This is a genomic window from Paenibacillus sp. 01T431, assembly GCF_056398625.1.
In genome coordinates this window covers 1-57671 of the sequence record NZ_JBFTPT010000010.1, presented here as the reverse complement: position 1 = coordinate 57671, position 57671 = coordinate 1, and the positions used below count along the sequence as shown (strand labels likewise).

Annotated in this window: 53 protein-coding genes (1 of these 53 running past the window's edge); 20 read left to right on the top strand and 33 right to left on the bottom strand. The window is 45.9% G+C overall.

Annotated elements, in window-relative coordinates; all coding sequences use genetic code 11:
- A protein-coding gene (locus AC1DM9_RS18980; RefSeq protein ID WP_441874639.1) for a glycoside hydrolase family 125 protein crosses the window boundary here: on the top strand, positions 1-1042 show its 3' portion. The gene continues 239 nt to the left of window position 1, outside the view; only the last 1042 of its 1281 coding nucleotides appear in the window; its start codon lies off the left edge, out of view; its stop codon occupies positions 1040-1042.
- Between the two features lie 121 nt (positions 1043-1163).
- Here the strand turns inward: AC1DM9_RS18980 and AC1DM9_RS18975 are convergent, their stop codons facing one another.
- From AC1DM9_RS18975 to AC1DM9_RS18965, 3 genes are all read right to left on the bottom strand, one after another.
- Positions 1164-2480 carry an ABC transporter substrate-binding protein gene (locus AC1DM9_RS18975; RefSeq protein WP_441874638.1) on the bottom strand — a complete coding sequence of 439 codons (1317 nt, stop codon included), beginning with the start codon at positions 2478-2480 and terminating at the stop codon, positions 1164-1166.
- 149 nt (positions 2481-2629) lie between these two features.
- Positions 2630-3463 (bottom strand): carbohydrate ABC transporter permease, encoded by an 834-nt coding sequence (locus AC1DM9_RS18970; RefSeq protein WP_076266327.1) that lies wholly within the window; start codon positions 3461-3463, stop codon positions 2630-2632.
- A complete protein-coding gene (locus AC1DM9_RS18965; protein ID WP_076266328.1) occupies positions 3463-4350 on the bottom strand; it encodes a carbohydrate ABC transporter permease in 888 nt (295 codons plus the stop codon). The genes AC1DM9_RS18970 and AC1DM9_RS18965 overlap by 1 nt, the downstream gene beginning before the upstream one ends.
- A 188-nt stretch (positions 4351-4538) precedes the next feature.
- Between AC1DM9_RS18965 and AC1DM9_RS18960 the strand changes: the two genes are divergently transcribed.
- Positions 4539-6395, top strand: coding sequence for a sensor histidine kinase (locus tag AC1DM9_RS18960; protein WP_477581622.1), 1857 nt, complete (start codon positions 4539-4541; stop codon positions 6393-6395).
- Positions 6392-8014 carry a response regulator transcription factor gene (locus tag AC1DM9_RS18955; protein WP_441874635.1) on the top strand — a complete coding sequence of 541 codons (1623 nt, stop codon included), beginning with the start codon at positions 6392-6394 and terminating at the stop codon, positions 8012-8014. Before AC1DM9_RS18960 ends, AC1DM9_RS18955 begins: the two co-directional genes overlap by 4 nt.
- A gap of 132 nt (positions 8015-8146) precedes the next feature.
- Here the strand turns inward: AC1DM9_RS18955 and AC1DM9_RS18950 are convergent, their stop codons facing one another.
- Both AC1DM9_RS18950 and AC1DM9_RS18945 read right to left on the bottom strand, forming a co-directional pair.
- Positions 8147-8377, bottom strand: coding sequence for a cold-shock protein (locus tag AC1DM9_RS18950; protein WP_053373644.1), 231 nt, complete (start codon positions 8375-8377; stop codon positions 8147-8149).
- A 165-nt stretch (positions 8378-8542) separates the two neighbouring features.
- The gene (locus tag AC1DM9_RS18945) at positions 8543-9205 is read right to left on the bottom strand and encodes a hypothetical protein (protein WP_441874634.1); all 663 of its coding nucleotides are present in this window, start codon (positions 9203-9205) and stop codon (positions 8543-8545) included.
- A gap of 238 nt (positions 9206-9443) precedes the next feature.
- On the opposite strand from AC1DM9_RS18945, the gene AC1DM9_RS18940 reads away from it, so the two are divergent.
- Positions 9444-9575: a DUF4023 domain-containing protein gene (locus AC1DM9_RS18940; protein ID WP_076266332.1), complete on the top strand. Its 132-nt coding sequence runs from the start codon at positions 9444-9446 to the stop codon at positions 9573-9575.
- Positions 9576-9778: 203 nt separating this feature from the next.
- Here the strand turns inward: AC1DM9_RS18940 and AC1DM9_RS18935 are convergent, their stop codons facing one another.
- From AC1DM9_RS18935 to ggt, 5 genes are all read right to left on the bottom strand, one after another.
- Entirely contained in the window at positions 9779-10105 is a 327-nt protein-coding gene (locus tag AC1DM9_RS18935; RefSeq protein WP_477581618.1) for a hypothetical protein, read from the bottom strand.
- 165 nt (positions 10106-10270) lie between these two features.
- The gene (locus AC1DM9_RS18930; RefSeq protein ID WP_477581616.1) at positions 10271-10969 is read right to left on the bottom strand and encodes a pirin family protein; all 699 of its coding nucleotides are present in this window, start codon (positions 10967-10969) and stop codon (positions 10271-10273) included.
- Positions 10970-11037: 68 nt separating this feature from the next.
- Positions 11038-11898 (bottom strand): fumarylacetoacetate hydrolase family protein, encoded by an 861-nt coding sequence (locus AC1DM9_RS18925; protein WP_477581614.1) that lies wholly within the window; start codon positions 11896-11898, stop codon positions 11038-11040.
- A 19-nt stretch (positions 11899-11917) separates the two neighbouring features.
- Positions 11918-13108: an amidase gene (locus tag AC1DM9_RS18920; RefSeq protein WP_477581798.1), complete on the bottom strand. Its 1191-nt coding sequence runs from the start codon at positions 13106-13108 to the stop codon at positions 11918-11920.
- A gap of 19 nt (positions 13109-13127) precedes the next feature.
- Positions 13128-14708, bottom strand: a complete 1581-nt coding sequence (gene ggt / locus AC1DM9_RS18915; RefSeq protein ID WP_477581612.1) for a gamma-glutamyltransferase — start codon at positions 14706-14708, stop codon at positions 13128-13130.
- A gap of 287 nt (positions 14709-14995) precedes the next feature.
- Between ggt and AC1DM9_RS18910 the strand changes: the two genes are divergently transcribed.
- Genes AC1DM9_RS18910 through AC1DM9_RS18900 form a run of 3 tightly spaced genes read left to right on the top strand, consistent with a single transcriptional unit; the run spans position 14996 to position 16616 of the window.
- The gene (locus AC1DM9_RS18910) at positions 14996-15445 is read left to right on the top strand and encodes an Lrp/AsnC family transcriptional regulator (protein WP_339209783.1); all 450 of its coding nucleotides are present in this window, start codon (positions 14996-14998) and stop codon (positions 15443-15445) included.
- Complete coding sequence (locus AC1DM9_RS18905) at positions 15446-16084, top strand: chromate transporter (RefSeq protein WP_441874629.1); 639 nt, start codon at positions 15446-15448, stop codon at positions 16082-16084. It abuts the gene before it with no gap.
- On the top strand, positions 16071-16616 hold the full coding sequence (locus tag AC1DM9_RS18900; RefSeq protein ID WP_477550615.1) for a chromate transporter: 546 nt from the start codon (positions 16071-16073) through the stop codon (positions 16614-16616). The genes AC1DM9_RS18905 and AC1DM9_RS18900 overlap by 14 nt, the downstream gene beginning before the upstream one ends.
- Positions 16617-16938: 322 nt before the next feature.
- Here the strand turns inward: AC1DM9_RS18900 and AC1DM9_RS18895 are convergent, their stop codons facing one another.
- The 5 genes from AC1DM9_RS18895 to AC1DM9_RS18875 all read right to left on the bottom strand — a co-directional run bounded on the left by AC1DM9_RS18895 (position 16939) and on the right by AC1DM9_RS18875 (position 23608).
- Positions 16939-18663: an ABC transporter ATP-binding protein gene (locus AC1DM9_RS18895; RefSeq protein WP_441874627.1), complete on the bottom strand. Its 1725-nt coding sequence runs from the start codon at positions 18661-18663 to the stop codon at positions 16939-16941.
- Complete coding sequence (locus tag AC1DM9_RS18890) at positions 18660-19529, bottom strand: ABC transporter ATP-binding protein (RefSeq protein ID WP_477581609.1); 870 nt, start codon at positions 19527-19529, stop codon at positions 18660-18662. The genes AC1DM9_RS18895 and AC1DM9_RS18890 overlap by 4 nt, the downstream gene beginning before the upstream one ends.
- 9 nt (positions 19530-19538) lie before the next feature.
- A complete protein-coding gene (locus tag AC1DM9_RS18885; RefSeq protein ID WP_477581607.1) occupies positions 19539-20552 on the bottom strand; it encodes a FecCD family ABC transporter permease in 1014 nt (337 codons plus the stop codon).
- On the bottom strand, positions 20549-21574 hold the full coding sequence (locus tag AC1DM9_RS18880) for a FecCD family ABC transporter permease (RefSeq protein ID WP_477581796.1): 1026 nt from the start codon (positions 21572-21574) through the stop codon (positions 20549-20551). The genes AC1DM9_RS18885 and AC1DM9_RS18880 overlap by 4 nt, the downstream gene beginning before the upstream one ends.
- A 63-nt stretch (positions 21575-21637) precedes the next feature.
- Positions 21638-23608: a helix-turn-helix domain-containing protein gene (locus tag AC1DM9_RS18875; protein WP_477511262.1), complete on the bottom strand. Its 1971-nt coding sequence runs from the start codon at positions 23606-23608 to the stop codon at positions 21638-21640.
- Between the two features lie 485 nt (positions 23609-24093).
- On the opposite strand from AC1DM9_RS18875, the gene AC1DM9_RS18870 reads away from it, so the two are divergent.
- Entirely contained in the window at positions 24094-24264 is a 171-nt protein-coding gene (locus AC1DM9_RS18870) for a hypothetical protein (RefSeq protein WP_339205489.1), read from the top strand.
- A 63-nt stretch (positions 24265-24327) separates the two neighbouring features.
- Here AC1DM9_RS18870 and AC1DM9_RS18865 read toward each other — a convergent pair whose 3' ends face one another.
- Positions 24328-24603: an alpha/beta hydrolase gene (locus AC1DM9_RS18865; protein ID WP_441874623.1), complete on the bottom strand. Its 276-nt coding sequence runs from the start codon at positions 24601-24603 to the stop codon at positions 24328-24330.
- Positions 24604-25164: 561 nt separating this feature from the next.
- Between AC1DM9_RS18865 and AC1DM9_RS18860 the strand changes: the two genes are divergently transcribed.
- Positions 25165-25707, top strand: a complete 543-nt coding sequence (locus AC1DM9_RS18860; RefSeq protein ID WP_477581604.1) for a DUF5673 domain-containing protein — start codon at positions 25165-25167, stop codon at positions 25705-25707.
- 92 nt (positions 25708-25799) lie between these two features.
- Here the strand turns inward: AC1DM9_RS18860 and AC1DM9_RS18855 are convergent, their stop codons facing one another.
- The 3 genes from AC1DM9_RS18855 to AC1DM9_RS18845 are packed head-to-tail and all read right to left on the bottom strand — an operon-like array spanning position 25800 to position 27761.
- Positions 25800-26624, bottom strand: coding sequence for a sugar phosphate isomerase/epimerase family protein (locus AC1DM9_RS18855; RefSeq protein ID WP_477581602.1), 825 nt, complete (start codon positions 26622-26624; stop codon positions 25800-25802).
- 19 nt (positions 26625-26643) lie between these two features.
- A complete protein-coding gene (gene yidC, locus AC1DM9_RS18850) occupies positions 26644-27468 on the bottom strand; it encodes a membrane protein insertase YidC (protein ID WP_076266344.1) in 825 nt (274 codons plus the stop codon).
- Positions 27438-27761 carry a hypothetical protein gene (locus AC1DM9_RS18845; RefSeq protein WP_076266345.1) on the bottom strand — a complete coding sequence of 108 codons (324 nt, stop codon included), beginning with the start codon at positions 27759-27761 and terminating at the stop codon, positions 27438-27440. The genes yidC and AC1DM9_RS18845 overlap by 31 nt, the downstream gene beginning before the upstream one ends.
- 364 nt (positions 27762-28125) lie before the next feature.
- Between AC1DM9_RS18845 and AC1DM9_RS18840 the strand changes: the two genes are divergently transcribed.
- Positions 28126-29631, top strand: a complete 1506-nt coding sequence (locus AC1DM9_RS18840) for an ABC transporter substrate-binding protein/permease (RefSeq protein WP_477581600.1) — start codon at positions 28126-28128, stop codon at positions 29629-29631.
- The gene (locus tag AC1DM9_RS18835) at positions 29624-30346 is read left to right on the top strand and encodes an amino acid ABC transporter ATP-binding protein (RefSeq protein WP_430056719.1); all 723 of its coding nucleotides are present in this window, start codon (positions 29624-29626) and stop codon (positions 30344-30346) included. Before AC1DM9_RS18840 ends, AC1DM9_RS18835 begins: the two co-directional genes overlap by 8 nt.
- A gap of 88 nt (positions 30347-30434) precedes the next feature.
- Here the strand turns inward: AC1DM9_RS18835 and AC1DM9_RS18830 are convergent, their stop codons facing one another.
- The 6 genes from AC1DM9_RS18830 to AC1DM9_RS18805 form a co-directional block, all read right to left on the bottom strand.
- On the bottom strand, positions 30435-31538 hold the full coding sequence (locus tag AC1DM9_RS18830) for a glycoside hydrolase family 88/105 protein (protein ID WP_441874619.1): 1104 nt from the start codon (positions 31536-31538) through the stop codon (positions 30435-30437).
- 53 nt (positions 31539-31591) lie between these two features.
- Entirely contained in the window at positions 31592-32467 is an 876-nt protein-coding gene (locus tag AC1DM9_RS18825) for a carbohydrate ABC transporter permease (RefSeq protein WP_076266349.1), read from the bottom strand.
- 63 nt (positions 32468-32530) lie between these two features.
- Entirely contained in the window at positions 32531-33493 is a 963-nt protein-coding gene (locus AC1DM9_RS18820) for an ABC transporter permease (RefSeq protein WP_441874618.1), read from the bottom strand.
- Positions 33494-33564: 71 nt separating this feature from the next.
- On the bottom strand, positions 33565-35124 hold the full coding sequence (locus tag AC1DM9_RS18815) for an extracellular solute-binding protein (RefSeq protein WP_441874617.1): 1560 nt from the start codon (positions 35122-35124) through the stop codon (positions 33565-33567).
- A gap of 240 nt (positions 35125-35364) precedes the next feature.
- Positions 35365-35550, bottom strand: a complete 186-nt coding sequence (locus AC1DM9_RS18810) for a hypothetical protein (protein WP_076266352.1) — start codon at positions 35548-35550, stop codon at positions 35365-35367.
- 298 nt (positions 35551-35848) lie between these two features.
- Entirely contained in the window at positions 35849-37369 is a 1521-nt protein-coding gene (locus AC1DM9_RS18805) for an extracellular solute-binding protein (protein WP_477581596.1), read from the bottom strand.
- 172 nt (positions 37370-37541) lie between these two features.
- Between AC1DM9_RS18805 and AC1DM9_RS18800 the strand changes: the two genes are divergently transcribed.
- The 5 genes from AC1DM9_RS18800 (at position 37542) to AC1DM9_RS18780 (ending at position 44488) form a co-directional block, all read left to right on the top strand.
- Positions 37542-39818 carry an AraC family transcriptional regulator gene (locus AC1DM9_RS18800; protein ID WP_477581594.1) on the top strand — a complete coding sequence of 759 codons (2277 nt, stop codon included), beginning with the start codon at positions 37542-37544 and terminating at the stop codon, positions 39816-39818.
- Between the two features lie 65 nt (positions 39819-39883).
- Positions 39884-40402 carry a DinB family protein gene (locus AC1DM9_RS18795; RefSeq protein ID WP_441874614.1) on the top strand — a complete coding sequence of 173 codons (519 nt, stop codon included), beginning with the start codon at positions 39884-39886 and terminating at the stop codon, positions 40400-40402.
- A 122-nt stretch (positions 40403-40524) separates the two neighbouring features.
- A complete protein-coding gene (locus AC1DM9_RS18790; RefSeq protein WP_441874613.1) occupies positions 40525-40947 on the top strand; it encodes a DUF1284 domain-containing protein in 423 nt (140 codons plus the stop codon).
- A 237-nt stretch (positions 40948-41184) separates the two neighbouring features.
- Entirely contained in the window at positions 41185-42897 is a 1713-nt protein-coding gene (locus tag AC1DM9_RS18785; protein ID WP_441874612.1) for a sensor histidine kinase, read from the top strand.
- Positions 42875-44488 carry a response regulator transcription factor gene (locus AC1DM9_RS18780; RefSeq protein ID WP_441874611.1) on the top strand — a complete coding sequence of 538 codons (1614 nt, stop codon included), beginning with the start codon at positions 42875-42877 and terminating at the stop codon, positions 44486-44488. Before AC1DM9_RS18785 ends, AC1DM9_RS18780 begins: the two co-directional genes overlap by 23 nt.
- Before the next feature lie 59 nt (positions 44489-44547).
- Here the strand turns inward: AC1DM9_RS18780 and AC1DM9_RS18775 are convergent, their stop codons facing one another.
- The 5 genes from AC1DM9_RS18775 to serS all read right to left on the bottom strand — a co-directional run bounded on the left by AC1DM9_RS18775 (position 44548) and on the right by serS (position 54543).
- Complete coding sequence (locus tag AC1DM9_RS18775; protein ID WP_441874610.1) at positions 44548-46245, bottom strand: extracellular solute-binding protein; 1698 nt, start codon at positions 46243-46245, stop codon at positions 44548-44550.
- A 106-nt stretch (positions 46246-46351) separates the two neighbouring features.
- Entirely contained in the window at positions 46352-47230 is an 879-nt protein-coding gene (locus AC1DM9_RS18770; RefSeq protein ID WP_441874609.1) for a carbohydrate ABC transporter permease, read from the bottom strand.
- Positions 47231-47248: 18 nt separating this feature from the next.
- Complete coding sequence (locus tag AC1DM9_RS18765; RefSeq protein WP_441874608.1) at positions 47249-48214, bottom strand: ABC transporter permease; 966 nt, start codon at positions 48212-48214, stop codon at positions 47249-47251.
- Positions 48215-48420: 206 nt separating this feature from the next.
- Positions 48421-52716, bottom strand: a complete 4296-nt coding sequence (locus AC1DM9_RS18760; RefSeq protein ID WP_477581591.1) for an endo-1,4-beta-xylanase — start codon at positions 52714-52716, stop codon at positions 48421-48423.
- A 543-nt stretch (positions 52717-53259) separates the two neighbouring features.
- Positions 53260-54543, bottom strand: coding sequence for a serine--tRNA ligase (gene serS, locus AC1DM9_RS18755; RefSeq protein ID WP_441874605.1), 1284 nt, complete (start codon positions 54541-54543; stop codon positions 53260-53262).
- A 381-nt stretch (positions 54544-54924) separates the two neighbouring features.
- Between serS and AC1DM9_RS18750 the strand changes: the two genes are divergently transcribed.
- The 4 genes from AC1DM9_RS18750 to AC1DM9_RS18735 all read left to right on the top strand — a co-directional run bounded on the left by AC1DM9_RS18750 (position 54925) and on the right by AC1DM9_RS18735 (position 56831).
- Complete coding sequence (locus AC1DM9_RS18750; protein ID WP_441874604.1) at positions 54925-55383, top strand: YhfM domain-containing protein; 459 nt, start codon at positions 54925-54927, stop codon at positions 55381-55383.
- Positions 55384-55415: 32 nt separating this feature from the next.
- Positions 55416-55577, top strand: coding sequence for a hypothetical protein (locus tag AC1DM9_RS18745; protein ID WP_477581589.1), 162 nt, complete (start codon positions 55416-55418; stop codon positions 55575-55577).
- Positions 55578-55588: 11 nt separating this feature from the next.
- Positions 55589-56137, top strand: coding sequence for a hypothetical protein (locus tag AC1DM9_RS18740; protein ID WP_477581587.1), 549 nt, complete (start codon positions 55589-55591; stop codon positions 56135-56137).
- 109 nt (positions 56138-56246) lie between these two features.
- Positions 56247-56831: a hypothetical protein gene (locus AC1DM9_RS18735; protein ID WP_477581585.1), complete on the top strand. Its 585-nt coding sequence runs from the start codon at positions 56247-56249 to the stop codon at positions 56829-56831.
- A 22-nt stretch (positions 56832-56853) separates the two neighbouring features.
- On the opposite strand, the gene AC1DM9_RS18730 is transcribed toward AC1DM9_RS18735, so the two are convergent.
- The 3 genes from AC1DM9_RS18730 to AC1DM9_RS18720 form a co-directional block, all read right to left on the bottom strand.
- On the bottom strand, positions 56854-56985 hold the full coding sequence (locus tag AC1DM9_RS18730; RefSeq protein WP_441874601.1) for an IS3 family transposase: 132 nt from the start codon (positions 56983-56985) through the stop codon (positions 56854-56856).
- A gap of 146 nt (positions 56986-57131) precedes the next feature.
- On the bottom strand, positions 57132-57476 hold the full coding sequence (locus AC1DM9_RS18725) for an IS3 family transposase (RefSeq protein ID WP_477581583.1): 345 nt from the start codon (positions 57474-57476) through the stop codon (positions 57132-57134).
- Positions 57413-57671 (bottom strand): helix-turn-helix domain-containing protein (locus AC1DM9_RS18720; protein WP_477581581.1); only part of this gene is annotated, 259 nt, incomplete at its 5' end. The genes AC1DM9_RS18720 and AC1DM9_RS18725, both read right to left, overlap by 64 nt.

The window sequence follows — 57671 nt, the reverse complement described above, 5'->3', positions numbered from 1 at the left end:
GCAGCGTATTATTAGCGGCGTAATTCGCCGTCAAATGTTCTATATTAATATAGATCCCTATACGAACGCATTTAATGAGACGGCAAGCGGCAAACATTATAATGCCGGCGATCAATCGGATATGACAGCTTGGATGTGGGAGCGCAAATATGAGCTGGATTCCTTGTGCTTTCCTACTCAGCTCGCCTATATGTACTGGCAGGAAACGGGCAAAAGCGATATTTTCGACGATGCCTGCTATCAAGCCTTAAACTCGATTGTCCATGTAATCAAAACAGAGCAGCGGCATGAAGAGAAGTCCCCTTACCGCTTCGTGCGTCCAGGCTTTAAAGAAACCGAAACGCTGCAAAATGACGGGTTAGGACTGCCGGTCAACTACACAGGCATGTCTTGGTCGGGCTTCCGTCCAAGCGATGATGCTTGCCTGTTCGGCTACAACATTCCTTCCAACATGTTTGCCGTCGTTATTTTGGGCTACATTCGGGATATTGCAGATCAAGTGTATGGCGACAAAGAATTGGCCGCAAGAGCAGAGAAGCTGCGGCAGGAGATCGACTTCGGCATCAGAGCGTACGGCATCGTCAATCATCCGGTATTCGGCAAAATTTATGCTTATGAAACGGATGGGTATGGAAACTACTGTCTTATGGATGACGCGGGTACACCTGGACTGCTGTCTATTCCTTATTTCGGCTATGCGCCTGTGGACGATCCCATTTATCAAAACACACGCAGGTTTGCGCTGAGCCATGAAAATCCGTTTTACTTTGAAGGCAAATTTGCCAAAGGCATAGGCAGCCCTCATACGCCTGCCGGGCATGTATGGCATATGGCTTTGTCGATGCAAGCGTTGACTGCTGATAATAATGAAGAAATAAAAGAGCTTATCGATATGCTCGTGAATACAGATGCAGATACGGGCTTTATGCACGAGGGCTTCCATCCGGACGATCCGTCCGTATTCTCGCGAGAATGGTTCGCTTGGTCCAACAGCCTGTTCGCCATGTTGATTTGCGAGGCAATGGATAGAGACATCGTATAGTCTCGTGTACGGGTAAGTCTCTCACGAATAAGAGGCAGCCCCTTAGGTCAATAACCTAAGGAGCTGCCTCTTCTATTATAGAAGATACGGGAGCATCATAATCTTCTGCTTGCTCAAAATATTATTTTTTCACGATATCCTGTACCGCTTTATCGAATTTTTCAAGCAATTGATCGCTAGTAATTTGCTTGCCGAGGTATTCTTGCATTGCTGCACCCCATTGCTGTGTAATGCCGTCAGGGAAACGATCCCAGTTCCAGCTTTTCACTTGCTCAGGATTAGCATTGGCGAAGGTCGCGAAGTCGCCGCCGATTTTGCCTACCGCTTCTGGGTTCGGCTCGATGGAGGACAATGCCGGTACAAATTTGAAATCGGTTGATATGAATTTTTTGCCTGTTTCCGAAGTAACCATCCAGTTCAAGAAGGCTTTCGCTTCTTCGACTTGGTCGGATTTGCTGTTGACAATCCAGTTGTTCGGTACGCCGGTAAATACGTTAGGCTTGCCTTGAAGAGGGACAGCCATCATGCCAAGGTTAAGCGCTGGATCAATTTCATCAATCATGCCTTGAATCCAGTTGCCGTGCTGAATCATGGCATATTTGCCTGCTGCGAACTCCGCTACCTGCGTATTGTAATCCGTTGTCAGCGCATTGTCTTGACCATTCGCGAACATAATGTCCACTAGGCGAATCCACTGCTTCATGATCGGATCATCTTTCAGCTTCACTTTGCCCGCTTTCACATCTTCAATAAATGCCGCAGGATCAGCTTGGTTAGCGAATGCGATATTTAGCGTATGAATGCCCATCGACCACCACTCCGAAGTAAGCGCAAATGGAATGATGCCAGCATCCTTCAGCTTTTTAGCTGCTGCTTCTAGATCCTCGAGCGTTTGCGGCAGGTCGGTGATGCCTGCTTTTGCAAATAGATCCTTATTGTAGGTGAAGCCATAAGCTTCAAGGTTCATCGGCATGCCAAGCAGCTTGCCGTCACGCGTAATTTGCGCTTTCGATGCTTCAACCAAATCCTTTGCCCAAGCCTCGCCAGTCAAGTCCGTCGCACGGTCCACGTAAGGATCGAAGCCTGCCCAGCCGCTTGAGTTGAAAATTTCCGGCTCCTCGCCGGCAGCCAGCTCTGCTTTCAGCAATGCGCTGTAGTCTTCCCCGCCGCCGTGTGTCTCGATTTCCACTTTTACGCCGGTTTCCTTCTCGTATTCAGCAGCCATTTTGGCAAGTGCATCAGCTATCTCTACCTTGAATTGAAACACTTTAATGGTAACGTCCTTCTTCGGCGCTGCCGTCGCTTCTGTTCCACCGTTTTTTTCAGTTTCTTTTGGTGCATTTGTTGCTTTCCCGCTGTTGCCGTTGTTGCTTCCACAGCCGCTTGCCAGAACGATGAGCATAATAGCAGCTAGCATAAGTAAGGAAACTTTTTTCATCTTATGACCTCCCGCAAATTTTATATATCATTTCGTTTTTGTATCGCTTACATCGTCATTATAATTGTGCAACAACGTGGCACAACACCGAATATATTGTACTTCTAGGTGTAAAATGTTGATAACTTCCATAATAAAACTTTTTATCGTTAACCTTTAACTGAACCGGCTGTAATTCCTTCAATAATGTGCTTTTGCAAAAATAAAAAAAACAAAATAATCGGAATCGTACTAAGCGTGAGTGCAGCCATTGCGAGATCCCACTTGCGCAAATATTGGCCAAAAAACTTTTGCACGGCGAGCGGAATCGTAGTCAGCTTATCATTTATAACGAGCACTGGCAGCAAATAATCATTCCAAATCCACAGCACGTTCAAAATAATGACCGTTACCGTGATCGGCTTCAGCAGCGGAAACACGATACGCCAGAACACGCCGTAAGGTGAACAGCCATCCACAACCGCCGCTTCCTCTACCTCTAGCGGAACAGATTTAATGAACCCATGATACAGAAACATCGATAAGGAAATGCCGAAGCCCATATAGCATATAACGATACCATACAAATGTCCGCGCAATTCGAACATCGACGTAATGCGCATCAGCGGCAGCATAACCGATTGGAACGGAATGATCATGGCAGCAATAAGCACCGTCAGCAATATTTTATTAAAGGTCGTCGGACGCCTAACCAAGCGATAAGCCATCATGGAGCTGACGATGACAAGCATAAGGACGCTAATCGAGGTCACCATAAACGAATTCAGAAACACCGTCGGAAAATCGATAGCAACCCATGCGCGCTTGAAGTTGTCCAGCCCCAGCTTCTCTGGCAGCGAAGCGGCGTTGAGCAAAATAAATTTGAGCTCCTTGAACGAGTTGATGATCAAAAAGTAGAACGGTGCCAAGAAAATGAGCGCAGCCGCGATACCTATAATTTCGAGCAATAAAATGAGAGGTGTGTAGCGCTGTTTGTTTTCCATTACGCCTCCACCTCCTTCTTCTTCGTGAACCATACCTGCGTGACTGTAATTAAAGCTACGCCGAAGAAGAATATCATCGCTTTCGCTGTTCCAAGTCCATAACGGTTGTTAACCAGCCCCTCGCGGTAAACGTTTAGCGCAATCGATTCCGTTGCATTGCCAGGACCGCCAGCGGTGAGCGACAGGTTCAAATCGAACATTTTGAATGAGTTTGATGTCGTAAGGAACAAGCAGATCGTAATGGCTGGCATAATAAGCGGCACGGTGACCGAACGCAGCATTTGCCAAGCTCCTGCCCCGTCGATTTTGGCGGCCTCGATTAAATCCTTCGGCACACTGATCATAGCTGCGATATAAATAATCATCATATACCCTGCCGTCTGCCATACGAATACGATAACGATGCCCCAGAAGGCAGTATTCGGAGTACCTAGCCACTGAAGGTTAAAAAATCCGAAGCCCGTCGCTTCGCCGATAGCACGAAAGCCCCTTACGAATATAAAATACCAAATGTAGCCGAGCAGCAGTCCCCCGATTACGTTAGGCAGAAAAAATACGGTTCGCAAAATGTTGCGGCTCTTCAGGTTTCGCGTAAGCAGCAGAGATAACAGAAATGCCAGCAGGTTGGTGACGATAACCGCGGCAGCCGTAAACTTAGTCGTAAACCAGAATGCATTCCAAAAACGCTCATCGTCCGAGAAAATCTTAACTATATTTTTCATTCCTACCCATTTGGCGTTGCCGAGGTCCATCCCGTTCCATTCCGTAAAGGTGTAGTAAAAACCCATCACGAATGGCGCAAGCACAATCAATATAAAGGCAATGAGTCCCGGTCCAACAAATACCGTTTGCTGTATCCATTCGTTCCACTTGATTTTTTTGGACATCATTCTCGTCCCCTTTCTCTTCCCTATGTGTCAATGTATCTGTTGATATTCACAGTATAAAACCGAGTCCCCCCATCAAACCACAGAGGATGATGATAAGGTAGGTGGACTATATTGACCATCCGCAGCAGGATCGGTTACTGTGTTTATGCAAGAGTGACTTAGACAGAAAGCGGGCGATTGTGATCATGAATACGATTAAGCCATTTAACACGATTCGCAAAAAGCTCATGCTTTTGCTGCTCGCAGCTACGATTTTGCCGATTGCAACCTCGATGATTATCTCTTATAATGCGACAACCAAATCGATTACAGAGGATGCGATTGCCCGCAACAATCGACTGCTGTCGCTCGGGAAAACCAACATTATGAACTACATGAACAACATCAATCAGAAGTCGCTCGCTGTCTACAACGCAATGAACGTTCCGCGCTCTTTGTACTATATTTTAGAGCACAGCATGGAGGATGAGGTATTCCCGAACGATATTACCGACGTCATTCGCAATCGCAACCTGCTGAAGGATCATTTATACAACATGTATCAAAGCGTCAGTGAGTTTCATAAAGTAAGGCTTTATGCGGTCAACCAAAACGCAACGTATCTACTATGGAATGACGACATTAAGGTTGGGCGAAATAATGTTCCCATTCCACAAACCTTTAAGAAAGCATATATAGAGCCTACACATATGAGCCATAATTACGGACTCGTTGACCTCAAATCTTCGGCAAGCGAGGAAATGGTATTTACGCTCCATCGTCCGATCTTCCTCGCCCCAAGTGATGAGCTGCTTGCTGAATTGTCTATCGATGTAAGATTGATTGTATTAGAGGATTTAAATCGCCAGCTCTATGACGGCGGTGAGGAAAGCTTCTATATCGCGGATTCCAATGGTCAAATCGTGCTTTCTTCAGATAAAAACGAAATCGGTACGTCTGCTAAACAGAGCTGGCTGGGAGCGATTTTGGGCTCCGGGCAAGACAGCGGCCATTTTGACTGGAAAGAGGAATCGTTCAAGGGCATGATTTTTTATGATCGGATTAAGACGCCTTACATGGACTGGTATTTAATTAAACAGACGCCCTACAAGCATCTCTTCAGCGCTGCTGATCGGATTGCCCGCATTAATACGGCAGTCGGAATCGCTTTTCTAGCCATTGTCGTATTAGCCACTTTGTTCATTTCAATTCGGTTTACGAAGCCGCTGCTTCGCTTAATCGGTTACGTGAACAAGATAGAGACGGGCAATTTGAATGTATCTATTGACATACACAGCAATGATGAAATCGGCCTGCTCGCAAGGCGATTCCGCTCGATGATGCAGACCATCAACAATCTCATTTTGACCGAATATCGGCTTGAGATTGCCAATAAAACCAATGAGCTGAAAGCGCTGCAAGCTCAGGTAAATCCACACTTCCTCTATAATGCGCTGCAATCGATTGGAACCGTTTCACTGCAGCACGGCGACACCAAAGCGTATTCACTCATTACGTCTCTTGGGAAAATGATGCGCTATCAAATGAACGCCATGGATTCGGTCGTGGAACTGCGCCGGGAGCTCGATTATGTTCAGGCCTATCTTGATCTGCAGAAACAGCGTTTTGATACAGCTCTCCATGTGCAGCTGCTAATTGACGAGCAGACAAGGCAAATACTCGTTCCAAAAATGATTTTGCAGCCGCTGCTTGAAAACTTTTTTAAGCATGGGTTTGTGCAATCATCGGAGGAGCCTTCGGAGCTTCTGATAACCAGCGTTTTGGATAAGCAAGGGGAATGGCTTTCGATTACGGTTCAAGATAATGGCTGCGGCGCAACAGAGGATCGGCTGCAAGAGGTGCGGCTTCAACTGGAGAAAATGCCTCCAATCGGAACCGGGCAGCCGAATGATCAAGAAGAAGGCGGCATTGGCCTGCCTAACGTGCTTTCGCGTCTGCGCCTGCATTTTAACAAAACAGCTGCTATGGAGCTGCGTCACGTGAAGCCGCATGGCTTTTCCGTTACGATTCATATTCCGCTCGCAAAGGAGAATGAACGATGAAGGCATTAATCATTGACGATGAGAAGCATGTGAGGGAAGCGATACGGCTGCTCGTCCCTTGGGATGATTACGGCATCGATACACTGCTTGAGGCACAAGACGGTATCGCCGCTACTGCATTAATTCGCACGGAACGGCCAGAAATTATTTTTACCGATATGATGATGCCCAATATGAATGGCACGGAGCTGCTGCAATGGGCGGCCGAACATGCGCCTGCCAGCAAAATCATCGTCATTAGCGGCCATGACGACTTTAGCCTCGTTCGCCATGCGGTCAAATACGGCGGAATCGATTATATTTTGAAGCCCATTGATGCGGAGCAGCTCGTTAGTGCATTATCGAAAGCAGTGAGCTGCTATACCTTGGAGGAGCAGGAGCGATGCCGCAAAACGAGGATGAATATCGAGCTTAATCAGCTTAAGCCGATGTACTTGGAGCAATATTTTTCAGCAATGATCAACGAACCTGGCTCCTACTCTAATTTTGCTGAAACACTCAGACTGGAGTTAGGGATTACGAAGCCTATACCTCGTGCACGTGTTGCACTGGTCAAGCTTGAGCTTGCTTCTCCGTTCATCAGAGAGAAATTTGCCTCAGGACTCGATTTGCTGCTGTTCTCTTTGACGAATATTTGCAATGAATTTCTAAAGGAAAAAGAAATCGGCTTCGCGCTTCGCCACCGCGGACAGGAGCAGGAGCTATTGCTGCTGTTTTGGGGAGATGGCGAGCTGGCGCCTGCGTTAATCAAGGAAATGAACGATGCGATATTTGTGATATTGAAGACGCGGTTTCATTTTGGACTCGGGCATGCTGCAGCCTTTCCTTCATCAGCAGCCACCGCTTATCAACAAGCGAAGCATGCGCTTTTGCGCCGGAATTTGCTCGTTAACGATTCGTATTGCCATACTTTTGAGGCAGCTGTCCATCAGCACAAAAACACGCTTCTGCTCTTTAGCGAGCATGAAGAAAAAATAAAATTTGCTGTGCAGAGCGGCAACAAAGAACAAATCCGCCGCGCTTTAAAGCCTTGGTTCGATTCACTTGATCAAGCAGGATTCATCTCGCAAGAGCAGCTAATGAACTGGCGTCAGCAATTCGAATTCGCCAAATCTATATGGGAATACAAAAGCGACAAAAACAAAACTGGAAGCAAATCAGATTTAATTGAGGATCAGGCACTCTTATCCTTGGATGCCAATGGATTTTTTGATTACGAGCAGTGGAAACAGGGCGTTTTTATAGAAACGTGTGATGTTTCCTTGCGTTTGGCTGAACATGACAAGGAACGCAGTGTCATTGAGGACATCGCTGCCTATATTGAACAGCATCCTCACGAGGAGATCACGCTGCAGGATATATCCGAGCGCTTTTATTTAAGCAGAGAATACATTTCGCGCAAATTCAAGCAGGAGACGAATGGCAATTTATCCGATTTTATTGCGGAGGTTCGGATCAAGCGGGCAAAGGAGCTTTTGGCGAACGGGCAGTTAAAGATCGCTCAGGTTGCAGAGCTGGTAGGCTTTCAGGATGAGAAATATTTTAGCCGCGTCTTCAAGAAACGTACGAACTGCTCTCCCAACGACTATAGGAAACACCATTACAGCGGAGATAGTTAGCAGGAAACTACTTTCGCTAAGGATTAAAGTCAGCTCCATAAATTGATTCAAAGGCAAAAAAAAGCTGAGCCTCGTTCAATTGGCGTTAACCAACCGAGCAAAACTCAGCTTCTCTTTGTCTAAGAAAGACACCTACATAATCGGTGTACCCTTCTTCAACGTCTTCATGTCACTATTGGAGTTATTGAGCGCGGGCAGCATCTTCTCGCCACTGACCATTGGTTCATGGCAGATTAAACAAGTAGGAACGTGATCAAACGCAAAGTTATCGCGCATCCAACTGTTGCACCCTTCCGTCTCGCATGTCCATACCTTCGTGTTTTCTTCCGGAATTTCTTCAAGCGGTTTTTTACGATTGTACATATGGTCAGCCCCCTTCGCGATAAAAAAGGAAAAACTGCCTCGAACTTAGAGTAAGGGGCAGTTATCATTTATAAACAGCAGTGTATTGTGAATATTTGCTTCAAACTTGCAATTGATTTTATTGTACCATATTTCGTCCAATAAAGGCAAATATCAGCCTATATTTTAGCGCCTTTTTTTTGGAGAGTGGCAGTAATGCACAAACAGCTGCTCAATCGGTTTGAAATACAAATGCCCATCCTCCCAAGGTTGAAAATGAAGATCCATTCTAGAATCGCTCCAATTGGCAGGAGTCCCTGTCGTACTAAGCTTCCCTGGCAATATGGGCTCCTCGACGACGGCAGGAAATTCCTGATAACCAAACAGCAAATTCTCATGCATCGCAATGATTTCATACTTCGGCCCATGGAAAGCCCGCTCCTCTTGGAGCTGATAATGAAAGTAAATATAGCTTGCTGCCATATCCGGCTTTAAATGCGCCACTCTTCCAACACGCCGTTCAACTGTTTCTTTGCGAAGCCAATGTTCAAAGCTGGCTGGCTCGTTGAAATGGAAGACATCAATCATCGGAATCCATTTTCGCGCAGCTGACTGTCCGGGCCAATTCTCCAAAAAAGCAGCCATCTCTGGAAGCAGCTCTTCGGGCTCGAGCACTCGATCGATGCACTCACAATAAATGAACACATTTCGCTCCCATTGGAAGCAGCCAACCGTCATAATCTCCCCTTGCTCTATTAGCTGTTGTACAGCATCTGACTGTTTCGCCGCTTCGATGGCTTCCATCTCGAAGCCTTCTTTCATTTGCGCCCTCGCTATGACTCTAAACATGATTATTCTCGCTCCGCTCGTACGATCAATTGAAGTGCAATTGAATTTAAAGATTCCCTGTATAGTTAAACGTGAATGACTGCATCAAAGTTGTATATATCGGTATCATAAGGGAGCCCAATGCTACAATCAATCGATTTTCTCAAAATAAGTGACGCTAACGCCAGTTTTTTTGAATGTTGGATATTCTAATTAAGGAAGTTGGAAAGAATGCCAAAAAAACGAGGAGGAAATACAATTGGAAAGCACAAGTGAGTTTGTCCAAAAGGTACAGGCTACGCAGCGTAAAGCCGAACTCAACAAAAGAAGAAACGGCAACGGCAACCCTGCAGAGAGACTTGTAAATAAGCAGCACAGCACCAATAAATAAATGATTGGATAAGGCTTCGATAGGGTGCTGTCGCCGCAGGGTGGCAGCACCTTTCTTGCTTTGCAGAGAAGGTCATTTCTTTCAGCAGCTGGACAACTCCGACATGTATGGACACAAATAAAAACCAGCCCTACATGTGGAAGCATGTCTGACTGGCCTATGTGTACAGCAAATTGATAATTGCACATGATTGCCTCGTGCTATTAAACCGAATACTCGTGAGGGTAGTAGGCGATATGAGAATCCGCTACAATCGTGAGACTGTTCTCGTCAGCGTTATATTCAACTGGACCGTCTTTGACGTAATACCACGTTTTTAGCGTCGGCTGATCGTCAAACTCTTGGAAAACAAATACGTTCAGCTCCGCTTTATGCGCAAGCAGCTCTTCAATACTTTCGCTCCATGGCACAGAAACCGTGAATCGCCAGCCTTTCCCCTGTGGAACAAGCGTATAGGGCACTTCCAGCTTATTCGAATCAATAAACATCCGTCCACCCACCGCATGTTTAACAAGAAACGTTTGTTTCATTTTTATCCCTCCTTAAAGTTTGCGCATGCAAACTTACATCGAAAGCGTATGCTTAAGTTTGCGATAGCAAACTTACTTCGAAAGCGTATGCTTAAAGTTTGCGCATGCAAACTTACTTCGAAAGCGTATGCTTAAAGTTTGCGCATGCAAACTTACTTCGAAAGCCTAAGGCAAATCGATCAGCATAAAAAAGGCTGGAGCCGCAGCGGTGAGTGTAAGCTCCTCAGCTGCCTCAATTTGTGCCTCATCACCGGCAAAAAGCGTTTCGCCGTGAACCGACAGTTCACCTTCAATAATATATATAAATTGCTTGCGTCCCGGTTCAACAATGTATTCAAGCTGTTTTCCTTGCTCCAGCTTGCTCAGATAAATCGTCATATTCTGATTTATGGAGGCAACCTGTTCCAAAACCTGATTTGAAACGACAGGAAGCAGTGCATTATGCAGCTTGTCTACATCGAATCGGCTCGCTTCATAAGAAGGTTTCGTTCCTCGTTCCTGCGGCATGAACCACAGCTGGAGCAAACGCAGCTCTTGATCTTCTGATGCGTTAAATTCCGTGTGGATAACGCCCGTGCCAGCTGACATCCGTTGCACCTCGCCAAACGAGGACACGACAGAGTTGCCCATGTTATCCTCATGTCTAATGCGGCCATTCAATACGATAGATACGATTTCCATGTCGCTATGTGGATGCGCGCCAAAACCTTTTTCCGGAGCCAAATAATCGTCATTGCACACACGCATCACACTAAAGCCTGTTCGATTCGGATCATGATAAGCTCCGAAAGAGAAGCTTGGGTGGCTGCGCAACCAGCCTAGATCCGCCGAATGCCGCGATGCCGCGGGGAATACATCGATCATCGTTTCTCCTCCAAACAAGTTTTTATTTACTTACTTATATATAGCAGTTTTTCATTCTCTGAGCAAGCTTAAAATTGAACAGTATTCAGCAGCGGCTCGAAACCATCGATATGACAGCCTACTATATCTCCGCCGCGAATAACGACAGCACCTGGTGTTCCTGTCATCATAATGTCGCCCGGCAGCAGCGTCATCACTCTGGAGTGAAAAGCAACAGCTGCAAAAGGGCGAAACTTCATATTGAATACTTTATTGCGATATGCGGCCTCACCATTAATTGCGGTTTCCACATTCAGCTCTAGCAAATCAGAAATCTCATCCTTCGTAATTAACTCCGGCCCGAAGCTGAAAAAGGTATCGAAGCTTTTGGCCCTCGATAAAAACCTCTGATGTCTAGCATGAATATCAGCTGCCGTAACATCAATTGTCGTCGTATACCCGGCAATGACGTCATACACTTCAGCTTCTGATATATTTTTGCAGGTTTTTCCGATAATAATGCCGAGTTCAGCTTCTGCTGTAATTTTCCCAACTCCTTCTGGAATTTGTATCGCATCAAGCGGACCGATAATCGTCGTATCCGGCTTGATGAAGCTGACCGGCTCTTCATTTGGGTCCGCCAACGCTAATTCTGCCGCATCCTTTACGTAGTTCATGCCGATACCCCAAATTTTGCGAGGGTAACGGTATAGCGGAGCGTACTGTACATCCTCATACGGAATCGCTGGCAATCGCATCAACTTTTCCTTTCCTACTCCTTTGTACCATTCTGTTAAAAGACTCAGCTCGCCCAAACGAATAAGCTCGAACAGCTCTTTACTCCAGCTGGCATTCTCTGCCTCATTAATCGTTTCTATAAGAACAAGGCCTTTTGCACTTGGTATCGCAGCGAGCTCCTTGCCATTCCTTTTTACTGTTGATATTTTCATTGCCAGCAGCTCCTTTTCTTTAGCTTAATGGCTTTATTCGTGTCGAGACGTGATCAGCCACCCATTTCAACAGCCTCATATCCTGACCTCTACCCGCAATGAAGGATAGGCCAATTGGACAACCCAGCTCGCCTGCAATCGGAACCGTAACCTGCGGCAGCCCTGCCAGCCCTGCTAAACAGCTCATTTCGAGCGTTTGAGCACGACGCTGCTCAACCTCCGAGCCCGATAATCCGAGCAGTGGCGCTATCGCAGGCACGGTCGGCACAACGAGCACCGTATCCTCTCCAAGCCATCCATCCATAAGCGCCCGCGCTTCTTCCCGAATAGTGAAAGCTGTACCACTATCCTCTTGCCGCAGCGTGCTCGCCCAAGCAAACCGCTCCGCTATGCCCGGTCCAAAGGCAGGCTGCTCGCGCAATATCCAATCCCGATGCTCACGCCAAATCTCTAATCCTTGAATAAACCGAAAAGCATTCACCCACTCTCGCAGCCCGTTTGGCGCAATGACGGCTTGTTCATGCCTCTGGGCTAGATCATGCAGCATTGGAAAATATTGCGACGAAGCTGTAGATGTGTGCTCATCCGTCAATGCCCATACATCCTTCGCAAACACCATTCGCGTGAATGTCTCCTTACTGCTCCCTTGCTCATCAAGCAGTACACTGCCCACTTGTAAAAGTGTTTGCGCATCGCGAGCCATCCAGCCTACCGTATCGAAGCTAGGCGCCAGCGGTATAAGCCCATTCGTATCCACTGCACCATGCGTAGGCCGTATTCCATAAATTCCACAATAGGCGGATGGCACTCGAATGGAGCCTCCCGTATCCGTACCTATAGCGAAATCTGCTAATCCTGCCGACACCGCAACAGCTGATCCGCTGGAAGAGCCTCCGGGTATTCGGCCAAACGCTTTAGGATTCACCGGTGTTCCATAATGGGCATTTTCTCCGTTAATGCTGTACATCAATTCATCTGTAATGGTTGTTCCTTTTAATGCCGCTCCGTTTCTAAGCAGCCGATTTATGACCGAAGCGTGCTTATCCGCCTCGTCATGTGTTCGCAGCCAATCGGGATTGCCTGCACCTGAGATGTGACCAGCAATATCAAATACATCCTTTGCCGCATACGTTTTACCGCTTAAGACACCTTCAGCTAAAGGCTCTATCTCAAGCTGTTCCGTCGCATACGCATTCCAGCTTTGCTTCATCAAGATCCCCGCCTCCTCTTTACCATCCCATTGCTGCGCCATCGCAGCGCGGATCCGATCCGCCTTGCAGTAAACCTTGCTCATCTCGCATAATCGCATGGGCATGGCCCATAATGCCGTCGAAGTCCTTCACTTTCTTGACCGTGTGACCCGCCCGCGCCAGCGATGCTAGTACGTCTGCAGAAACCCGCCCTTCTATCTTCAGCTCCTGCGTTGGTTCTCCCCACGTTCGGCCCCATACCCATCTAGGTTCATTTATCGCTTGCTGAGGATTCATGCCATAATCCATCATCCGGGTAAATATCGCCGTTTGCGTCTGAGGCTGGCCCTCGCCGCCTTGCGTGCCATACAGCACAGCAGGCTTGCCATCACGACATGCCATCGCTGGCATTAAGGTGTGAAATGTCCTTTTAGTTGGCTTCAGACTGTTTACATGATTCGGATCAAGCGAGAAAAACGAGCCGCGGTTTTGCAATAAAACACCCGTATTGCCCGCTACGACGCCCGATCCAAACTCGAAGTACAAGCTTTGAATGAAAGAGACGGAATTCCCTTCCTCATCTACAACTGCTGCATAGGCGGTGTCGCTGCCCAGCATCTCTGATTTCTCGCATGAAGCATGATTTAACTCAATTGAAGCAGCTAGCGCTGCCGCATATTTTTTATCCAAGAGCCGCTCAAGCGGTATGCTCGTAAATGCAGGGTCTGATAAATATTTGTTCCGGTCATGGAAGCTTAGCTTTAATGCCTCGACGCATAGATGATAATAATTATGGGAGCCATGTTCAATTTCACCGAGCTTAAACTGCTCTAGTATTTGAAGCGCCATAATAGCGGAGAAGCCTTGTGAATTGGGAGGCATCTGATGAAGCGTATATCCTCGGTAAGTGCCCTCAATCGGGAGCACCCAGTCGCCATGATGATCCGCAAAATCATCCTCGGCAAGCAGACCATTTTGTTTGCCCAAAAAACTCGTCATTTCCTTTGCAGTTTCGCCTTTATAAAACTCATCGCGCCCAAATTCAGCTAAACGGCGCAGCGTCTTCGCAAGCGCAGGCTGCTTAAATCGCTCGCCAACCTTAACCACCTGCCCGTTTGGCAAGTATATATCTGCTGTTTCGAGTGTTCTTGCAAGAACGATTTCATTATGAACCGTATTTTGATATTGATCATTCGACATAGGGAAGCCATTCGCGGCGTAATCAATAGCGGGTGCCAGCACCTGCGCCCAGTCCAGTCTGCCATACTCTCGGTGAACCGCATCCCAGCCATCTACCATGCCGGGCACCGTTACGATACTGCCAATGCCCCGATTCGGAATCGCCGCCAAGCCATCGTAAGCACTAATACTAGCTTTATAACCAGATCGGCCGCTGGCATTATAGCCGCGCACCTTTCCTTCACTATGATGATAGCCGAGCCAGAAGGAGTCTCCTCCAAGGCTTGTCATATGCGGATAAACGACGGCGAGACATGCGCTCACAGCGACAGCTGCATCGTAAGCATTCCCACCTTGCGCAAGCATACGAGCGCCAGCTGCAGTAGCTAAATAATGAGGGCTGACAACCATAGTTTTGGTTCCGATGACCGATTGATTCATATCTACCACCCCTAAAAATGGATATAACTCTAATCAAACTCGCAATTCATTATTAATATGTTAGATAATATAACATTGTGTATTCTTTTAAAATACCACCTCAGAGAATGATAGGCAATAAAAATGTAACTTCTTTTTATTAATTGTGTTGAAAACGAATGGTGATGTGTATATATTTATACATATGGTAATTAAAACTCGGTATTACAAGACACCTTGCAAAATAATGAAATAAAATTGGAGCTGATGAACAAGTGCAAGAAAAGCTTATTGATGAACCAAAAATCATGGAAATTGATGATATCGATCGTAAAATCATTGCTGAGCTCAATATTAATGGAAGAATATCTTACACAGACTTAGCGAAGGAGATTGGATTATCGCGAGTAGCTGTCCAATCTCGGATTAATGCGTTGATGGACGGCGGCGTCATCGAACGATTCACGGCCGTCATTAACCCTGAGCGAATCGGTATAAATGTATCGGCTTTTTTCAATGTAGAGGTAGAGCCTAAGCATCTGCACGCCGTTGCTGATCAGCTTTCGACAGAGCCGTTTGTCACAAGCCTCTACCATATGACTGGACCGAGTAAACTGCATATGCATGGTCTGTTTCGCAACAATCAGGAGATGGAGCATTTTCTCAAAGATAAGCTTTACACACTGCCCGGCATTATGAGCGTCGATTGTCAGGTGTTAATCAATCGTTACAAGAGTCGAATGGGAATGAGGCTGTAGATGATGGCTGGCAAAATAATGAATAACCGCTACATGCAGCTTTCATGGGCGATGATGAAGACAGGTATTCTTGGCTACGGGGGCGGCCCGTCCGTTATCCCGCTGATTCGATACGAGGCAGTTACGAACTATAAATGGATTGAAGATGAGGAATTTGGCGAAATTCTTGCGCTTGCTAATGCACTGCCAGGTCCGATCGCAACAAAGATTGCCGCCTATTTAGGGTATCGCGAAAAAGGTACTCTCGGTGCCATCGTGTCTGTTCTCGCCCATATCATCCCTTCTGCTGTTGCGATGATTCTGCTATTAACGACGGTTCAATTCCTCAGCAGCGCGGCCTTCATACAAGGTATGATCGGTGCGGTAACGCCTGTCATCGCTGTCATGCTTGGCATGATGGCCTATGAATTCGGAGAACGTGCCGTCAAAGGACTTGGCAAATACGTCGGCTTTGGCTTTTTTGCATTAGCATTCGGACTGCTGCAAGGCATTCATATTCATCCTGCTATCGTCATTCTTTTATTTCTTGGTTACGGTGCTTTTCATCTGAAAACAGTTGCAGCCCTTCAGCGCAAAAAAAAGCAGAAGCAGCTCCGAAGCAGCCAGCAGAAGGAGGGCGTAACGCGTGGAATGGATTAATTTAATTATCGGATTTTTTATTGCTAATGTGCTTGGCTACGGGGGCGGACCAGCCTCCATTCCGCTTATGTACAGGGAGATTGTAACGAATCATCAATGGACGACACCAGTAGAATTCTCAAACATACTGGCGCTTGGCAATGCACTCCCAGGTCCGATTGCGACTAAAATTGCCGCCTTTGTCGGCTACGATGTCGGCGGCTGGATCGGCTTAATTGCCGCATTAGCTGCAACGATTGTTCCATCCGCTGTTGCGCTCATTCTACTTCTTAAGGTGCTGCAGAAGCATCGTCAATCGCCTGTAGTCAAAGGAATGACGCTGCTTGTACAGCCCGTAATTGCCATAATGATGCTGCTTCTTACATGGCAAATGGCTCAAAGCTCTATCGAATCAATCGGAATTGTGCAATCGCTCATTATTGCAGCAGTCGCTTTCTGGGCGATGCAGTTCCGCAAAATTCATCCTGCCATCGTCATCGTTATCGCATTCGCCTATGGCGGTCTTGTTATTCCTCATTTGAACGTACTATAAATAACTAATAGGGCGAATCCCAGTAGCAAATGTCTAGTGGGGTTCGCCCTATTTTTTCATGAATATAACGATTAATCAAAAAAGTTTATAACATGGGTGAGTGCTGCAGGAATAACAATCAGTTTATTTTTTTATAGTTGATAGCAGAAGATAAATCTAAGAAGAGGAAAGAAAACCTGCGAAAAGCCTTATAAAATCAAGGTTTTTTGCGGGTTTTCATGTTTTTATCAAGCCCTGCTCCCTACCATTGACAAATGAACGGAGCGAACGCTCCAGGGAGGGAAAGGAATATGTCTATACAACTGTTAGCACCATAGTACATTCAAGAGGCTTGCGTCGCATACAATCGTGCATAAATCCCGCCACTTCGCAGCAGTTCCTTATGCGTACCCATCTCGGCAATCTCTGTACCCTCCAGCACGACGATCTGGTCGGCATGAAGGATCGTCGATAGCCGATGGGCAATTACCAGTGTTGTGCGATCCTTGGATATGTCGTCCAGCGCCTGCTGGATCTCTTGCTCGGTCTTGGTATCAAGCGCCGATGTCGCTTCATCCAGAATGAGGATCGGTGCATCGCGCAGAATCGCCCGTGCTATCGAGAGCCGTTGCTTCTGCCCTCCGGACAGACGCACACCGCGTTCACCAATTACCGTATCGTAGCCTTGCTCCATCTGTGCTATAAAATCATGCGCTTTAGCCGCTTTCGCTGCATCAATCACATCTTTCTGGGTCGCGTCCTTCCAGCCATAAGCGATATTGTCATACACCGAGCCATCAAACAAGAAGGTATCCTGCAGCACCATCGAGATATTGTCACGTAGGCTGGAGAGCGTCACATCACGAATATCGATGCCATCTACTCGAATCGAACCGGCCTTTGGATCGTAGAAACGGTTAACGAGACTGGCCAATGTCGACTTTCCTACGCCGGTTGTTCCTACAAGCGCCACGGTCTTTCCGGGTTCAATAGTGAGGTTCAGCCTCTCTAGTACAGGCGCACCATCTTGATAAGCGAATGAGACATTTTGAAAGGATATCTGTCCTTGTACACGAGGCAAACGAACTGCGTTTCGCTTCTCCTGTATGTCTTCCTCTTCTTCCAGCACATCATATACCCGTTTAAGACCAGCGGCGGCTCGCCCTCCCATTTCTACCAAGCCGGAAAAGGACTTTACCGGTTGATAAAACATACCCAGGTAGGCGATGAATCCGATGATATCAGCAATGCTTACCTCGCCTGTTGCCATCAGTCTGCCGCCCATTATCACAATAAACACGGTACCCAGCGCGGTCACAAATGCCAACAACGGTACAGAGGTTTCATAGAACAGACTAGCGCGCAAATAGGCCTTAGTATTTTTCATAGCCAGACGAGAAACGTTGCCCCGCTCCTCCTCCTGCCGATTGAAAATTTGGATTTCCTTCATGCCCGACAAGTTTTCCTGAACCTTGCCAGCAATTTCTCCCCGCGCCTTGGAATTCTCTCCCCACAGCGGCGACAAGCGCTTGCTTTGCCATATCGTGATCGCAAGCAGCAACGGAATCGTGATTAGACTGATCAGTGCCAGTTTCACATTGATCGTCAAGAGCAAGATGCCTACTCCGATAAAAGTCAGTACGTTGATGATAAATTCAGGAATAGCATGGGCAATGAAAATTTCCGCTTCCATCGCATCATTAACAACGCGCCCGGTCAAGTCACCCGTCCGGCTTCGATGGAAATAGCGCAAGCTCATCTGCTGATATTTGCTATACAATCTTGTTCTTAAATCCGCCACATAATGAAGTGCGGCATAATGGTTCATATAACCTGCCAGTGATGTTCCGATGGCTTGCAGACAGGTGGCTCCAAGCAGCAACAAACCAATCGTCAGCGCTTCCGAGGCAAACTGACTGCTACCTTCAGTCGCCAATTGTGTCAACGAGCGGAGCGCCCAGGGTAAATAAAACCCTGCCATTGTAGCCGTTAAGACACCGGCAAATCCAATGCCTAACTGTAACCAGTATTTCCGGGCGCCCAGTAGGACACGCCATGCGATTTTCATGTGGCAATTGCCTCCTTCTGTTCCTTAGCTTTTAGGAGTGCTTCATCTGCTCCTTGATCCGCTCCTTGTTCTCTACGTTTATCACGCAATAGCTCGTACGTCACATACACCGGTCGCCCCGTTCGTGGTTCCAGCATAATCTCGGCATCAATGGCAAACACCTCACGCAGTGTCCGTACCGTCATTACGCGCTCTGGCGAGCCATGCTCCACCACCTGGCCCTCACGAATCGCTACCATATAATCGGAGAAGCGCGCTGCCAGATTCAGGTCATGCAGCACCATCACAATCGTCACCTGCTGACTGCGATTCAGTTCATAGAGCAGCTCCAGCACTTCAAGCTGATGCGCCAAGTCCAGATAAGTGGTGGGTTCATCCAACAGGATCAGATCGGTCTGCTGGGCGAGCGCCATCGCAATCCATACGCGCTGACGCTGACCGCCAGAGAGCGTATCGACCTCACGATGCTCAAGCACTGTAAGTTGTGTAACCGATAGGGCCCAAGCGACTACTTGCTTATCCTCTTTGGAAAGCTTGCCAAAGCCCCGTTGATGAGGAAAGCGCCCATAGGCGACTAATTGACCGACTGTCAAACCGCTCGGTGCGGTCGGCGTCTGCGGCAGAATCGCCATCTGCTTGGCTACTTCCTTGGTGGACAGTGTGTGGATATCGGCACCATTCAAATAAACCGTGCCATGTTTCGTCTTGAGCAGCCGACCGACTGCCTTTAGTACGGTTGATTTGCCGCATCCATTGGGACCAATAATCGAGGTAATCTGTCCACGCGGAATCTGCAAATCCAGTTCTTTTACGATAAGTGTATCATTATAGGCAATATCGATTTGTTGCGCTGTAATACATTCCATGGCGTCCTCCTAATTGGCCTTCACTAGTAAATAAAGAAAGTAAGGAACACTGATGACCGTAATAACGATTCCCGTCGGCACATCTCCCCCAAGACTAACCGTGCGCGTAATCGTGTCAGCCAGAACCACGACTAATCCCCCGGTCAGACTGGCAGCCGGAACGAGCAATTTGTGATCGGGCCCGACCAGTTTTCTTGCCATATGCGGTGCGATCAAGCCAACGAAGAAGAAGCTTCCACCCACGGCCACACTGCCAGAGGATAAAGCAACAGCAGCGATCGACAACCCCAAAAACTGCCGCTTCACGGCAAGGCCCAGCCCTTGTGCCGTCTGATTGCCCAGATAGAGGGTGTTCAGCATGCGAGCCTTATAGAAAATATAGCCGAGCAAAATCAAGACCCATGGTGCTAGTATGGAAATATAGCGCCAATCATCGCCCCACAAGCTTCCCGCCAGCCAGTGCAGCATGAAGTTCATCTGCGAATCATCCAGCTTGAGCGTCAGGAAGGTGGTCAGCGCCCCATACCCGCTTCCGAGCGCGACACCGGTTAAAATCAAACCGATTGGCGAGATGTCTCGCCCACGGCGATACGATAATAAGAAGATCAATCCTGCCGCCAAAAGTCCCCCAACAAAGGCCAGCAATGGCAGGGCAATAAAGGCGCTCTTTCCTGTCGATGCAATGAATACGACGAAGAACAGGACAAACAAACCCGATCCCGAACTAATTCCAAGTGTCCCCGGACTAGCCATGTCATTGCGCAGCAAACTCTGCATCACGACCCCAGACGCTCCCATCCCCAGACCTACCAAGATCGACAGTACAATTCGTGGCAGGCGAAAATCGAACACGATCAGATTTTGCTTGTCGGTACCGTTTCCCAGAAGAACGTTCAGCACTTCTAGCGGCGAAAGATTCATTTTGCCAGAATTCACGCTAAGGACAGCAAACATAAGGATGAGCACCAAGAGCACTACATTGACGATGATGCCCCGTTGCACCGTATAACGCTGCTTGATCATTCAAATTCCCTCCTTTGCCTGCGAGCCAGGAAGAGAAAGTACGGTACACCAATGATAGAAAATATAATGCCAATCGGTGTTTCGAAAGGCTTATTGATCAATCGGCCAACCAGATCGGCCGATACGGTCAGCAACGCACCATATAGCGCAGCAGCAGGAATAATATACCGATAGTCGACACCGACCATGTATCGTACAATATGCGGGGTAATCAGACCAACAAAACCAACAGGGCCAACCATGACAACAGAAAGTCCAGTCAGCACGAGCACGATAATCGTCGATAGACCCTTGACCAATCCGCTGCGAATACCGAGTCCACTTGCCACATCATCCCCCAAACTGAGCAGTGTAACGGAAGGAGACAGCGCCAGCGCCAGCAGTACGCCACCAACAAATAGCGGTGAAATAATCAGCAATTCCCCCCACTTAGTCCCCGCTGTACTGCCTGCCGTCCAAAATGCTAATGCTCGACCAAGGTTATAATTAATCGCTAAATACTGACTGAGTGCACCAAACAGCATGGATATGGAGAGTCCTGCCAGAACCAACCGCTGAGGCGTCATTCCGCGCTTGCCCAGTGAAGCGAAAAAATAGGTCATCCCGGTCGCAAGCGCTGCACCCAGACAAGCAAACAGCATCATCAGCCCATACGAATAACCCGGCAGAAAGGCCAGGCAAAGTGCAATCGCGAATGCTGCCCCAGAGCTGATTCCCATCAGCCCAGAGTCGGCCAGCGGATTGCGCGTCGTCCCCTGCATAATAGCCCCGCATACCGCAAGGCTGCACCCGACAATCAGATCGGCTACGGTACGAGGAAGACGTAGGGTTTGAATAATTTGATGCTCAGTCAGAGTTGGATCAAATCGGAAAATAGCCTCCCATGCAGTCGCTAACCTCATGTCGGCGGCACCGAAGCTAATCGATGCCGCCGACATGAGAACCGTTAATCCAAGCCCTACCACCATGTACATGGTGAAGTTTATTGCTCCACGGCGTTTTTGTTCAGGCTTGTTTTTCATCATGTGTTCCTTTCCTCACCTAATGACAATCTAGTTTGAAACATTGCTCTTATATTAAAAACCTTATTTAGCTAATTTCAGCAATTGATTTACAATATGATCGATCAATGCACTGGAAGTCATTATATCCGTGGACCAAGATAGCGATGTACCCACCTTTACGATATGATTGTTCTGCACAGCAGGTAGTGATTTCCAAACCGCATTATCAGCAGGTATTTCCGTATCTCCTATGGAGATCAGATAATCCCCTATGTAAGCGTCCAAGACCTCCATAGAGATATCTCCCCAATATCTATCAGTGTCAATAATATCAGTTTGAACTTTTGACGGTGCCTGCATTTGAAGTTCATTATAAACAAGCTCGCCAACCGCATGCTTGGCTCCAGCAACGTAGTTACTTTTATCACTGAATTCTCCCATCGTAATCGTCACGTCTGAAAGACCTGCATTCTGAAGGGCTAGCTTCGCCTCTTCGATTTTTCCGGCATAAGCATTCAAAACAGCCTTAGCCTCTTCCTGCTTATTCAAAACATCACCAATAAAATTTATCCGCTCTTCTGTAGTCATATCACCATAAGGGACATAAATTGTCGGGGCAATTTTGGATAAATCTTCATAATTTTCATCACCCCATGCTAAAATGATTAGATCAGGCTCAAGAGTCATGACATCTTCCGGCTCCGCTTTTATATTAATGGCGTCTTTAATCTGGTTAGCAAACACAGGTTCCGTCTCGCCCCTTGCCGCTCTTGCCACACCTAGAGGAGTTACACCTAGGGCCACCACATCACCCACCAAATAATCGACTACAACACGCTGAGGGTTGCTAGGCACCTCAACATCACCCTTTACTGTAGATATCGTTCTGGTCTGCGAGACTGCTTCTGAAGCTTTCGTCTCCGAGACTTCCGATTGTGTCGTCTGTTGTGTCTGTGCAGGCGCTTGATTCACCGTTCCTCCGTTATTCGCTGGCGTCCCCGATGTACATGCCGACAACAACAGCATCAAGCTCATTGCCGCCGCCAAAATCATTTCTTTACTTCTTACTTGTCCAAACATGGTTGATTCCCCTTCTCTATAAGACTTGACTAGATTCGCTAGTTCCATCTTATTGTAATGAAGATGAGAATCGTTATCAATACCATCAACCTGCATGGATAGTGCGTTTATTTTCCGATAATCACTTGGCGTCATCTTGTAATACTTCTTAAACATCCGAAACAGGTTTTTCTCATCTGCAAAACCAGATCCTGTTGCGATCTCTTTAATGGTTGCTTCTGTATGCTTCAAGTCATGACACGCAGCTTCAATCCTTCTCTGAATGAGATACTCCTGTAAGCTCATCCCTTCCTTCTTTTTAAACAGCCGCGTCAATTGCCCACCACTAATGCCAAACATATCGGCAATCTCTTGAAACATAATCGGCTCTCTGTAATGTTTATCAAGATATATCTTGGCAGAACAGGCTGGATCTGGCTGGAGATACCTAATCTCACCACCCTCAAAATCTCTGTACACCCCATGAATCAGTTGAAATAGAAAACTTTTGGCCTGCAGCTGATCCATCGCCTTACCGCGGTTCCAGCCATTCATCATCTGTTGAAACCAATCGAGCAGCAAGATGGGATTACTTGGCGTATAACCAAACTGTTGAATAAATGGATTCACTTGCTCCAGTAATTGCTGCAGATACTTATTGAAAAAAAGAGGTAATTCTGCTTTATAAAACATCATAAAGGTCTTCACATTTCCCCCTTTAGGCGAAATACTGAGCAGGCTCCCCTTCCCGCCGTGAACTAAACCGAAGCGCTCCATTCCAAATGTGGTTTCATTCAGTTGAATTTCCGCTTCTCCTCCACATGCATAGATAAACATGCTACTAGGCATTTTATACTGCTCTAACGGGTATTGGGGCTCTATATTCTGAAAGCGTACATCTATTAATGTAATGACCGAACGTGTCCAAATACGGGCCATCGTATCGATCATCTCTGGTGTATATACCTGGCTTGCTTCTGCTTCTTCCTGCATCTATCCGAGCTCCCTTATTTCACTTTTTTCTAATTTACTTACCGCTAATAATTGATTTTGATTATCAATATCATTTGTGTTAGATAAGTATATCATCATTAATTGACATTGGGGAGCAGGCAACGGACGTTATGCTTTTCTTCATCCTTTTAGCAGTAGTGTGCGCTAGACACGTTTGAGAGAAATATTTACTTCGTAGGATACAATCCCCTTATAACGTTACTGACGTAATTGGCACACGAGTGGTAAAAGGGCAACTAAAACAAGCAAATTTCCCAAAAAAATATCTCTTCAGCTTAAAGCCCTTGGTGGCCGGTTTATTCAAGCATAAATTCTCACAATTCCCACTTCATTCAGCGAACTGCATAAGTCATAGTTAGCACTATATAAATTATAAAATTTAGTGTATTATACCAAATATCACCAAAATATGATGTCTAGTGATTTGACCGATTGGAGACTACTCTTCAAGAAAGGATATATAAATGAAAAAAATATTTGAATTCGCCTATTACGGTGGATTGGCTGGATTTATTATTATGCGTATTTTTTTATACGACTACAAGGGCATCATGTTCGCTTTTGCTGGATTAGGTTTGATAGGATTTATAGGCAAAAAAATCATTAAATCCAAACAAGCTTCTATCAGCAGTTAGGACTGCAAAAAAACCTCCAGCTACGTTTCGGTAGACTAGAGGTTTTCTTAAAAATCTAAATTATCATCCCTTATGATTGCTCGATAACGCGAACCGCAATACTCTGCTAATTGCCGCTGGCAGCACACTGACATGACTCTCATCACAAAATTTCACCATTTCAGAATAAAAGCCTTTTTCCGCAAGGGGCAGCAGCCGCTCAGCAAGCTGTTCTGCATCCTTCACCATAGCGGGAAGCTCGTCTGCACCAATAGTGAGCATCAACCTCGGTAGATTGCCCTCTTTTATGAAACTCTTCTCAAAAGCTTCGGCTTCCTCCAGGACAGCAAGCAGCGTCACAACATCATTGATGATTTTTCCATAAGCAATCAGTCTGCTTACCCATCCATATTTTATGGCTCACGATGTGCCTCCCTTGGCTCTGGAACAAAGTTTACTCATCATTTAATTTTTCTTTCGTCTTCTTCTTTATCATAGTATATATTTTAAAATGGTTACAATAAATCCCTATTCCATTCTTACATATTTGAGGATTTCAAATCAATTTTCAATTAAGCCAACATAAAAATACCGTTAACCTGGAAGTGATAAGGCTACGGCATTTTCTGCAGTATTTACTTCTTTTTTAGATTCCACCGATAAACAGTTGTTAGCGTTTAGTTAATGCACGCAAAACCTCTTTCGGAAATTACCAAACTATATTTCGTTGCTTGCGCTCTTTTAAATCAAATATAATTTAAATGAAATAGGAATTTAGTCCCTTGGTACAAAAGTATTGTTATCCCTATAATCAATGGAAGAGTAACAATTCTTATTCAACTGCTCTCAGTACCTCCTCTACCTTATCAGATACATCCCTTTATACTAACAACTACAGCAAATATACGAGGAGCGACCGAATTGCACATCGATTTTTTGTTTACATTATTATTGAACATCCTCAGCTGCTTGATCCTCATTTGGTCCTTCTACAATGAGCATAAACAATTTCGGATATTTAAAAAATCCAAAAAAAATGTTCAGGTATATAATCCATCTTTCCTTATTCCCGACAAAAAATTCACTCTCACGGTGCTCTTGTATGTAGTTATCGTTACGACCTTATGGATACTGCTTATCTTTGGTTTAACGGATATCGTTTATAAGCACTGGTTTGCGTATGTTTTCCCCATTATGCTCACCACCATATTCTCTGGCGGTAAAATCAATTATTCAATTGGTGAAGATGGCGTGTACCATGCAAAAACAGTCATTCCTTGGGAGGATGTTGTTTATTATCAATTGACGGAAACAGATCCTTTTCATACGAAATTTTCACTCGACATCCATACAAAACATCAAGTATTCCGTGGAGTAGTTCATGCTGATTCCAAAAAAAAATTACTTGTGCTGCTTCGAAATGTTCCGACTTCAAGTACTGCAGATGAAATCCCAACTGAATAGGACGGGCTAAACCGTCTTTTCCAAATATAAAAAAAACAAAAACAGCAGCCCTCGGGAGTCCCATGGTCTACTGTTTTTTCGCTTTTATATCCTTATACCCGCGCACGAATTCCATCTATATAAGCCTTTGACTCCGCCATCTGATGCTCTTTCGCTTCTTCCATGATGATGTGTACATGCGGCTTATATTGATTCAAAAGCTTCATATACAGCTCATAATTCATCTGTCCGAGGCCAGCAGTTACGGTAGCCAGTTCGCCACTCCCGAGCAGCATGCGATCCTTCGCATGAGCCGCAATAATACGATCACCGAGCAGTTCGAACGCTTGCCCAATGACCTCATCCTGCCTCGTAAAATTAGAAGATGTCAGCAGATTGCCAGGATCAATAACGACACCGATATTGGAGGAAGGAACCTCCCCCAGCATCCGAGCCAGCTCAGGAGCCGTTCCAATCAAATGGTCGTTTGCCGCCTCTAGACCGACAAAGACGCCCCACTTCTCAGCTTCCTCTACTAACTCCTCTAATGTCGCCTTCATCACGGACCAATCTCGGTCAGTGTAGTCTCCGCCTTCATTCCGTCCCGTTTCCGCAGCTACCATTGGCGCTCCGAAATACTTCGCATAGCGCAGCAGCTCCTTAAAGCGATTCACATTGGCACGGCGCAGCTGCTCGTCACGTTCAAATAAATGAACATAGCAGCCAAGCACTGAAATCGAAACGCCATGCTTATCGAACTGCTCGCCGATTGCATTCGCAAGACCTGGGCTTAAGTTCCCAGGCTTGCTGAAATCGACATCGCTAATCGCCTTCCACAAAGCTAGCTGCACATGGCTGAAGCCGCTCTCCGCAACCTTAGGAGCAAGCTCCTTGTACGGCAAGCTTCCGAATAAATGAGCGAGTACACCGACTGACATCTGATCGTCTCCTTCAAGTTTAGGCGCTGCCCTCGAGTGCGACATCCACCTTCGGCGCGTACACTTTTTTGGCTAAATAAGATTGCGCAATCATGAACAACCCACCTGTTACCCAGTAAAGTGAGATAGCTGCCGGTGCCGATAGAGCGAATACGCCCATCAGTATCGGAGACAGGTAACCCATGAAAGCCATCTGCTTCTGTTGTGCAGCATTCGCATTGGGCTGCGTCGTCTGCGAAACCTTGAATTGTACAAAATAAACGAGCGCTGCGATAATCGGCAGCACAATATCCGGCGAGCCTAGCTTAAACCAAAGAAACGAATGATCTGCCAGCTCTGGCGTAAGCTTAATCGCGGAATATAGACCCATCAATATCGGCATCTGAATGAGCATTGGCAAACACCCGATAGCGAGCGGATTCACCTGATGCTTCTGGTAAAGCTGCATCGTTTCCTGCTGCAGCTTCTGCTTGGATGCTGCATCTGATTTGTTTTTGTACTTATCTTGGAGCTGCTTGAGCTCCGGCTGAAGGATAGCCATCTTTGTTTTCATCTGGTTCTGAGAGCGATACTGGCGCATCATGAGCGGCAGTAGAACAAGTCTAATCATAAGTGTAATGCCAATAATCGCAAAACCGTAATTTCCGCCAAACATATCAGCCAGATATTGAAGCACCGCTGATAATGGGTAAATGACATAGTGGTTAAAAATACCCGGTGTATTTCCATCAATCGTACCACTAGCCGTACTACAGCCGCTTACTAGAAGCAGCCCTGCCAGCATCAAACCGGCCATTAATACACGTCCGTATTTTAAAGAAGTGAATACATTGTTCGTTTGCATAAAAATCCTCCTCGTTTGTTTGAAAATAGCTGAACAAACGAGTTGGAACAGTCTGCTATGTCATCATCTGGCGATTCTTTCCGCTTTACCTTGCGAACTAACCAATGATGCAGCGGTATTGAACGAATCAATACCTGCGGCAGCAAACTATACATTATACTTACAACCTGATTCCGTTCCCAGTACTCATAGGCACCAGAATGCAAATGCGAAGCGTAAGCATACGCTAATGAACAAAGTAAGCTGATTGAAATGAGATACGGTATGATGTCATGCAGTTCAAGCTCGAACAATGTACTCACCTCCCTTCATCTGAAAATAGTTTTCTTTCTATCTGGATATTATAACAGTAATTCTGATCAAATGACGACTGTCAAAATCTCGAATATGCAAACAAAAATGGCAGGCACTCATTTCTTCAATAAATGCAGTCTTTTCGCATAAATTATTCAGCATAAATATAAGTGGGTACTAATAAATATGCTGAAATTTTCACAAAAGCGGCTCATTGGTTATTTACAAAGGATAGTGAACACCATATAATTTCTAATGTTGCAGGCGCATACGGCTGAAACGGAGCTATTTTATCAATATACACTCATCTCATGATGACAGATAAGCCTGTTAAACCTATCAACTTAGAAGAAAGAGGACACCATGAATCGAAAAAAGCTCAAAGTCATTTATTTATCGCTTATCGTCTTTACGGTTCTGCTAATCGGACTTGGACAAGCCTTCCCTATGGGGAAAAGCAGCGCTTATTCCGTTAGTGCAGAGAGTGCATCAAGCACTCCAGTTAATGGTCAAAAAAAGAAACTCATAATGGGCACATCCGCCGATTATCCACCTTACGAAAGCGTCGATGCCAAAAACAACGGCGAATTCGTTGGATTAGATATCGATATAGCCAAGTATATCACTAGTCAGCTCGGATACGAACTGGAAATCACACACATGGATTTCAATGGGCTTGTTGCTGCGCTTCAGACCGGCCGAGTCGACTTCGTCATGTCCGCAATGTCCGCCACGGATGAGCGCAGGCAAAATGTCGATTTCTCTGATACGTATTACGCTGCCCGCAATACGATTGTCTCAAAGAAGTCTGCACCGCTCGAAACAGAAGCTTCTTTATCGGGTAAACTAGTCGCGACGCAGCTTGGCTCCACACAGGATCTTTACGCAGAAACGATTGAAGGAGCCACGCTTAAGAAGCTTAATAAGATTCCAGATCTTATTCAAGAGCTGAACTCCGGACGTGTCGATGCGGCTATCGTAGAAGACGCTGTCGCCATTGAGATGACCAGCCTTAACCCGGGTTTGGCGATGCATTTCCTGCCAGCTGAATCGGCGGAAAATGGTTATGCCATTGCATTTCCTAAGAAGTCCACTATTGTGAACGAGTTTAACGGTGTCCTCTCCGAAATGAAGGACGACGGCAAGCTCGATGAAATCGTGCAGAAATGGTTTACTGCTGAGAAGGAACAATCCAACTCTCTGCTTAATTTGAACATCGACTTCAGTATACTGAAGGGATACACTCCTTATATTCTGAAGGGTGTATATGTCACGCTGCTCTTCACCCTTGTCTCCGCATTGTTCGGACTTGTGTGGGGTACAGTGTTGTCCCTATTCAAAATATCCGGCATTAAGCCGCTTGAGTGGTTCGCAACCGCTTATACATCTATATTCCGCGGCACGCCTCTGCTTGTACAACTGACCATTATTTATTATGCAACGCCGCAGCTATTCAATTACGATATACCTGCGTTAATGGCTGCCGGCCTTGCCTTCGGACTCAATTCAGCTGCCTATTTGTCAGAAACGATCCGCGGCGGCATAATGGCCGTGGACAAAGGGCAGCGCGAAGCTGCCATTGCACTCGGCATTCCGTACCGGAAGATGATGCTTCGCATTATATTCCCGCAGGCGCTTCGTAATATTTTGCCGGCGCTCGTGAACGAATGTGTTGCTTTGCTTAAGGAATCGTCACTCGTATCTGTCATTGGGGTATCCGATTTGATGCGCCGTGCAGATGTAGTACGCTCCACTGAGTTCCGCTCCATTGAAGTGTTATTATTTATAGCTGCAATCTATTACGTGCTTGTGCTTGTCTTAACATCCTTTGCTCGAATGCTTGAAAGGAGGCTGCGCCGCAGTGATTAATGTAACCGACTTAACTAAAACCTTCGGCAAAAACCAAGTGCTAAAAGGTATTACAACAACCGTTGAAAAAGGAGAGGTTGTTGCTCTAATCGGACCATCCGGCTCAGGGAAATCCACCTTTCTACGTTGTTTAAATATGCTGGAGACGCCAACTTCCGGCGAAATTACAATAGATGGAACAGCCATTACCGACCCCAAAACAAATATTGCCCGCGTGCGGCAGCGGATCGGAATGGTATTCCAGCACTTTCACCTATTTCCGCATATGACCGTGATCGACAATATTACGTTTGCTCCGATTCAGGTCAAAGGAGTATCGCAGCAGGAAGCCCGTAAGAAAGCGATGGAGCTGCTAGCTCGCGTAGGTCTCTCGGACAAAGCAGATAGTTATCCATCCCGCTTATCCGGCGGACAGAAGCAGCGCGTTGCGATCGCAAGAAGCTTAGCGATGGAGCCCGACATCCTGCTGTTCGATGAGCCAACCTCTGCGCTTGATCCTGAGATGGTCAAAGAGGTGCTTAATGTTATTCGCAGCCTTGCCGACAGCGGCATGACGATGCTTATTGTTACGCATGAAATGAAGTTTGCCCGTGAAGCTGCGGACACGATTTATTTCCTAGATAACGGCAAGCTTGTTGAAAAAACGAAGCCTGAGCAGTTTTTCACTAAGCCGCAAAGCGAGAGAGCTGCACGTTTCCTGGAGCAGGTGCTTTAAATTAGCTTATTAAGGATAACAGGTGCTAAGCGCACATTTAAACAAAGCTCTGCGGCTCATTCTGCCGCAGAGCTTTCTCTTTTATACGCTACTCCTTCCGATCAACAAGCGACTCCATCTCAACACATGCCATAATGAAAGCCCCGACGCCGTGCAGATCGTTCTGGCTCGTTGGGCGCGTGACGTAGTTTTCATAGTCGCCAGCCGAGGTGCCGATGCAAATATCCGGCAGGATGAAACGTCCCTGCTCGTCAGACTGCACCACTCGAACAAGCCCTTCAAACCCGCGCCTTGCCGCATCCAAGCACTCATCTCCTACAAGGCCAAGCTTGTAGGCTCTTGCTAGCGTATAAACGAACAAACAAGTACAAGAAGTTTCCAGCCAATTATCAGCCAAATGACCTTTGTCCACGACCTGATACCAGAGTCCGCTCTCTCCATCCTGATACTTAATCAGCGACTGGGAGAAATCAGCCAGCACGGCTTCCAGCTCAGCACGTCCCGCTTCGCCTTCCGCTATTTCATCAAGAAACTGAGCGACTGCAAGACCATACCAGCCAAGTGACCGACCCCAAAACTCTGGCGAACAGCCGGTCTCAGGATCTGCCCAAGGCATCTGCTTGCTCTCATCCCAAGCGTGATAGAGCAGCCCCGTCTTCTCATCCCTCATATAGCGTCGCATCAGCTGCTCTTGATGCAGAACCATATCGCGCAGCGCTATTTCTCCGTAGGCGTTCGCATATTTTAGCGCAAATACTCCGCCCATATACAAGCCGTCCAGCCACATATTGTAGGCATATTTATCCTTGTGCCAAAAGCCGCCCTCCGAGGTGCGGTGCAGCGTGTCGAACAGGCTGCGCAGCTTATCGGCTGCGATTCGGTATTTGCGCTCATCGCCTTGATCATCTAAACGGAACAATAACAGCCCCACTTGGATAGCATCCAGCTCGTCACGGGCAAAATCAAAGTTGCCGCATTCATCCACCAGCTTGTCTACGTAGCGCTTAATATAAGCAGCGTAACGTTCATCCCCCTCCGCTTGCCACAGCATCTCCATCCCGCAAAGAAACACGCCTTGGTGATAATGCCAGCGGCCAGCAGGAGGAAGCTTTTCTGGCAAATAGGTGTCCATTAATGAATCACAAGCGGCTCTCGCCCAATCGATAGGTGTCAATTTCACATCATTTCGCATCCAAACAGTACTCCTCTCCATTTTCCACTGTTACAGTTCAAGCTCAAACAACATCAACCTTTAATCGAGCCCAGCATCGCACCCTTAGCGAAATGCTTTTGCAAAAACGGATATACGATCAGAATAGGCAGCGTCGCTACAACAATGACAGCCATCTTCACCGTCTGATCCGGCGGCGGAACTGCTGCATCCAGGTCAGAGCTGTAGTCTAGGCCGCTAGCCAGCACGACGATTTGGCGGAGCAGCACCTGAATCGGCCACTTGGCGCTGTCATCCAAGTACAGAATCGCACTGAGATACGTATTCCAATAGGTGACCGCGTAAAATAATGAAATGGTAGCGATCGCGGGCATCGATAGCGGAAGCACGATACGGAACAAGATGCCGAAGTCGTTGCAGCCGTCGATTTTGGCCGATTCCTCAAGCCCTTCGGGTATATTTTGAAAAAAGTTTTTCAAAATAATAAGGTTGAACGCGCTGATTGCCGACGGGATAATGAGCGCTGCATAGCTGTCGATCAGCCCCATCTCGCGCACAACAAGAAATGTCGGAATGAGCCCTCCGCTGAACAGCATCGTAAATACAACGAGAAACATAATTCCCTTGCGTCCGTCGAGATCTCTTCGCGACAAGCCATAGGCCATCAACGCTGTTGTGAACATGCTGAACAGGGTGCCGACGATCGTAACGCCGGTCGATACCGTCATGGCACGAAAAATCGTATTGGTCGAGAAAATGAATTTATAGGCATCAAAGCTCCAAATCGTTGGCACGAGGATGAACTTCTTCATCGCCATCTCGGCGCTTGTGGTGAATGATCCGGCAACAACATGCAGAAACGGAAGCACCGTAACGAGCGCGATAATGGCAAGGAGCGTGAAGTTCACAATGGAAAATAGCCGCCCGCTAAACGTTTTATCCTCTACCATGCTGAATCCTCCTTAAGTTTTTGTAGTGAAGCTTCTGGCGACTTAACCTTCGAGCGCCTTATCCTAATAGATGCCTTCCTCGCCCATCTTCTTCGCGAGCCTATTGGCCGTCATTACAAGCACAAGCCCGATAAAGGATTTGAAGAAGCCAATCGCCGTGCTGTAGCTGAATTTCCCCTGTCTAAGTCCAGCCGTATAGACATAGGTATCGATAATCTCAGCAACCTCACGATTCATCGAGTTCAGCAGCAGGTACACATGCTCGAACCCAAGCTCAAGCACATCGCCGATCTTTAGAATGAGCAAAATAATAATAACGCTACGAATGGCAGGCAGCGTAATATGCCATACCTGTCTAAGCCGGCCCGCTCCATCCATCCGTGCTGCCTCATAGAGGCCAGGATCGACGGAGGCGATGGCCGCCAAATATATGATCGTTCCCCAACCCGCTTCCCGCCAGATCACCTGAATGATATAGGTTGGTCTGAACCACTCGGGACTGAGCAGGAAATTGACTTTTTCGAATCCAAAGTACTCAAGCAGCTCGTTCACAATACCGCCGTCCGACGTTAGCATGACGAAGCTGATCGACACAATAATGACCCAAGACATAAAATGCGGCAAATACACAAGCGTCTGAAACGTCCGTTTGAAAAAAGAGAATCGAACCTCGTTCAGCATAAGCGCCAGCAGGATCGGGATCGGAAAATAAAATAATAAATTCATGCCAAACAGCAGCAGTGTATTCGTTAAAATGTTCAAAAAATCAGGCTCGGTGAACAAACGTTCAAAATGCTTGAAGCCCACCCATTCACTCCCGCCAATACCCTTGAACGGCTTATAGTCTTGAAAGGCAATAGCAAGCCCAAACATCGGAATATATTTAAAAATAATGAAGAAAAGTACGCCCGGCAGCAGCATGACATAGAGCCATTTGTTTTTCCAAAGCCGCTTCTTAAGCTCGCTCGTTCTAGGCTGAGGTACCCTTGCCAGTTGAACCGCGTTTTCCTGATGAGCTTCTTGCATATGGGTTCTTCCTTTCCACGGGAGGTTATAGAGACTGCTCGAGCATGCGAGCAGCCTCTATGGGCTATTCTTTATTTTTTGTAAGCAGCATTGTATTCCTCGATAATCTGAGCCCCGCCGCGCTTCTTCCAATCCTCAACCGCTTTGTCGAATCCAGCCTTATCAATCGATCCATAAATATATTTGTAAGTGGCATCCTTTATAATTTCCTGAAGCTCCGTGCCCTTCTCGGTATACGTTTTCGAATCAAGCGGCGCAGTAGGATCGGCAATGGCGATCTTCTCGTTCTCGATAATGAGCTGCTCCGCATGAATTCTCGCCGGAAGCTCGTGGAAACCATCGTACATACCGTTTGTTTCCGGCTCACCAATAACGCTGTCCTTAAAGCCTTTGACCTCGCGCTCCGTCAGCTCTTTATCTGCCGATGCTTTTGCCTTGCCATCCACTACCGTATAATGAGTGCCTTCAATGCCCCAGAACATCATGTTCGCCACTTCCGGCGTCATCAGCTTATCGAAGTAAGCCAAAATCTTCTTCAGCTCGGCTTCATCTTTAATCGCAGATTTCGGGAATAACGCTACGTTGTTGTAGCCCGGAATGGACCATGATGCCAGCTTCCCGTCTGGTCCAGCAATCATGCTGTGTGTATCAACGACTGCGGTCGGCACGTTTTTAACAAGGTCCTTCACTAGTGAGTCCACATCCTGCATGGAGCCGATGTATACGCCTGCCTTGCCGCTCGTGAACATATTGACTTGATCTGTTTTGCTTGTCGCTGCAAAGTCTACGTTCATCGCTTTGGCGTCGCGAATTTTTTTGATAAAATCCATCGTGGCTGCATATTCAGGCGTCGTAAACTCTGGAACAAGCTGGCCGTCCCGCTCACCCCAGTTGTTCGGCGTGCCGAACCATGCGGAGGCCGTTTTGAACGCACCATATACGAGATCGTTCCGGTCAGCTAAACCAATCGTGTCCGGCTTGTTGTTGCCATCCGGGTCGCCTGTCGTAAATTTCTCCATCATCGCAAACAGCTCATCCACGTTAGCAGGTGCGGCGAGGCCAAGCTTATCTGCCCAGTCCTTGCGATAAATAATGCCTTGGCGAGCCAGCGGTCTGCCGATGTATAGCGAATATAGCTTGCCATCCACTTTTGTATTGTTCAAAATCTCTTCCTTCAGCTTGCTCAGGTTAGGAAACTCGCTGAAATAAGGGCCAATTTCCCAAAACTGACCGTCTCTGATCGCTTCCTTCATTTGAACGAAGGTCGCTTGGTTCTTCAAATAAGTAACCTGCGGCAGCGAACCCGTCGCAAAGGATGCGTTCAGCTTCTCCTCATACGTGTCTGCCGGAAAAAATTGATACGTTAGTTTTGTGTTCGTCAGCTTCTCCAGCTCGTTTTTGATTGTATCTGGCGGTGTCTCTGCGATGTTAAGAGGCAGCATGATCGTAATTTCAGTCGGCTTCTCCGGCTCTGCCGGTTTGTCTGTCTCTTCCGTCTTTGCTGCGCTGTCATTGGTTGCTGCTGGCGGCGTACTATTTTTTCCGTTATTGCTGCCGCTTGAGCAAGCTGCGAGCAATAAACTAAATGTTAAAACTACGCCCATCAGAATCGAAAACGATTTTTTCTTCATACAGCGTTGACCTCCATATATCGTTTTGGTTGCTACCTCTTCAAGCTACCACCTGGAAGAAGAGTGCCGAAACAATCATTTGTTCATATGGCATATCGTTTTAGAGGCATCTGAGCTAATGATTATTGCCGCTTCTGGTGACACTTTTGACTAAATACCGCAACACAAAAAGGGTGAAGATCGCTCTTCACCCTCAAATCATGTAGTTTATATGAAATGGCACTTATTTCATGGCGCCCTTTACTTCCAAGCAGAAACCTTGATCTTCTTATATTTGTTCACGAATCTTCTCTCCAGCTTCTTAAAAAAACCTTGGGTCTTTTTCTCTTCTTGTATGTTGCGCAGACCTCGTATAAGCAGCTGGTATCTCCATTCGTTATCATATCCGAGTTTATGTACTTCTTGGAAAAAATCAGGTTTCATCATACGTCACACTCCATGTCGTCTTATTCACTTCTGCCAATACTTAAGCAGATTCTTATTATATACTGCTGTTCTATGCAATTTCTAAACAATTTACGGGATTTTTCGACAATAATATATCTTTTTTATTTTAAAATCGATATTTATACCTAGTTCTTTGTGCTCATATGAATTCACTTCTATTTTTTATAAGCAAAAAAATAGCAGCCACGCAGGGAATAAATAACCTGCTTAGCTGCTCTATAAATAATGATATTGCCTACTTCTCTTTTAATATGCTGTTACTTGGAATCCGGCCCGCTCATTGCTTCTTGAAATATGCATCCGTATACTCGCTAATCATTAAGCTGCCTCCGCTGCGCTTCCAGCGTTCGACCTCCTGATAAAATCCTTCCATACTAATCTGTCCGAGAATATATTTGTATGTCGCGTCGGAAATGATTTTGTACAGCTCCATGCTCTTCTCATCGTAAGTCTTCGATTCAAGGCCAATAACCTTATCCGTCACGAGAAACTTATCGTTATCTGCGCTGAGACGCTCCGCCATCTCCCACATCGTTTCTTTCTCTGCTACCTTCCGCACATTCGGATTGCTTAGATCGGCAATCATAAGCGGATAAAGCGCGTTAACCTCTGTTACGCGCAGCTGTGACGTCTCTTCGGGCAGTTGAACCTCTTCACCCTCCAGAAGATAGTGCTTGCCTTCGATCCCGTACCGCATAAGATTGGCAACATCCTTATCCATCGTACGGTCAAAGAACGCAAGCTGCTCCAGCAGCTCCTCCTCCGTCCGAATCGCCTTTTTGGAAAATAAATAAAGGCCGTTATAATTCGGAATCGACCAGACGCGATACCCTTCCGGTCCTTGAATGCGATTCACCAAGGTGAAGCGCGCAGCAGGATTGATCTGCTTCGCTTCATCCGAGAGCCGCTGCACGTCGGTCATGCTGCCGATATATACGCCTGCTGCACCTCGTATAATGTTAGCCCGCTGCATCTCCTTGCTCGTTACCGCAAAATCCGCGTTAATGAGCTGCTCATCATACAACTTCTTCATGAAATTCATCGTATCCATGTAGGCTGCCGTTTCGAACTCTGGAACTACCTTCTTATCGACGATACCCCAGTTGTTCGGCGTGCCGAAATAAGAGCTCAGCGTCTTAAAGGCCCCAAATACCAAATCATTACGGTCAGCCAGCCCGACGGTATCCTTTATCCCATTGCGGTCCGGGTCACCGAGCGTAAACTGCCGAATGACCTCATACAGCTCCTCAATCGTTCCCGGCTTGTCCAGCTTGAGATTATCCAGCCAGTCTTCCCTTATAATAACGCCTTGTCTAGACGATGGCCGCTCCGTGTAAAGCCCGTATATGCCGCCATCTATTGCGGATTGCCCCAAAATGCCGCTATTCAAATGCCTTAAATTCGGGAACCGCTCCAAATAAGGGCCGATCTCCCAGAATGAGCCCGAGCGAATGGCATTTTTCACAAAAATATAATCGGTATGCTTCACGAAAGTCGCCTTCTTCAGCGAATTTGTGGAGAGGGCTGTGTTCATTTTATCTGTGTAGATGCCGTCCGGTACCCAGTTAATATCAAGCTTCACATTTGTTAAATCCTCGATGAGCGCAATGATCTCTTCACTTGGCGGATGGGGAAAGTGCAGCGGTGCCATAATGGAGATCGTCGTTTTTGTGTTTGCGTCTTTTCGCTCATTTGGAGCAGAAGATGCGGTGCATGAAGCGCAAATGAAAAGGATAAGCAGCACGATAAAAAAGCGACAGCCTGCGCGTACTCCTATGTTCCGTGAATGGATTACCACCTTAATCCCCCTTGTCTTATCAGCCTTTTCTCTTCATAATCTAAGGAAATGATTATTTGCGCGATAGATGATTATTGCTCAAAATGTATGCGTTTACTAAAATAAAGCTAATGCTCGCTCATTACTAGACAAGGTGTTGATAGCTGTGCGATCTTTAACCTTTTTAAGCAAGATGACGATCTTCGGCTTTCTGCTCAGCACGCTTCCCGTCATTTTTATCGGCGCATTCTCGTATGCGACCTCTTCCAGTGAAATTCAGAAAAATGTAAACCGTGGGAAAATGCAGCTTATCATGCAAATCAACTCCAATGTAGAGCAGAAATTGACGACTGTCAACCACACGCTGAATCAGGTTATTAACTCGACCGTGCTCAAAAAAGCGATGAATCAGCCGCTAACCGTCAACGATTTTGTGATGTATGATGACCTGCGGAACGAGATCCGCCATATGCAATCCTTTGACACCAAGCTTGAGGATGTCATCCTGATCAATGAGCGCCATAACTGGATGATCAAAAATTCCGGACTATATTCGTTTGAACAATATGCTTATTTCGATGAGCTGTCCAGCCTTATGCAAATGCCCGAAGGAACCTCGTGGGTGCTTAACCCGTCCAGCTGGTTTTATAGTGAGGAAGCCGCGGAAAGCGCTGCTTGCAGCTACAGCATCAGCCTCGTGAAGAAGCTGCCGACCAATGGGCTTGAAAAATACGGCTTGGCGCTCGCCAACATTCCGACCTGCAGCTTGCAGGAGCTGCTAAAGAGCGATGAGGACCCTTTTTCGACCATTATGATTTTGGATGATCAATACCGTATTCTGCTCCATCCCGACCAAGCATTAATCGGCAAGCCTGTGCTCGAGAGCGGACTGCATATGGGACAGCTCACTGAGCCCTCTGGGCAGTTTACACAATCGATTGAACAGAAGGATTATTCCGTCACCTATTACCGTTCCGACCTTAACGGCTGGATCTATCTCTCTGCCACGTCCATTGCCGGTATGACGAAGGAATCAAATAAAATTGGCACGTATACACTTTATGTATGTCTATTTATGCTCACGCTATCCATGCTGCTCGCTTGGATCGGCTCACGGCATATGTATTCGCCAATTCAATTGCTTTTGAATCAAATCGGCGAGCGTCTAACCGACATTCAGAAGCGGAAAACAAATGAATTCCAAGCGATTGGCGAACGCGTCACCCATTTATTCCAGTCCAAATCCGAGCTTGAAAAAGAGGTTAGGCAGCATATTCATCAAGTGCGCACCTTCTTCTTCATGAAAGCCTTCCAAGGCAACATCAAGTCAAGTGAAATTCCGGAGAAGCTGGCTCAATTCGGCTATGGCTCTCAGCTAAAAGAGTGGAAAACGATGGCCGCGATTACGCTGCAAATTGATTTTCCTGATAACAGCCGTTACTCCAAAAGTGATTTGGAGCTGCTCCTATTCGCTGTCCATAACATCATCGAGGAGCTTATTCCCTTCGAGCAGCGACTTGCCCCGATCATTATGGATCAAACGATTGTGACGATTATCGGCAGCGCAGAAGTGGGCAAGGAAGCTTTCCACAATGCAAAATACGCGTTAACGGAGCATCTGCAGCAGCAGATCGCAAGCTACCTAAACGTGCAGGTCAGCATTGGCATGAGCTTGCCGTTCGACTCCTTCTCATCGCTGTCGACAGCGTACAGAGAAGGCCTTGAGGCACTGAAGCAGCGCATGAAATTAGGCGAAGGCATCATTATTCAGTATGAGAATGTGAATGCCGGCAAACATTATTTGAATCTCAACTACCCAGGGCATATCGAGAATGAGCTTATCGATGCGATTAAGCTGGCCGAGAAGGATAAATCAAAGGAGCTGCTGCGAGCTTTTTTGCAGGCGGTATTTGTCGTGGAGCTATCGCCGCAGGAATATCAAATTCCGCTTGCCCGGCTGCTCAATAATCTGTTGATCGTTATGCAGGAATCAGGCGTAAGCCTTAATCAAATCCATCCGTTAAAGGGTTCCCTGCTTGAGGAGCTGCTTGAGCTGCATACCTCTGCCGAGATCGATGATTGGTTCTGGACTAGCGTTGTTTATCCAATGATCAACATATTCAAGGATCGTCAGGAGGCGCAGTACCACAACATTTCGGAGAAGATCATTGACCTCGTACAGCATTTGTACGACACCGATCTTACGCTAGAAGAATGTGCATCGCGGCTTCACTATAATGCCAATTATTTAAGCAGCGTTTTCCGTAAGGAGACGAATTATTCGTTTAGCGAGTATTTGTCGATGTACCGTTTCAAAATGGCAAAACAATGGCTCGCTGATAGCGAGCTGCCAATTAAAGACATCGCTGCAAAGCTGTGTTACAATAATCCGCAAAACTTCATCCGTTCCTTCCGCAAACAAGAGGGAATTACTCCAGGGCAATACCGCTATAAAAAACGCAGCGGATAGCCGATAAAAATAATGAAAGCTTTTGGAAAATAAATGCTCTTCAATATGAATGGGAGGCTTTACGCATGACACAACGACCGTCACGGGATGAATACTTTGATTATTATGAACAGTATATCGGCCTAGTAGGCGAAGGATCTGTTACGGAATGGCTGACAAAACAGCTCGCAAGCACAACTGAATTGCTTTCCGATATTCCCGAGGAGCAGGCTAATTACCGCTATGCGGAAGGAAAATGGACGCTTAAGGAAGTCATCGGTCACATCTCGGATAATGAGCGCGTCATGAGCTACCGTTTGCTTCGAATCGCACGGGGTGACAAGACACCTCTTGCCGGCTATGATCAGGACGAATTTATGAACGGCGCCACCTTTCAAGAATGGTCTTTATCACAGATTATCGAGGACTACATCTCGGTTCGCCGGGCTACTCTCGCTTTGTTGCGCGGCTTGTCGGATGAAGCATGGCTTCGCATTGGCGTAGCTAATGGCGGCAATATCTCCGCTAGAGCTCTCGCTTACATTATTGCCGGACATGAGACTCATCATTTGAACATCATTCAAGAAAAATATTTAGGAAAATAAATCGTTTTCTCTTATTCGCTCATTAACTTAATGAATAGCTAGATAAAATCCTATATGTAAACCTTTTATTATGATAAAATGGTTAACATATAGGATTTTTTTGCATGAGGAGCGGTACTTCTATGACGATTCGATTACGAGGACACCATCTGCTTTGTCTACTAGGCTACCGAGGTATGGGTTATTCGGATGATTTCTGCGTCAATATGACTGCCATTTACGAATTGCTGCTCGCAAAGCCTGAAACTGAAATTGAAATTATTTTAGGCCCAGACGATGTTTGCAAAGCATATCCGCCGGACAAAGCCTATCATTGCGAGGGAACCGTCTACAGCTTGGATGCAGCGATACTCGCAAAGCTTGGGCTCCAAGTAGCTGAGCGAGGAAGCTGGCAGTCCATATGTGACCGCGTAGCTAAAACGATGGTGCCTGAGGACATCAGTCATCTATGCATGACCTGCCCTTGGGAAAAATATGGCGTCTGTGCGGAGGGTGTTGGCCTCGTTATACAAGGCAAGTCTTTGCCTAAGGTAGGCATTAAGTAGACCTATGGAGAAAACATCAATGCAGCTATGTTATATTCGTTACAAACGAAATACAGCTAAATAGAACTAATTAAATTATTAATTCCCACAAGGCTGCGCTGAAACTGGCGCAGCCTTTTATTTAGTGCGCAAAATAAGCTGATTAATGCCTAATTATTAGTACAATTCCCACCATGCTTATTAAAATATAGTAAAATAGAAGGTGCTGCTATTTAAATTTCCGGAGGAATATTAATCATGAATGCTGGTCTTTCTATATTTCAAAAGCTGATGCTAGGGCTACTGCTCATGTTCTTCTTAATCATCATTATTTTCTGGATTATATATCGGCTTAATGTAACGGACATCCAAGAAGAACTAAAGAAAAACAAAATTGGTGAAGTCAAATTCATGACCTCACAACTCTCCACCCAGTTCGAGCAAGTCCTTATGAATACGACGACCATGTCTGAAGACCATTCGGTCAGAGGATATCCCTATGTCCTGCAATTCGGGGATGCCTATTCCAAGTACGAAGCGAAATTAGCTATTATTGACAAGCTCGCTCTCAACAGTGCCTCTACATCCTGGAACAACACGATCACTCTCTACTACCCTGATTTGAAGGAAACCGTCTCTTCCGACAGTACATTATCCTTCTCAACCTATAATCCGCCCTCCCAACGGCTGAATAAGTGGGTCGTGCACTGGGAGAAGGATGGTACTGGATATTATTCTAATTTGACCCGGAGCCATATCGGTCCATTGCTTATTGAAACAAGAGTGTCTTTGGATAATCTACTTAAAATGATGAAGCAGTACTCATCCGGAACCCCTTTGCTTTATGATTCTTTTAACAAAACGATTATCCAAACTGGTAATTCCCCTCTACTGGAGGATACGACAGGCCGAATTATTCCGTTAATTGAGGGAAAGAGCGGCTTTTTATCGGTCGACGACAATGGAACTGAATACCTGCTCAACTATATGAAATCTGACTTGCTTGATTTGTACTTTATAGATTACCACCCTATGCGTCAGTTCATTGAGCCTATTTCTCAAAATAATATTCTTTTTATATTTTCCATCATTGTGCTGCTGCTTATTTCACTGATGTATAGCCTCGTGCTGCGCAGGCAAGTGCAGACACCTGTTATTGTACTAAGGAAGGCTATTGACAAATTTGATCGCGGTGATTTTTCTAGTCGTGTCATCGATCTTCATGCAACCGAGTTCAGAATGCTTGGCAACTCCTTTAATCGTATGGCCGAGAATACGCAGCGACTCATTGAGCAGGTGCTCGTTGCAGAGCTGGAAGTTACCGAAGCAAGACTTAAGCAATACCAAGCTCAAATTAATCCCCATTTTTTGTATAACTGCTTGAATTATATTCAGAGTAAAGCCAGCATCGAGGACCATGAATCCGTAACTGCGATGACGCTTCATCTCGGAGCTTATTGCAGATACGTTCACAAAATTGAAAATATCGATTCTACCATTAACGAGGAGCTTGTCTTCGTTGAGCACTACCTGTCCATTTTACAGTTGCGTAAACGGTCGATGACCTTCTCTATTGATATCCCACCATCCATGTGTATGTATCGCTTGCCTAGAATGATCCTTCAACCGCTTGTCGAGAATTGCATTCAGCATGGCATAGAACCCTCTCTGCATCCCGGTCAGATCAAGATTAGTGCGGAGGAGGACGAGCAGTCCCTGCGTATATTCATTCAAGATAGCGGAGTCGGAATAGCGGAGGATAGACTCTCTATCGTTAATCAACATATCGAGGAACGCATATTTTCTGAGAATAAGGTAGGTACAGGCATGAGGAATGTACACCAGCGTCTCAAGCTATATTTTGGAAAGAGATCTGGGCTGACTATTCAATCTAAATTAGCCGAAGGAACTTGTTATATCATTACAATTCAAAAGCAGGAGGACAACCATGCTACAAGTATTATTAGTTGATGACGAATCCTATGTCGTCGATGATCTAGAAATTGCCTTCCCCTGGACCAAATATGGGGTTGAAAAGGTATATACAGCTTATTCCGGCATAGAGGCGCTGCAGGTCATTGAACGGAATTCTATTGATATTCTCATTACAGATATTGCCATGCCAGGAATGACTGGACTAGAGCTCATTTCACGAGTTAAAGAATTTAATAAGGCAATCAAATGCATTCTGCTTACTGGCTATGCGGAATTCGAATATGCCCAGGAGGCGATAAAGCAGGGGGTCGTAGACTATTTAATTAAGCCGCTTGATCATAATAAGCTCGGCCTCTGTCTTGAAGAAACGATAAATATCATGAAAGAGGAGATGGAGCAGACCGCATCCTACGAGCAGGCTTTATTCACGTTCCGGGAGCATCTTCCTGTCATGAAGGACAAGCTCCTTAATGAGCTGCTGCAAGGCAAGAACTACTCGGAGGAGGCTCTTGTCGACAAGCTTTCCAGCTTCTCACTGACCTATGGGAAAGACGATGATGTCTTTCTTCTTGTCATTCGTCTGGAGGAGCATTTCAACCGCTATGGACAAAACAGCCTGCTACTTTTCGAATATGCAGTGACAAACATCGCTTGCGAGCTGCTCGAGGACTCCTTCGAGACTTGGCATTGCCGAGATGCTTATGATTATCTTATATTTACGCTCAAAGCAAAACAAACAGACGGGTTTCAGAACTCTGAAAGTCTATTAAAGGAGCTTACCAGTCGTTCACTCCAATTGCATCGTAATGTGAATGAATACTTGGGGGGCGGCATATCGGTCATCCTTACCTATCCGGGAAAATTCAGTAGTGATCTTCGCCATATGCATGAGAATGCAGTCACAGCAATCAGAAAGCAAGTCGGAAACGGTACAGGCTATTTTCTAGCGCTTGCCGAGCAGCCGTCACAAGTATCCTACGTTCGATCCATGAACGTATTATATGATCCGCCTACGTTTATCCATCTGCTGGAAACCAGCCAATGGGACGGATTTGAAGACAGATTGAACCAAGTTGAGGAAGCTTTCAGCGCTTTATCCGAGCAAACGGAAGAGCATTTGGATGCAATAAGTACGGTGCTCATGTCCTCCTTCCATTACATAGCTCATAGAAACAATGTTCTCCTGTCAGATGTAGCGGGAAATGCGCTTATGTATAGACAAACGTTCCGCTCACTTTGTCAGCTTATTGAATGGGCAAAACAGCTTGCCTTAACACTAAAGGAGAAGCTGGAGAAAGACGTTTCTAGTCAACAACAAGCAATTATTCGAGAGATCCAAGTATTTATTTCATCTCATCTGTCGACAGTCAGCCTGCAATCGATAGCCGATTGCGTATCCCTCCATCCTGTTTACGTATCCAAGCTGTTCAAGCAGCTGAGCGGCAGCAGCCTGAGTGAGTATATTCTCAGTGTGAAGATGGAGCATGCCGTTGCTTTGCTCCGAAATTCAACCGATAAGGTATACGAAATTTCGGATAAGCTCGGTTATTCAAATTCACAATACTTCATTAAGGTATTCAAGGAGCAGCATGGTATGACCCCTCAGGATTTTCGGGATAAGACCTAGTTGAATTAAATAACAGCAAGAAGGGCAGCCCATAAATGAGCCGCCCTTCTTGCTGTTATTTATTTTGACTTAATTTCATCGTACCATTTGTTGACTTCTTCCGCTATTTTCGCTCCGCCTGAAGAATTATATCTTTCAACAAAAGCATCGAATTCATCAACCGAGGTTTTATTATAAATGATTTTGTTCAGTACTTCCTTCTCCAGCTTGCTTAGCATATCGCCTTTGGATAGCTGCGTCTCCGTAGGAGTACCAGTAAACATACTAGGCATAATAGCATCCTTCTGATCAACAACAATCTTCGCCGCTTGCATTTGCTCTGGAATAGAGGTAGTAAGCGTCTCTTCATACGGCGTGGACGGCTTTTCACCGTTCGCTAGTTTTGCTAACCCGTTGATACGAAGAAAAGGAATGATGGCTCCATCAAAGGTTAGTGTATATCGTATGGCATCTACCCAACCGCCAGGGATTTTATCACTATCCTGCTCGCGGTAAATCTCACCGTTCGGGCCAATATCATAGTCATACCCTTTTGCGAAGCCTTTAGAGAATGGACCATCCCCATCAGGGTTTGCCCAGTTGTCAAATAGGTAATTCTGATAGACGAAGAATGCATCTTTATTTTTCATGTTTTTATTGATAAGAACCGCACCTGTGCTAATTGGAGTTCCATGACGGCCAACCTTGCCATCAGGACCAGCAGGCAGCGGATACGGCTTATATTCAGAAGTAGGGACATTTGTTTTCAAATCGGGAATTGGCCAGCCTGTCATCCAATAAGGGCCAACAATGATACCTGATTTGCCAGCTGTGAAAGCTTCTGAAGCCTTTACTTCATCATACAGTCCCGACTCTTGCGAAATGTAGCCCTTCTTCATCCAATCCTGCAGCTTGGAGAGTGCAGGCTTCATCTCTGGCTGAATAGAACCATAGGCAAGCTTGCCATCGGCCCCTACGTTCCATTGGTTTGGCATTACGCCAAACATGCCAAACACCCATCCTGTCTCGGACATCCAAGTATTCAAATTGTTTTTAAAGCCAACGGATAAAGCTGTGGTATCCTTCTTGCCATTACCGTCTGGATCCTGATTAGTAAAGGCCTCCATTACCGTTTCAAGCTCATCGATCGTCTGAGGAGCCTTCAAGTTTAATTTTTTCAACCAATCTTCACGAATATACATGACTGGATCATTATTGTAGGCATTCTCCAAAATCGGAATTCCCATTCGTTTTCCATCACGCATGTACGGGTTCCAAACCGTTGGGTCCTGTGCCATTGCTTCTTTATAGGTATCGGAAGCATATTTATCGAACAGTTCTCCTGCATCCGCAAACTGCCCGCTCGAAATTAAATCAGCAATCAGCGTTGGATCGCCCCTGAATGAAATAATATCCGGCATTTCCTGCCCCGAGGTAAGCATCAGCCTAAGCTTCGTTTGGTAGGCATTGTTTTGATCGCTGACCGTCCATAAGTACTTAATATCAATACCCAAAGTGTCTTTCGCCCACTTTGTATGAACGTTATTATCAATATTTTCGCCATTTTTGAATTTTAAATTGGTTGTAATAGGGAAGACCGTCGTAATGGAAACAGGCTCCACATATTTTCCATTCTCGAACTTCGCTGAATAAAAGGAATCATTATCGGCCTTTTCTTCTGTTTGATCGTCTTTATTGCTGCCGCAAGCTGCAAGCGATGCCATCAGCATTGCCCCTGTCATAACCATAACAGCCGGCTTTTTCAATTTAGTTAGCATATCTTTATTTCCCCCAATTGAATTTATTTGGTTTGCTTTGACCCTTCCAACCAAATCATAGATAGATCCTACTGTGCAGCAACACCCCTCTCATGAAGCAAATCCATTATTCCTTCACGGCACCAAGTACAATTCCTTTGACGAAAAATCTTTGAAGGAACGGATACACAAGGAGAATGGGTGCCATGCCGATAAAGATTTGAGCAGCCTTTACAGTTCTTTGTGAAATATTTTCCAAGTCTTCAGGACGCACCGTCACTTTGCTGAAGTCTTGCTGTACGATAATGGTCTGCAGGAAAGTCGCAAGTGGATAGTTTTTATGATCAGTCATAAAGATTAGACCATCAAACCAGGAATTCCAATGACCAACCATTGAGAATAACGATAGTGTAGCAATTGCAGGCATCGATACTGGCAAATAAATACTGAATAGTGTTCTCAGATGGCCAGCTCCATCGATGAATGCAGCTTCCTCCAAATCCCTAGGCACCCCGCGAAAGAAATTAAGAAGGAGTATCATATTCCATACTGATACAGCTCCCGGAATGATAAGCACCCAAAGCGTATTCATCATGTTTAGCTTTTGAATTAGAATGTAGAAGGGAATCAAGCCACCGCTGAATAACATCGTGAAGACAAAAAACCACGTATATATACTTCTGCGTTTGAAATGTTGAGCTTCTTTAGATAGTGGATACGCCGCGAGCGTAACGAGTACCATACTGATCATCGTGCCTAATGTAGTACGCTGAACAGCTACCCATAAAGAGCGAATAAAATTCTCATTCTCCAATGTCTTGCTATAGGCTTCAACCGTGAACTGAACGGGCAGCAATCCGACCAAATTAGCGTTCGCAGCTGCTTTCCCACTGAATGAAACAGCTAAAATATGAATTAATGGAATAATGCAAGCAATAGATAATATAGTTAGGAACGTATAGTTGATCACTGTGAATAATTTGTAGGTGTTCGATTTATGATACATACTGTCGGTTCATCCTTTCTAGAAAATACGGTAATTGGCCAGTTTGTAAGCCAAGCGGTAAGCTGCGACGATAAGCACGAAGCCTACGACCGATTTGAAAAGCCCAATTGCTGTGGAGAATCCGAACTTTCCATCTATGATACCGATACGATAGACAAACGTATCAATAATATCCCCTTTGTCGAAAACCAATGCATTATACAGATTGAATATTTGGTCAAAGCCCGCATTCAATATATTGCCTAAAGAGAGTGTTCCAACCACGATTGTAATTGGGATAAGTGCTGGGATGGTAATGAACAAGGTTTGATGCCATCTGTTCGCTCCATCTACTTCCGCCGCCTCGTACAATGACGGATTAATTCCTGCTAGTGAAGCAAGGAATACGATCGTTCCAAATCCAAACTCCTTCCAGACATCGCTTACAACAACGATAAATCGGAACCAATTGCCGTCGCCGAGGAAGAATATCGGTTTTAAACCGAACACCGCGCCTAGAAACTGATTGACGAGTCCTTCACTGGACAGCATGTCCAGCAAGATGCCCCCTAAGATGACCCAAGAAAGGAAATGCGGCAAGTAAACCAGCGTCTGTACCGTCCGTTTGAAAGCCGCCTTTCTCACTTCATTGAGCAAGAGAGCGAAGGTAAACGGAGCGATGAGTCCTGAAACCATCTTCATTCCGGCTATAATAACGGTATTCCAAATGACTTGTACGTACTCTGGCGTACTGAAAAGGTAACGAAAGTGCTCCAAGCCAATCCAATTGGATTGGGAAAATCCTAGCCAAGGCTTGAAATCTTGGAAAGCAATTACGAGTCCGAACATTGGAATGTAAGCAAAGATTAAAGTAAGGATAACCGCTGGCAGCAGCATCGCATCCAGCACCAACGCCCTTTGCCATTTGGAGCGGCGATCCGTGCGTTTAGACAGCTGTGGAGCGGTCTCTGCAAGGGCATCTGCTGGCGTTATTGATTTCTTCATTTGTGTGCTTCCCTTCTGTTTGAATGACATAAACCCTATCTGTCCTATCGTCTGTTCTCATTATAAGTGGCGCCTAGAGACGCTACTATGATAAATCATAAGCATCGATAACAAATTGTTAATATCCGAGCTGACGCTGTTTGAATACAAATAAAACGCCAAGCCCCCTTCTATAGAAGAGAGCTTGGCGTCATTAAATCCATTCATTATTTGCTTGTATTCAGGATCATGAGCATATTATATAAAGCTTGAACTGACTCTGCCCGAGTAGTATGCTCACTAGGAACAAAACGATGATCATCCTTGCCCTTCATCATTCCATGCGAAGAAACAATAGAAACAGCGTTCTCCGCCCATGCTGAGATGTTAGCTTTGTCTACGTATACTAGCTCGACGTTAGTCTCCTCAGGTTTCGTTTTTGCTTGGTATGCATACGCATTGGCAAGCATAACCGCCATTTCTTCACGGGTAATGTTTGCAAGCGGAGCAAACCGATCCGCTGACACACCCTTAACAATTCCTGCGTGAAAGGCAGCATTAACCGCCGACGAGAACCAAGTTCCTTCCGCAGCGTCTTTGAAGCTGGAGGCCCCTTGCTCTTTAAGTCCAAGCAGGCGTACCAATAGAACGGTAAACTCCGCTCGCGTAATAGATTTGTCTGGAGCAAAGAGAGCAGCGGTTTGGCCATTCACAATCTGTTTTGCAGACAGCACCTTCAACGGCTCGTAAACCCAGTGGCTTGAATTAACGTCATTGAAGCTCTTATCATATTCAAGCAGCGCGTACTTACTGAAATGCGCAAGATCAACAGAGATATGATTCGTTTTTTCGTCATTCTTCCCGCCTACATATTCCCACTTATTGGTCTGCTCATTCAGCATGTAAATGCCTAAGAGCGACTTCTTCATATTGGCTTCCGCTGAATAGGAGAAAGATAGGGTGACTACTCCATCAAATGTGCCAGCCTTAATCTCACGACCATTACCTGTTATTAAAGACAGTTCGAAGGACCAGCTTTCTCCGCCAATAAACTTCGCAGATAACCCTTGCTCTCCTTTTAGCTGCTGACTGCCTGAAGCTTCTTTAGCGGGCTCCATACGAAGCGACAGCTCAGCTCCATTCCGCAATTCAGGCTTCAACTGATCAATGAGGAGCTGGAGCACTTTTGAATCAATTGTTAGTGTAGCAGACCCCTTGGCTAGCTCCAGCTCTCTGCCTTTTAATAGACCAGCTAATTGAAGGGGCAGCCGTACTTGATGCTTACCTTCTGGTACGCTGATGCTCACCTGATTAGGCGACCCGTTCTGAAAATTCTCCTGAGTAATGGTCATCACAGGATCAGCAGTGCTGCCAGATTGCCCAGAGCTTCCAGGTTTGTCACCGCCATTATCGATACCACTGTTATTTTCTGACTCGGCAAAAGTCAAAATGCCGAATTGGGAAGTATTTCTCCATGAATCGTTTGTTGGATCGTTCCATTTGGCGGTGCTGTGCACTCCTTCCCCCTGATCGTCATTCACCTGAATGTCCAGACCTATTACACTATCTTTATTCGGACGAAGCTCAGGCAGCGCGATCTTCACTTCCATGCGGTAGCCTTTCTCTGTTTTTACAACTGCGCTCTCCAGACGAGAAGGAGAAGCATTTCCAGCAAAAGTTGCCGCATTATCAATATTTATCCGATATTGTGCATCGTCATATTGATAGGTCGAAGTTCGTTGATGATTTTCATCGATGAAAATTTCGATTGAATCCTGCAGCCATGGCTGCGGATCGTCTGATTTAAGCAAAGGATCGGTTACGTCGATTAGCAGCAGCAGACTGTCATCCGTCCACATAGAGCGAGCTTGAGCCGTTGCTTTGCTGTTATTATTAGTTAGATCCACAGCGAATGGCTTTGCCTTTTCCCACTCGCTTTCCATTTGTCCATCAATACGTGCAGTGCCTTTTATCGACTGTGCGCTTTTTGGCATACTTGCAAGCTGAATGACGCCATACTTGCTTGTGTCCAGATCTTGACTTAATGTGCTGTCATTCCAATAAACCGGCAGCATCTCGCTTGTCGATGCATCCTGAATACGAATATCGAATCCGATTTCTTCCGTTCCTTGCGCTAAGCCTTTCCAAGGAATAACGGCTTCTAGCCTATAACCAGTTGCTGTTTCTTTTATTTTATAGCTGCTGTCGCCATTTTCAGCGCCTGACCGATTAAAAGTAAGACGACGATCATCTGACTCATAAACCGCTGACTTTCCATTATTCTCATCAATAAACAGCTCTAACTTGTCCGCTGCGTCACGGGTAGCATCTTTAACCTCTACTTGAACGTAAAGATTGGTCATATCCCATAAGGTACGGAACGTTGCAGACTCGCTGCCGCTGCGTTTAAGCCGTGTCTGTACAGCTTTTTTCCATACGGAATCTGCAGAATTCTGATCACCCGCCGTTGGCGTTGCCATGAGTGATACCGTACGGTTTGTAATAATCGGAAGTGTAAGTGGATCTACAATTCCCCAGTAGACTAGCTTAGCCTGGAGATTCGCATCGAATAGCATAGCCTGATTATTGTAGGATTTCTCGTCTTGCAGTCCCCAAATCGTTACAGAGGAAATCTTGTCCTTATAGGTTTTGTATAAGTCAAACAATTCCTTATATCTATGTGCTTGTTTTGCAGCTATGTCAGCAGGCATAGGCGTACCCATGCTCACTCCGCTATCAACATCCAGCTCGGTAACCTGAATATCTAGCCCTAGCGAAGAGAACAGCTTAATTGTCTTTTCAACTTCTTCAATTGGCGGCGTAACCAACCCATAGTGAGATTGCAAGCCTACCCCGTCGATCAGACCTTTAGCTTTGAGGCGCTTTAGCAATTGATAGATATGTTCTCTTTTTTCCGGAACCTCTGTGAAGTAATCATTGTAATACAGCTTGGCATCAGGGTCCGCAGCACGAGCAAATTCGAATGCCTTCTCGATGTAATCAGGACCTATGAGATTATACCACGGTGAAATTCTAATACCGTCCGCATCTCCCCCATTGTCAGCAATAGCTTCGTTTACAACGTCCCATGCGTATATTTTTCCTTTATAACGTGTCATTACAGTCTCTATGTAAGACTGAAGGCGCTGCAGAAGCAAGTCGCGGCTGGCAGGCTGTCCATTGCTGTCCGTAAACATCCACTCGGCCGCATCAATATGCCATAGAAGAGCATGTCCACGCAGCCCCATTCCGTTATCTTGAGCATATTTCACATAATAATCGGCTGCATCGAATGTATACTGATTCTCAGCTGGGGAAATAAACTTTGGTTTCATTTCATAAGTTGCCGTTATGCTGTTAAAATGCTTTTTGAGAAGCTCCCCATAGGCTCCTTCCATTTGCCAGGTATAGACGGCAGCACCAATTGGAAAATCATCCTTAAAATAATCCTTTAAGGACACGATATCGTTTTGAATCGATAGCGCCGAAACAGGGACTACTGTTACTTCATCTACATAAAAAGATAACGTATCTGAAGTATTCTCCGTAATGTAAGGCGTTTCGATGAATAGTTTTAGCTCCGTAGGAGAATCGCTGTAATTAAGTTGTCCCTTAAGCTCATACCATTGCTGCCACTCCGATTTCTTAATCGTAATGGTATCTAGTGCATTCCAGCTCTCCGATCCGGACTTCTTATAGGCCGTCATTTGCAATTTGATGTCAGAGGCTGGCTCTTCCTTTAATCGAACATAGGCTTTTAATTCATATTCCTTGTTCTTTTGAAGGTGATTTTTAAGCTCAAGTGCTGGCCCATGAAACGTACGGCTCCGCCCTTCTACCAACATACTGTTGCTGCCGCTATAGGCTTCAGCTGCGGAAACGGTCAGCGCCTCATGTCCGACTCGTGGCAACCACCCCTGAAGCGTTCCATCTTCAAAATCGATAAACAGTCGATCATCGCCCACCGGGCCCTCCAAATCAGGCACGAGCTCTATGGAAACATCATCAAAATAAAAGGAGGTACCTGCCGTGGCTTCTGCATAAAGATCATATTGGCCATTCTTGCTCCCTGTCGTATAATTCCTTTTAATTAAGGTCCATTGCGATGCGGCATTCTGATCCGCCGTGCCTATCTGCTCCCAGTGGTCTTGCCCGTCAATGCGGCTCTTCATTGTAAGCTTAATATCAGCTGGCGTTGTACCGGGGGATAGCTTGACCCAAGCACTAATGGAGTAGGTGCGGTTAGGAGCCAACAATTCTGTTAAAACGTAATTGGGTCCCTCCCAATCCTCACTCCTCCCAGAAATATACAGGCTATGAGAGCCGCCATGATACTCATCTCCTGAGACCGTTAGCGACTCGTTTCCTTTACGCGCCCAGCCCTGCGTTGTTCCATTCTCAAAATCTGAAGTGAGAATGGTTGTGCTGCTCTCGTTAGCAAACACCTGCTTAGAGGGAGGAAGAATGATAGTGATAAGCATGGCAAAAGCGATAAATAATGCGAACGGTTTAGTAAAATTCATATAAATCCTCCTTAATGTGATGATCATAGCGCTGCAACTAGCTCTTTGTTCCATTCTTTTGTTGTGCGATTATATAAACCAAAGGTGGCACCGAATTCCCAGTAGGCCTAAGGCATGCTTAGTCGCTCTGCATCCAAGCGTTCGGTCTCCGTCCAAACCACTCGGGAAGCCATGTCTGCCGTGCGATAGACGCCAAACTCCCCTAGTTCCATATTCCTCAGCCATCCACTCCGCACCTTGATGCGTTGGCTTCCTCAATGACCATATCCCACGCCCCTTCAACCGGGGCATCCAAAGCGCACCCCTCTCTTCTTCAATGCTTTTCCCCCTAGTATATAAATCCCGCTCTTCACTTCATGTACTACAATCGGATAGTTGAAGTATAGCTCTAAGGTAAGCGTTTCCATATAACAAATACATCACTCACATAACAAATTATTAGCTTTGTCCCTAATCGAGTAACCTTTTTTCATATCAAAGTAAATAGAACAAAAAAAATGCGATAAGGAAATGCTGCTGAGCATCTCCTTACCGCATATCAATTTATTCATTAATTGCTATTTTCTCCAGCCCTCTCATATAAGGCTGAAGTGCAGCTGGGATACGAATCGAGCCGTCTTCCTCCTGATGATTCTCGATGAGTGGAATGAGAATACGCGGGCTAGCCACTGCTGTGTTGTTGAGCGTATGGCAATATTTTAACGAGCCATCCTCTGCACGGTACCGTATATTCGAGCGGCGTGCTTGAAAATCATGCAGGTTCGACGACGAATGCGTCTCCCCGTAGGCCTGCCTGCTTGGCATCCATGTCTCAATATCGTATTGCTTATACGTTTTTTGCGACATATCGCCAGTACATACTGCCATGACTCTATAGGGCAGCTCAAGGCATTGAAGCAGTTCCTCGGCATTAGCCGTTATTTCCTGCAGCAGCGACTCCGACAACGCCGGATCAGCCTCGCACAAAATAACCTGCTCGACCTTGGCAAACTGATGTACACGGTATAGACCATGAACATCTCTGCCAGCCGAGCCGACCTCGCTGCGGAAGCATACCGATGCAGCAGCCAGCTTGATTGGCTCTCCTACCTCTATAATTTCGTCCGCGTAATAGGTAACCATAGGTACCTCCGAGGTGCCTACCAGCCATTTATCCTCGCCTGCAATCCGGTAGGTCTGATCCTCACCAAGCGGGAAAAAGCCAGTATGCTTCATCGCTTCGGTGCGGACCATTAATGGTACTTCCAGCAGTGTGAAGCCTTTTCTCAGCAGCAAATCGACAGCCAGCTGCTGCACGGCACGATGGAGCAAAACGCCTGCCCCCTTCAAGTAATAATTGCGGCTGCCTGCTGCCTTCACACCTCGCTGCACATCAATCATTTGGTGCAGCTCACCCAGCGCCATATGATCCTTTGGTTCAAAAGGAAAACTCGGGGCTTCGCCAACACGCTTTTGCTCTATATTGTCTGCGTCCGATCGTCCGTCTGGCGTGTCTGGCGATACGATATTAGGTACCAACGCCATGAGCTCAACTGCATGCTGCTCTACTATCGCAAGCTCTGCTTCCACTGTGCCCAGCTTCTCATTTGTTTCCTTGACCTTATGCTTCGTTTCTTCCACTTCAGCTTGAGCATTCTGCCTCACTAGTGTGCCGATAAGATTCGAGAGCTTGTTGCGAATTTCCCGTAAAGCATCCGATTCCTGCATTAGCTGACGTTTCTTCTCGTCCCAGAGCATCAGCTCTGCAATAGAAATCTGAATCCCCTTCTGATTCGCAACCGTCTGTACTTGCTCTTGATTTTGCCTAACCCATTTCATGTCCAACATGCTAACCGCGCTCCTTTTCATTAGAAAAACACAAAAAACGCCCTCCATCCCAATGGGACGAGGAGCGTTTTTTACTCGCGGTGCCACCCAAATTGATTAAACAGACGCACTGTCTAATCCTCTTTGTTCCGCGATAACGGGCGGGCCCGGTAAACTTAGGGGGAAGGTGCTTCCCTCCCCTTGACGAGAACGCCTCCGAGTTGGATTCTCTTCACTGGCGTGATCCGATAATTAATTTTGTAGTAATATAACACATTATATAAGGCCAACACAAGTGTCATTGTGGAAATAAAATTCCAATTCAGCTTTTTAGTGTGCCTCATATGCAACTTTATCCACTTATTAACAGTCAGTAGGTTATATGAAGGGGAGGTGCATTTGTTGAGATATGGTCTTCTACTTACATTCTTACTCATTATGTTTGGGCTGGCAAGCTGCGAAAGCTCCGGAGCGAACAATGGCTTAACCACTCATACAGAGCAGGTGAACAAAGATCACCTGACGGAATCGTTGTCCAAATCAAGCGATAAATTAATCATTGCCAAAAGAGTTGGCATGGAAAACCAATACGAAGATCATAAGGAAATAAACGATGAGAAGTCTGTTTCTACTGTGAGGAGCATTTTAAACAAAGGCGAATGGGAAGAAGTTAAATTCCTAATGACAAGACCAGCCGATTATAAAGTTCATTTCCAACCTACCGATGGGTCAGAAGCAAAAGCGGTACTATATGAGGTTTGGTTTACGAACGACAACGCTGAGATTTATATAAGCGGCATTCATTCTTACAAAAAAACGTCGAAAGAGGATGCAGAAACGCTGGGTACTATTTTAAAATAACGGATTCATTACAAACGTATAAGGAGCATATTATGAAATCCAAATTACTCGAAGTATTAATTTGCATTGTTTTAGGCTTTTTTTCAGGCATACTGCTTGCTGGAACGGGTAGAGATGTTGCGGATAGCGGAATTGAAATATTGCTCGGATGCATTTTCTGGATACTGGTCTTTTCTTATATTAGAAAAAAATGAGGCATACAGTAATGAAAATGTTCCGTTCTCTTCTCTTTTTAATCGTATTCGTCTCCCTGTCTCTAACGATTGCACCTTCCAAAAGCTTCGCATGGTCATGTGCCGAGAGCGATGCACCCAAGCAATTGTTTAAAAAACATGATTTTGTATATATTGCTAAAGCTATGGAAACCTCCTATGAGGAATCAGCCGGTATGAATCCCAAAAGCAGAACAACCTTTGAAGTGAAGTCGACATTAAAAGGCACCTCCAGCGATAAAGTAACCATTGTCACGACTGCTGGCAGCGAATTTACTGAAGGCACAGACTATCTAGTATATGCTTATCAAACAACAAAGAAAAATTACTTATACAAGTATGAACCAGGCGAAATAGCGACTGATACTTGGTGCGGCGGAACAAAACCATTGTCGCTTGCAAGTTACGATCTTGAAGCGATAGATGAATATAAAAAGATGACTAACATGGTTTATTTTATTATTATTCCCATCGTTGCTGCCGCTGTTATCGTCACCGTATTCCTTCTATTGAAACGTAAAGGGAAACTAGGACGACGCTAATGCATTATTTTGGGGATTTATGATTGAGATTAGGACAACTCGTTTAAAATAACATGGAGACAGAACTGATGGGCTTGATTATACAAGCCCTTCATGAAGGAGGCTTCTCATGCTGAATGAGATAACAACAATACCGCGTAAGAATAAAAGGCGGAAAGGTTTTGCGGCTTTCGCCGCTTTTGGCATAACGATGACTTTATTAGCTGGCTGCAGTCAAACAGGAACGAGTGAAATGGATGCTCAGCCTAATCCAGATTCCGCTGCAATCGCTCCCGCTAATCAAACCGAAGAAACAAATGCTTCTTCAGAGAAGGATAACCCCTTCGCCGCTGCTGGCATTACGGATCCTAAAGCTTTTATCAAAATGTTTGAAGCGGTTAAGACAGCTGTTGCCGCGGGTGATAAAGAGGCCGTTGCAGACCTAGTGCTGCTGCCGCTTCGAGTAAACGGAAAAACATCGATGGAGATTACATCCAAAGCAGAGTTCATAGAGAAATATGATGCCATTATGACAAAATCCGTGAAGGATGCGCTAGCCGCGCAGAAGGTGGATGATTTGTTCGTTCGCGATCTAGGTGTGATGGTCGGAGACGGTGAGCTTTGGTTTGGAGCATCAGCCGAGGAGCCTCAAGCATACGGCATTATTGCCGTTAATCTAGAAGTTGGTAGCACTGAAGTGCCCCCCGTCAAGTAGACATTACAAAAAATAAAAACTGTTAAACGGCCTTAGTCCTAAACTCCATTGGACTGAGGCCGTTTAGTTTTGCCTGTAATCGTTCGTAATTGTAAAAGTGAATGTAGGCTTCAATGTCCCGTTCAAGCTCATCAAAAGTTCGGTATGTATGCAAATAAAATTTTTAGCACTGCAAGGTTTCCCAGAAGGATTCTATGGGACTGTTATCAATGCAGCTCCCTACGAGGGACATGCTATGGGTTAATTTTTTGCCAAATGACTTTTTGAACCGCAGAGAAGTGTATTGAAAGCATCGGTTTACTACTGGATGCGCTTGTGGTTAATCTGCCGCTCCGTTTCTTTGCATAAGTGAAGGGTCAATCGACGGTACCCGTAGATACCGCCTACCTTCTCATGCAGCGAGATCATCGCTCTTGTGAGTTTCTGGTTTTCTAGTTCACGTACGCTAGGCTTGCGGTTCAACCATTTGTAATAGCTGGATCGTGGAATCTCTGCAATTTCACAAAGTATCTTTATGCTGAACTGCCCGTCTTGCTGTACAGCTTGAATGGCAAGATAGATGTTTTCTTGACGTACTTGACTTAGCGTCGCCTTCTTTCGAGTTCCTCTAACTTTTTTAGAAATGCAATTTCTGCGCGCAGACATTCATTTTCAGCCTGCATCTTCTTCATGGCAAGCTTTTGGCGGTCTGTGTCAGTTAACTCTTCTTCGGTCTTTTTACGTCCACGTCCATCCTGCAGCGCATCTTGCCCGCCGTCTTGGTATTTCTTCACCCACTGATATACCTGTTGGTAGGAAACCTGATGTTGCTCCGCAGTCTTCCCATAGTCATCGTTATTT

What these genes read in the sequence shown, in the direction of transcription:
- AC1DM9_RS18930 (WP_477581616.1), bottom strand. Translation starts at nt 10,969, where the DNA reads ATGATCGATGTATTCCCCGCGGCATCGCGGCATTCGGCGGATCTAGGC.
- AC1DM9_RS18885 (WP_477581607.1), bottom strand. Translation starts at nt 20,552, where the DNA reads ATGATCAAGCAGCGTTATACGGTGCAACGGGGCATCATCGTCAATGTA.
- AC1DM9_RS18905 (WP_441874629.1), top strand. Translation starts at nt 15,446, where the DNA reads ATGATGGCTGGCAAAATAATGAATAACCGCTACATGCAGCTTTCATGG.
- AC1DM9_RS18965 (WP_076266328.1), bottom strand. Translation starts at nt 4,350, where the DNA reads ATGTCCAAAAAAATCAAGTGGAACGAATGGATACAGCAAACGGTATTT.
- AC1DM9_RS18830 (WP_441874619.1), bottom strand. Translation starts at nt 31,538, where the DNA reads ATGCGAAATGATGTGAAATTGACACCTATCGATTGGGCGAGAGCCGCT.
- AC1DM9_RS18745 (WP_477581589.1), top strand. Translation starts at nt 55,416, where the DNA reads ATGAAATCCAAATTACTCGAAGTATTAATTTGCATTGTTTTAGGCTTT.
- AC1DM9_RS18955 (WP_441874635.1), top strand. Translation starts at nt 6,392, where the DNA reads ATGAAGGCATTAATCATTGACGATGAGAAGCATGTGAGGGAAGCGATA.
- AC1DM9_RS18975 (WP_441874638.1), bottom strand. Translation starts at nt 2,480, where the DNA reads ATGAAAAAAGTTTCCTTACTTATGCTAGCTGCTATTATGCTCATCGTT.
- AC1DM9_RS18785 (WP_441874612.1), top strand. Translation starts at nt 41,185, where the DNA reads ATGAATGCTGGTCTTTCTATATTTCAAAAGCTGATGCTAGGGCTACTG.
- AC1DM9_RS18970 (WP_076266327.1), bottom strand. Translation starts at nt 3,463, where the DNA reads ATGGAAAACAAACAGCGCTACACACCTCTCATTTTATTGCTCGAAATT.
- yidC (WP_076266344.1), bottom strand. Translation starts at nt 27,468, where the DNA reads ATGCAAACGAACAATGTATTCACTTCTTTAAAATACGGACGTGTATTA.
- AC1DM9_RS18950 (WP_053373644.1), bottom strand. Translation starts at nt 8,377, where the DNA reads ATGTACAATCGTAAAAAACCGCTTGAAGAAATTCCGGAAGAAAACACG.
- AC1DM9_RS18810 (WP_076266352.1), bottom strand. Translation starts at nt 35,550, where the DNA reads ATGATGAAACCTGATTTTTTCCAAGAAGTACATAAACTCGGATATGAT.
- AC1DM9_RS18740 (WP_477581587.1), top strand. Translation starts at nt 55,589, where the DNA reads ATGAAAATGTTCCGTTCTCTTCTCTTTTTAATCGTATTCGTCTCCCTG.
- AC1DM9_RS18855 (WP_477581602.1), bottom strand. Translation starts at nt 26,624, where the DNA reads ATGTCAGTCGGTGTACTCGCTCATTTATTCGGAAGCTTGCCGTACAAG.
- AC1DM9_RS18795 (WP_441874614.1), top strand. Translation starts at nt 39,884, where the DNA reads ATGACACAACGACCGTCACGGGATGAATACTTTGATTATTATGAACAG.
- AC1DM9_RS18935 (WP_477581618.1), bottom strand. Translation starts at nt 10,105, where the DNA reads ATGAAACAAACGTTTCTTGTTAAACATGCGGTGGGTGGACGGATGTTT.
- AC1DM9_RS18765 (WP_441874608.1), bottom strand. Translation starts at nt 48,214, where the DNA reads ATGAAGAAATCAATAACGCCAGCAGATGCCCTTGCAGAGACCGCTCCA.
- AC1DM9_RS18945 (WP_441874634.1), bottom strand. Translation starts at nt 9,205, where the DNA reads ATGTTTAGAGTCATAGCGAGGGCGCAAATGAAAGAAGGCTTCGAGATG.
- AC1DM9_RS18770 (WP_441874609.1), bottom strand. Translation starts at nt 47,230, where the DNA reads ATGTATCATAAATCGAACACCTACAAATTATTCACAGTGATCAACTAT.
- AC1DM9_RS18800 (WP_477581594.1), top strand. Translation starts at nt 37,542, where the DNA reads ATGACGATCTTCGGCTTTCTGCTCAGCACGCTTCCCGTCATTTTTATC.
- AC1DM9_RS18920 (WP_477581798.1), bottom strand. Translation starts at nt 13,108, where the DNA reads ATGAAGCAAAGCTGGAATGCGTATGCGACGGAACAGCTTGAGATAGAG.
- AC1DM9_RS18910 (WP_339209783.1), top strand. Translation starts at nt 14,996, where the DNA reads ATGGAAATTGATGATATCGATCGTAAAATCATTGCTGAGCTCAATATT.
- AC1DM9_RS18890 (WP_477581609.1), bottom strand. Translation starts at nt 19,529, where the DNA reads ATGGAATGTATTACAGCGCAACAAATCGATATTGCCTATAATGATACA.
- AC1DM9_RS18895 (WP_441874627.1), bottom strand. Translation starts at nt 18,663, where the DNA reads ATGAAAATCGCATGGCGTGTCCTACTGGGCGCCCGGAAATACTGGTTA.
- AC1DM9_RS18840 (WP_477581600.1), top strand. Translation starts at nt 28,126, where the DNA reads ATGAATCGAAAAAAGCTCAAAGTCATTTATTTATCGCTTATCGTCTTT.
- AC1DM9_RS18735 (WP_477581585.1), top strand. Translation starts at nt 56,247, where the DNA reads ATGCTGAATGAGATAACAACAATACCGCGTAAGAATAAAAGGCGGAAA.
- serS (WP_441874605.1), bottom strand. Translation starts at nt 54,543, where the DNA reads ATGTTGGACATGAAATGGGTTAGGCAAAATCAAGAGCAAGTACAGACG.
- AC1DM9_RS18815 (WP_441874617.1), bottom strand. Translation starts at nt 35,124, where the DNA reads ATGAAGAAAAAATCGTTTTCGATTCTGATGGGCGTAGTTTTAACATTT.
- AC1DM9_RS18725 (WP_477581583.1), bottom strand. Translation starts at nt 57,476, where the DNA reads ATGTCTGCGCGCAGAAATTGCATTTCTAAAAAAGTTAGAGGAACTCGA.
- AC1DM9_RS18775 (WP_441874610.1), bottom strand. Translation starts at nt 46,245, where the DNA reads ATGCTAACTAAATTGAAAAAGCCGGCTGTTATGGTTATGACAGGGGCA.
- AC1DM9_RS18820 (WP_441874618.1), bottom strand. Translation starts at nt 33,493, where the DNA reads ATGCAAGAAGCTCATCAGGAAAACGCGGTTCAACTGGCAAGGGTACCT.
- AC1DM9_RS18760 (WP_477581591.1), bottom strand. Translation starts at nt 52,716, where the DNA reads ATGAATTTTACTAAACCGTTCGCATTATTTATCGCTTTTGCCATGCTT.
- AC1DM9_RS18880 (WP_477581796.1), bottom strand. Translation starts at nt 21,574, where the DNA reads ATGAAAAACAAGCCTGAACAAAAACGCCGTGGAGCAATAAACTTCACC.
- AC1DM9_RS18925 (WP_477581614.1), bottom strand. Translation starts at nt 11,898, where the DNA reads ATGAAAATATCAACAGTAAAAAGGAATGGCAAGGAGCTCGCTGCGATA.
- AC1DM9_RS18875 (WP_477511262.1), bottom strand. Translation starts at nt 23,608, where the DNA reads ATGCAGGAAGAAGCAGAAGCAAGCCAGGTATATACACCAGAGATGATC.
- AC1DM9_RS18870 (WP_339205489.1), top strand. Translation starts at nt 24,094, where the DNA reads ATGAAAAAAATATTTGAATTCGCCTATTACGGTGGATTGGCTGGATTT.
- AC1DM9_RS18825 (WP_076266349.1), bottom strand. Translation starts at nt 32,467, where the DNA reads ATGGTAGAGGATAAAACGTTTAGCGGGCGGCTATTTTCCATTGTGAAC.
- AC1DM9_RS18780 (WP_441874611.1), top strand. Translation starts at nt 42,875, where the DNA reads ATGCTACAAGTATTATTAGTTGATGACGAATCCTATGTCGTCGATGAT.
- AC1DM9_RS18790 (WP_441874613.1), top strand. Translation starts at nt 40,525, where the DNA reads ATGACGATTCGATTACGAGGACACCATCTGCTTTGTCTACTAGGCTAC.
- ggt (WP_477581612.1), bottom strand. Translation starts at nt 14,708, where the DNA reads ATGAATCAATCGGTCATCGGAACCAAAACTATGGTTGTCAGCCCTCAT.
- AC1DM9_RS18960 (WP_477581622.1), top strand. Translation starts at nt 4,539, where the DNA reads ATGAATACGATTAAGCCATTTAACACGATTCGCAAAAAGCTCATGCTT.